The organism is Micromonospora sp. NPDC049836 (genome assembly GCF_044465125.1).
In the GTDB taxonomy this organism is placed as follows: domain Bacteria; phylum Actinomycetota; class Actinomycetes; order Mycobacteriales; family Micromonosporaceae; genus Micromonospora.
Window position 1 is genome coordinate 532,810 of sequence record NZ_JBITLH010000003.1, and the last position, 56,739, is coordinate 589,548.

Annotated in this window: 50 protein-coding genes and 1 riboswitch (2 of these 51 cut by a window edge); of the genes, 29 read left to right on the plus strand and 21 right to left on the minus strand. The window is 75.2% G+C overall.

What is annotated here, in order from left to right; genetic code table 11:
- The 3 genes from ACIBPB_RS10360 to ACIBPB_RS10370 all read right to left on the minus strand — a co-directional run.
- Window positions 1-2,158: the 5' portion of a transketolase C-terminal domain-containing protein gene (locus ACIBPB_RS10360; protein ID WP_396839496.1), read on the minus strand. 74 nt of this gene lie to the left of the window's left edge; only the first 2,158 of its 2,232 coding nucleotides appear in the window; it begins with the start codon at window positions 2,156-2,158; the stop codon falls past the left edge of the window.
- Window positions 2,159-2,842: 684 nt separating this feature from the next.
- The gene (locus tag ACIBPB_RS10365; RefSeq protein WP_396839247.1) at window positions 2,843-3,334 is read right to left on the minus strand and encodes a MarR family winged helix-turn-helix transcriptional regulator; all 492 of its coding nucleotides are present in this window, start codon (window positions 3,332-3,334) and stop codon (window positions 2,843-2,845) included.
- Window positions 3,335-3,365: 31 nt separating this feature from the next.
- Window positions 3,366-4,802 (minus strand): MFS transporter, encoded by a 1,437-nt coding sequence (locus ACIBPB_RS10370; RefSeq protein WP_396839248.1) that lies wholly within the window; start codon window positions 4,800-4,802, stop codon window positions 3,366-3,368.
- 290 nt (window positions 4,803-5,092) lie between these two features.
- Between ACIBPB_RS10370 and ACIBPB_RS10375 the strand changes: the two genes are divergently transcribed.
- Window positions 5,093-5,905 (plus strand): helix-turn-helix domain-containing protein, encoded by an 813-nt coding sequence (locus tag ACIBPB_RS10375; protein WP_396839249.1) that lies wholly within the window; start codon window positions 5,093-5,095, stop codon window positions 5,903-5,905.
- 14 nt (window positions 5,906-5,919) lie between these two features.
- Here ACIBPB_RS10375 and ACIBPB_RS10380 read toward each other — a convergent pair whose 3' ends face one another.
- A complete protein-coding gene (locus ACIBPB_RS10380) occupies window positions 5,920-6,324 on the minus strand; it encodes a secondary thiamine-phosphate synthase enzyme YjbQ (protein WP_396839250.1) in 405 nt (134 codons plus the stop codon).
- Window positions 6,325-6,548: 224 nt separating this feature from the next.
- Here ACIBPB_RS10380 and aceE point away from each other — a divergent pair, with 224 nt between their 5' ends.
- A complete protein-coding gene (aceE, locus tag ACIBPB_RS10385; RefSeq protein WP_396839251.1) occupies window positions 6,549-9,293 on the plus strand; it encodes a pyruvate dehydrogenase (acetyl-transferring), homodimeric type in 2,745 nt (914 codons plus the stop codon).
- A 245-nt stretch (window positions 9,294-9,538) separates the two neighbouring features.
- On the opposite strand, the gene ACIBPB_RS10390 is transcribed toward aceE, so the two are convergent.
- Window positions 9,539-10,498 (minus strand): helix-turn-helix transcriptional regulator, encoded by a 960-nt coding sequence (locus tag ACIBPB_RS10390; protein ID WP_396839252.1) that lies wholly within the window; start codon window positions 10,496-10,498, stop codon window positions 9,539-9,541.
- A 61-nt stretch (window positions 10,499-10,559) separates the two neighbouring features.
- Here ACIBPB_RS10390 and ACIBPB_RS10395 point away from each other — a divergent pair, with 61 nt between their 5' ends.
- Window positions 10,560-11,144, plus strand: a complete 585-nt coding sequence (locus ACIBPB_RS10395; protein WP_396839253.1) for a DinB family protein — start codon at window positions 10,560-10,562, stop codon at window positions 11,142-11,144.
- A 1-nt stretch (window position 11,145) separates the two neighbouring features.
- Window positions 11,146-11,583, plus strand: coding sequence for a VOC family protein (locus ACIBPB_RS10400; protein ID WP_396839254.1), 438 nt, complete (start codon window positions 11,146-11,148; stop codon window positions 11,581-11,583).
- A gap of 109 nt (window positions 11,584-11,692) precedes the next feature.
- On the opposite strand, the gene ACIBPB_RS10405 is transcribed toward ACIBPB_RS10400, so the two are convergent.
- Window positions 11,693-12,139: an SRPBCC family protein gene (locus ACIBPB_RS10405; protein ID WP_046570642.1), complete on the minus strand. Its 447-nt coding sequence runs from the start codon at window positions 12,137-12,139 to the stop codon at window positions 11,693-11,695.
- Window positions 12,140-12,324: 185 nt separating this feature from the next.
- On the opposite strand from ACIBPB_RS10405, the gene ACIBPB_RS10410 reads away from it, so the two are divergent.
- From ACIBPB_RS10410 to gltX, 3 genes are all read left to right on the plus strand, one after another.
- The gene (locus tag ACIBPB_RS10410) at window positions 12,325-13,674 is read left to right on the plus strand and encodes a GH1 family beta-glucosidase (RefSeq protein ID WP_396839255.1); all 1,350 of its coding nucleotides are present in this window, start codon (window positions 12,325-12,327) and stop codon (window positions 13,672-13,674) included.
- Complete coding sequence (locus ACIBPB_RS10415) at window positions 13,671-14,948, plus strand: MFS transporter (RefSeq protein ID WP_396839256.1); 1,278 nt, start codon at window positions 13,671-13,673, stop codon at window positions 14,946-14,948. The genes ACIBPB_RS10410 and ACIBPB_RS10415 overlap by 4 nt, the downstream gene beginning before the upstream one ends.
- A gap of 104 nt (window positions 14,949-15,052) precedes the next feature.
- Entirely contained in the window at window positions 15,053-16,462 is a 1,410-nt protein-coding gene (gene gltX, locus ACIBPB_RS10420) for a glutamate--tRNA ligase (RefSeq protein WP_396839257.1), read from the plus strand.
- Window positions 16,463-16,477: 15 nt separating this feature from the next.
- On the opposite strand, the gene ACIBPB_RS10425 is transcribed toward gltX, so the two are convergent.
- Window positions 16,478-17,080: a copper resistance protein CopC gene (locus ACIBPB_RS10425; protein WP_396839258.1), complete on the minus strand. Its 603-nt coding sequence runs from the start codon at window positions 17,078-17,080 to the stop codon at window positions 16,478-16,480.
- A 224-nt stretch (window positions 17,081-17,304) separates the two neighbouring features.
- On the opposite strand from ACIBPB_RS10425, the gene ACIBPB_RS10430 reads away from it, so the two are divergent.
- Window positions 17,305-17,967 (plus strand): hypothetical protein, encoded by a 663-nt coding sequence (locus ACIBPB_RS10430; protein ID WP_396839497.1) that lies wholly within the window; start codon window positions 17,305-17,307, stop codon window positions 17,965-17,967.
- Window positions 17,968-17,983: 16 nt separating this feature from the next.
- On the opposite strand, the gene ACIBPB_RS10435 is transcribed toward ACIBPB_RS10430, so the two are convergent.
- A complete protein-coding gene (locus tag ACIBPB_RS10435) occupies window positions 17,984-18,910 on the minus strand; it encodes an NADP-dependent oxidoreductase (protein WP_396839259.1) in 927 nt (308 codons plus the stop codon).
- A 36-nt stretch (window positions 18,911-18,946) separates the two neighbouring features.
- Complete coding sequence (locus tag ACIBPB_RS10440) at window positions 18,947-19,276, minus strand: hypothetical protein (protein WP_396839260.1); 330 nt, start codon at window positions 19,274-19,276, stop codon at window positions 18,947-18,949.
- Between the two features lie 211 nt (window positions 19,277-19,487).
- On the opposite strand from ACIBPB_RS10440, the gene ACIBPB_RS10445 reads away from it, so the two are divergent.
- The 5 genes from ACIBPB_RS10445 (at window position 19,488) to fabF (ending at window position 24,303) form a co-directional block, all read left to right on the plus strand.
- A complete protein-coding gene (locus ACIBPB_RS10445) occupies window positions 19,488-20,789 on the plus strand; it encodes a helix-turn-helix domain-containing protein (RefSeq protein ID WP_357328357.1) in 1,302 nt (433 codons plus the stop codon).
- Window positions 20,790-20,867: 78 nt separating this feature from the next.
- Entirely contained in the window at window positions 20,868-21,803 is a 936-nt protein-coding gene (locus ACIBPB_RS10450) for an ACP S-malonyltransferase (RefSeq protein ID WP_396839261.1), read from the plus strand.
- A complete protein-coding gene (locus tag ACIBPB_RS10455; protein ID WP_396839262.1) occupies window positions 21,803-22,747 on the plus strand; it encodes a beta-ketoacyl-ACP synthase III in 945 nt (314 codons plus the stop codon). The genes ACIBPB_RS10450 and ACIBPB_RS10455 overlap by 1 nt, the downstream gene beginning before the upstream one ends.
- Window positions 22,748-22,834: 87 nt before the next feature.
- Entirely contained in the window at window positions 22,835-23,074 is a 240-nt protein-coding gene (locus ACIBPB_RS10460) for an acyl carrier protein (protein WP_007072348.1), read from the plus strand.
- A 2-nt stretch (window positions 23,075-23,076) separates the two neighbouring features.
- Complete coding sequence (gene fabF / locus ACIBPB_RS10465; RefSeq protein ID WP_396839264.1) at window positions 23,077-24,303, plus strand: beta-ketoacyl-ACP synthase II; 1,227 nt, start codon at window positions 23,077-23,079, stop codon at window positions 24,301-24,303.
- Between the two features lie 102 nt (window positions 24,304-24,405).
- Here the strand turns inward: fabF and ACIBPB_RS10470 are convergent, their stop codons facing one another.
- Window positions 24,406-24,627: a hypothetical protein gene (locus tag ACIBPB_RS10470; RefSeq protein WP_357328317.1), complete on the minus strand. Its 222-nt coding sequence runs from the start codon at window positions 24,625-24,627 to the stop codon at window positions 24,406-24,408.
- Window positions 24,628-24,737: 110 nt separating this feature from the next.
- Here ACIBPB_RS10470 and ACIBPB_RS10475 point away from each other — a divergent pair, with 110 nt between their 5' ends.
- On the plus strand, window positions 24,738-25,448 hold the full coding sequence (locus ACIBPB_RS10475; protein WP_396839265.1) for a class I SAM-dependent methyltransferase: 711 nt from the start codon (window positions 24,738-24,740) through the stop codon (window positions 25,446-25,448).
- Between the two features lie 83 nt (window positions 25,449-25,531).
- Window positions 25,532-26,170 (plus strand): lipoprotein, encoded by a 639-nt coding sequence (locus ACIBPB_RS10480; protein ID WP_396839266.1) that lies wholly within the window; start codon window positions 25,532-25,534, stop codon window positions 26,168-26,170.
- A gap of 3 nt (window positions 26,171-26,173) precedes the next feature.
- Here ACIBPB_RS10480 and ACIBPB_RS10485 read toward each other — a convergent pair whose 3' ends face one another.
- From ACIBPB_RS10485 to ACIBPB_RS10500, 4 genes are all read right to left on the minus strand, one after another.
- Window positions 26,174-28,453 carry a hypothetical protein gene (locus ACIBPB_RS10485; RefSeq protein ID WP_396839267.1) on the minus strand — a complete coding sequence of 760 codons (2,280 nt, stop codon included), beginning with the start codon at window positions 28,451-28,453 and terminating at the stop codon, window positions 26,174-26,176.
- Window positions 28,450-29,436, minus strand: coding sequence for a glycosyltransferase family 2 protein (locus ACIBPB_RS10490; protein ID WP_357328308.1), 987 nt, complete (start codon window positions 29,434-29,436; stop codon window positions 28,450-28,452). Before ACIBPB_RS10490 ends, ACIBPB_RS10485 begins: the two co-directional genes overlap by 4 nt.
- 95 nt (window positions 29,437-29,531) lie before the next feature.
- Window positions 29,532-31,256, minus strand: coding sequence for a glycoside hydrolase family 3 protein (locus ACIBPB_RS10495; RefSeq protein WP_396839268.1), 1,725 nt, complete (start codon window positions 31,254-31,256; stop codon window positions 29,532-29,534).
- Window positions 31,257-31,289: 33 nt separating this feature from the next.
- Window positions 31,290-31,781: a DUF3145 domain-containing protein gene (locus ACIBPB_RS10500; protein ID WP_357328301.1), complete on the minus strand. Its 492-nt coding sequence runs from the start codon at window positions 31,779-31,781 to the stop codon at window positions 31,290-31,292.
- A gap of 325 nt (window positions 31,782-32,106) precedes the next feature.
- Between ACIBPB_RS10500 and ACIBPB_RS10505 the strand changes: the two genes are divergently transcribed.
- Window positions 32,107-32,436 carry a hypothetical protein gene (locus tag ACIBPB_RS10505; RefSeq protein ID WP_357328298.1) on the plus strand — a complete coding sequence of 110 codons (330 nt, stop codon included), beginning with the start codon at window positions 32,107-32,109 and terminating at the stop codon, window positions 32,434-32,436.
- A 55-nt stretch (window positions 32,437-32,491) separates the two neighbouring features.
- On the opposite strand, the gene ACIBPB_RS10510 is transcribed toward ACIBPB_RS10505, so the two are convergent.
- Window positions 32,492-33,109, minus strand: a complete 618-nt coding sequence (locus tag ACIBPB_RS10510) for a carbonic anhydrase (RefSeq protein WP_396839269.1) — start codon at window positions 33,107-33,109, stop codon at window positions 32,492-32,494.
- A 152-nt stretch (window positions 33,110-33,261) separates the two neighbouring features.
- Between ACIBPB_RS10510 and ACIBPB_RS10515 the strand changes: the two genes are divergently transcribed.
- From ACIBPB_RS10515 to ACIBPB_RS10535, 5 genes are all read left to right on the plus strand, one after another.
- The gene (locus ACIBPB_RS10515; protein WP_396839270.1) at window positions 33,262-34,194 is read left to right on the plus strand and encodes an alpha/beta fold hydrolase; all 933 of its coding nucleotides are present in this window, start codon (window positions 33,262-33,264) and stop codon (window positions 34,192-34,194) included.
- A 248-nt stretch (window positions 34,195-34,442) separates the two neighbouring features.
- Window positions 34,443-36,560: a HelD family protein gene (locus ACIBPB_RS10520; protein ID WP_396839271.1), complete on the plus strand. Its 2,118-nt coding sequence runs from the start codon at window positions 34,443-34,445 to the stop codon at window positions 36,558-36,560.
- A 106-nt stretch (window positions 36,561-36,666) separates the two neighbouring features.
- On the plus strand, window positions 36,667-37,581 hold the full coding sequence (locus ACIBPB_RS10525; protein ID WP_396839272.1) for a cation diffusion facilitator family transporter: 915 nt from the start codon (window positions 36,667-36,669) through the stop codon (window positions 37,579-37,581).
- 140 nt (window positions 37,582-37,721) lie between these two features.
- Window positions 37,722-37,854: riboswitch (cyclic di-AMP (ydaO/yuaA leader) on the plus strand.
- 12 nt (window positions 37,855-37,866) lie between these two features.
- Window positions 37,867-38,955 (plus strand): coiled-coil domain-containing protein, encoded by a 1,089-nt coding sequence (locus tag ACIBPB_RS10530; RefSeq protein WP_396839273.1) that lies wholly within the window; start codon window positions 37,867-37,869, stop codon window positions 38,953-38,955.
- Between the two features lie 127 nt (window positions 38,956-39,082).
- Window positions 39,083-39,640 carry a hypothetical protein gene (locus ACIBPB_RS10535; protein ID WP_396839275.1) on the plus strand — a complete coding sequence of 186 codons (558 nt, stop codon included), beginning with the start codon at window positions 39,083-39,085 and terminating at the stop codon, window positions 39,638-39,640.
- Window positions 39,641-39,753: 113 nt separating this feature from the next.
- On the opposite strand, the gene ACIBPB_RS10540 is transcribed toward ACIBPB_RS10535, so the two are convergent.
- Window positions 39,754-40,206: an SRPBCC family protein gene (locus ACIBPB_RS10540; RefSeq protein WP_357328278.1), complete on the minus strand. Its 453-nt coding sequence runs from the start codon at window positions 40,204-40,206 to the stop codon at window positions 39,754-39,756.
- A 101-nt stretch (window positions 40,207-40,307) separates the two neighbouring features.
- Entirely contained in the window at window positions 40,308-40,667 is a 360-nt protein-coding gene (locus ACIBPB_RS10545; RefSeq protein ID WP_046563910.1) for an STAS domain-containing protein, read from the minus strand.
- A gap of 434 nt (window positions 40,668-41,101) precedes the next feature.
- Here ACIBPB_RS10545 and ACIBPB_RS10550 point away from each other — a divergent pair, with 434 nt between their 5' ends.
- The gene (locus tag ACIBPB_RS10550; RefSeq protein WP_357328272.1) at window positions 41,102-41,503 is read left to right on the plus strand and encodes a hypothetical protein; all 402 of its coding nucleotides are present in this window, start codon (window positions 41,102-41,104) and stop codon (window positions 41,501-41,503) included.
- Between the two features lie 181 nt (window positions 41,504-41,684).
- Here ACIBPB_RS10550 and ACIBPB_RS10555 read toward each other — a convergent pair whose 3' ends face one another.
- On the minus strand, window positions 41,685-44,432 hold the full coding sequence (locus ACIBPB_RS10555; protein ID WP_396839276.1) for a cellulose binding domain-containing protein: 2,748 nt from the start codon (window positions 44,430-44,432) through the stop codon (window positions 41,685-41,687).
- Window positions 44,433-44,686: 254 nt separating this feature from the next.
- On the opposite strand from ACIBPB_RS10555, the gene ACIBPB_RS10560 reads away from it, so the two are divergent.
- Both ACIBPB_RS10560 and ACIBPB_RS10565 read left to right on the plus strand, forming a co-directional pair.
- Window positions 44,687-45,364 carry a BON domain-containing protein gene (locus tag ACIBPB_RS10560; protein ID WP_396839277.1) on the plus strand — a complete coding sequence of 226 codons (678 nt, stop codon included), beginning with the start codon at window positions 44,687-44,689 and terminating at the stop codon, window positions 45,362-45,364.
- Window positions 45,365-45,506: 142 nt separating this feature from the next.
- A complete protein-coding gene (locus ACIBPB_RS10565) occupies window positions 45,507-46,058 on the plus strand; it encodes a DsbA family protein (RefSeq protein ID WP_396839278.1) in 552 nt (183 codons plus the stop codon).
- 42 nt (window positions 46,059-46,100) lie between these two features.
- Here ACIBPB_RS10565 and ACIBPB_RS10570 read toward each other — a convergent pair whose 3' ends face one another.
- Window positions 46,101-48,935 carry a LuxR C-terminal-related transcriptional regulator gene (locus tag ACIBPB_RS10570; protein ID WP_396839280.1) on the minus strand — a complete coding sequence of 945 codons (2,835 nt, stop codon included), beginning with the start codon at window positions 48,933-48,935 and terminating at the stop codon, window positions 46,101-46,103.
- 189 nt (window positions 48,936-49,124) lie between these two features.
- Here ACIBPB_RS10570 and ACIBPB_RS10575 point away from each other — a divergent pair, with 189 nt between their 5' ends.
- From ACIBPB_RS10575 to serS, 5 genes are all read left to right on the plus strand, one after another.
- Window positions 49,125-49,562, plus strand: coding sequence for a hypothetical protein (locus ACIBPB_RS10575; protein WP_396839281.1), 438 nt, complete (start codon window positions 49,125-49,127; stop codon window positions 49,560-49,562).
- On the plus strand, window positions 49,559-50,701 hold the full coding sequence (locus ACIBPB_RS10580) for an alcohol dehydrogenase catalytic domain-containing protein (RefSeq protein WP_396839282.1): 1,143 nt from the start codon (window positions 49,559-49,561) through the stop codon (window positions 50,699-50,701). Before ACIBPB_RS10575 ends, ACIBPB_RS10580 begins: the two co-directional genes overlap by 4 nt.
- Window positions 50,702-50,734: 33 nt before the next feature.
- Complete coding sequence (locus ACIBPB_RS10585) at window positions 50,735-51,910, plus strand: saccharopine dehydrogenase family protein (protein WP_396839283.1); 1,176 nt, start codon at window positions 50,735-50,737, stop codon at window positions 51,908-51,910.
- A gap of 47 nt (window positions 51,911-51,957) precedes the next feature.
- Entirely contained in the window at window positions 51,958-53,040 is a 1,083-nt protein-coding gene (locus ACIBPB_RS10590) for a MerR family transcriptional regulator (protein WP_396839498.1), read from the plus strand.
- A gap of 321 nt (window positions 53,041-53,361) precedes the next feature.
- Window positions 53,362-54,648, plus strand: coding sequence for a serine--tRNA ligase (gene serS / locus ACIBPB_RS10595; protein ID WP_396839285.1), 1,287 nt, complete (start codon window positions 53,362-53,364; stop codon window positions 54,646-54,648).
- A gap of 134 nt (window positions 54,649-54,782) precedes the next feature.
- Here the strand turns inward: serS and ACIBPB_RS10600 are convergent, their stop codons facing one another.
- A complete protein-coding gene (locus tag ACIBPB_RS10600) occupies window positions 54,783-55,385 on the minus strand; it encodes a TlpA family protein disulfide reductase (protein ID WP_396839286.1) in 603 nt (200 codons plus the stop codon).
- A 21-nt stretch (window positions 55,386-55,406) separates the two neighbouring features.
- Window positions 55,407-56,739, minus strand: the 3' portion of a protein-coding gene (locus ACIBPB_RS10605; RefSeq protein ID WP_396839287.1) for an NADH-ubiquinone oxidoreductase-F iron-sulfur binding region domain-containing protein. 134 nt of this gene lie beyond the right edge of the window; 1,333 of the gene's 1,467 nt are visible here — the last part of the coding sequence; its start codon lies off the right edge, out of view — the gene reads right to left on this strand; it ends in the stop codon at window positions 55,407-55,409.

Sequence of the window (56,739 nt, forward strand, 5' to 3'; positions counted from 1 at the left end):
CTAATGGTACAAACGAGTCAAGTCCGGCCACCCTGCGCGCAGCCCCGACATACCCGGCGTCGACCAGCGCGGCGATCACTCCCTCACCCGCCCCGCCCGACCGGCGGGTCTCGTCGACGACCAGCACCCGGGACGTGGCCGAGGCCTCCCGGATGATGTCGGCGACCGGCAGCGGGGCCAGCCAGCGCAGGTCCACCACCCGGGAGCCGATCCCCTCGTCGGCGAGGGTGGCCGCCGCGCGCAGGGACATCCGTACCCCATTGCCGAAGGTGATGATCGTGACATCCTCGGCGGAGCCCACCCCGTACACCCGGGCCCGCCCGATCGGCACGTGCCCGGTGGCCCAGGCGCCCGGCTCGGCGTACCCGGCCAGCCACTCGCCGTCGCCGTCGACGTACAGGTCGCGGGTGTGGTAGAGCGCGATCGGCTCCAGGAAGACGCTCACCGTGCCGTCCACCGCGGCGGCGGCCAGGCAGGTCCGCAGCATCGGCGCCGCGTCGTCCGGCCGGGCCGGCACCGCGATCACCAGTCCGGGTACGTCCCGGAGCACGGCCACCGAGTTGTCGTTGTGGAAGTGGCCGCCGAACCCCTCCTGGTACGCCAGCCCGGCGACCCGCACCACCATCGGGTTGCGGAACGCCCCCCGGGAGAAGAAGCGCATGGTCGCCGCCTCGCCCCGCAACTGGTCCTCGGCGTTGTGCAGGTACGCCAGGTACTGGATCTCCGGCACCGGCAGCATCCCGGCCAGGCCGGCCCCGAGCCCGAGCCCGAGGATCGAGGTCTCGTCCAGCAGCGTGTCGAAGACGCGGGCCGGACCGAACCGGTCCCGCAGCCCCTTGGTCACCCCGTACACCCCGCCCTTGGCGGCGACGTCCTCCCCGAAGACGGCCATCTCCGGGTGGTCCAGCATCCCGTCGGCGAGCGCGGCGTTGATGCTCTGCGCCAGGGTGAGCGGTCCGGCCAGCTCGGGCAGCTTGCCGCCGAACCGGGCGGCCCGGACGGCCGCGGCCGGTCCCGCCGCCCGGGCCGCCGCGTCGGCCACCGCCCGCGAGACGCGCGCCGGCCGGCGGGGGGCCAGCTCGGCCACCACCTCCGCCGGGGAGGCGAGCTTCGGCTCGTCGAGCACCTCCTCGGCGATCCGGCGGAGCTGCCAGCCGCGCTCGTCGTACCGGGCCAGCAGTTCCTCGCCGCCGGCGAAGCCCGCCTCGACGAGCAGCCGCGCGGTGGCCAGCAGCGGGTCCCGCGCGGCGTCCGCGGCCAGCTCGGCCGGGCTGCGGTACGCGGTCTCCGCGTCCGCCCCGGCGTGCCCCATCAGCCGGACGGTGCGCAGGTGCAGCACGGCGGGGCGCCGGTGCCGGCGGACCCAGGCGGCGGCCTCGGCGGCCACCCGGTACGCCTCGACCGGGTCGCTGCCGTCCGCGGCGAAGTAGCGGATCCCCGGCTTGGCGCGCAGCGTCGCCTCGACCCAGCCGTCCGGGGACCGGACGCTGATCCCCAGCCCGTTGTCCTCGCACACGAAGAGCACCGGGATGCGCAGGCCGGTGTGGTCGTACCAGCCGGCGGTGTTGAACGCGGCCGTGGCGGTGGCGTGGTTGACCGAGGCGTCGCCGAAGGAGCAGACCACGATGGCGTCGGGCGGCCACGGCGAGGCGGTGCCGGCGTCCCCGCCGGCCCGGCGGCCGGTGCCGGGGTCCTCCCCCGCCCGGCGGGCGGTGCCCGGGTCCTCCGCGGCCCGGCGGGTGGTGCCGGGGTCCTCCCCGGCCCGGCGGCCGGCGCCGCTCCGGCGCAGCCGTTCCAGGGCCAGTCCGGCGCCCACCGCGCGGGGCAGGTGCGAGGCGATCGTGGAGGTGGTCGGCACCACGGCCAGGTCGGCCCGGCCGAACACCTTGTGCCGGCCGCCCGCGATCGGCTCGCAGGCCGAGGCGACCATGCCCCGCAGCACGTCCCGCGCCGCCTCCGCGTACGCGTCACCGGGGTCCGGCGGGGGCAGCGGCGGCGCGTCGACCTCGGCCCGGCCGGCGCTGTCGACCGCCACGGTGACGCCGGCCGGGAGCGGGGCCGCCTCCGCGCCGGGCCCGGTGGGCGCGACCTCGCCCGCCGGCTCGCCCGGGTCCGTCCCGCCCGGGTTCGTCCCGCCCGGGGCGGGCGGCCCGACCACGACGGTCCGCTCCGCGACCGGCGGCACGCCGGCCGACTGCTCCGGCACCCCGGGCTCGCCGGCGACCGGCGACGCGCCAGCCGGCGGCTCTCCCGATGCCGGCGGGTCCGCGCCGGGCGCGCTGTCGGCCGCGGGGCCGTCCAGGGCCGGGGCGTCGGGTGCCGGTTCGGTCCGCGCCGGGACGTCCCCGTCGACCGGGGTCCGGGCCCCGGGGATCCCGGCCGCCGGGCCGGCGGCGCCGTCGTCGGTGGTGCCACCGGTCGGCTCGGCCGGCGCCGGGAAGCCGCCCGCGGCCTGCGCGGCGCGCAGGCAGTAGAAGGCCCCGGAACGGTAGTGCAGCAGAGCGGGGTCGGTCGGACGCAGGGCCGCGGCGACCGCAGCGTTGCCCTCGTGGCCCGCCGAGCCGATCGTGTAGTAGCCCTCCCCGAAGCCGCGCAGCCACCGGCCGGCGAGGTCCAGCAGCCGGCTGGTCAGCTGGGCGTCGAAGAGCGCCAGCGCCTGCGCGCCGGTCAGCGGGGCGCCGTCGGCGAGCGGCTCGGCCAGGTCGCGGCGTCGGGCGGGGGCGCCGAGTTCACCCAGGGCCGCCCGGAACCGGTCGTCGAGATCTTGCGGGGAGGTCACGTCGGACAGCATTACCGACGCGGGCCCGGGTCGCCCAGTCGGACACGTACCACGCGGTGCGGCTCAGTCCTCCGCGCACCGCTCCGGGCAGCCGCCGTCGGAGACCTTCCAGACCAGCTCACGCAGGGTGGCCAGCTCCCCGGTGGTGAGCCCGCCGAGGAGTCGGGAGTCGGACATCACCCGGTGGACGTGGTCGCGTACCCGCCGGCCGGCCTCGGTCACCACGAGCGTCTTCTGCCGCCGGTCGGCCGGGTCGACCCGCCGTTCCACCAGCCCGGCGTGCTCCAGCTTGTCGACCAGGGCGGTGACGTTGGACCGGTCGCAGCCCAGTTGCTCGGCCAGCTCGCGGGCCGGCAGCGGACGGTCCGGGTCCAGCTCGTGCAGGGCGCGGGCGGCGGCCGGGGTGAGCCCGAGGCCGGTGAGCTCCACGTCCTGGTGGTGGCGCATGGCGGCGGCGATGTGCAGGATCCGGCGCACGGCGTCTCCGGCCAGGCCCGCGCGGTCGCTCGCGTCGGGGCCGATTGAGGAGAGGACTGGGTACGCCACGAGAACCATTCTACTTGCCCGGCAGCAGTTGACTCGCCAACTATTGACCAGTCTCGGATCGGCTGACCAGGTGATCCGCGCCAACCTCCGGCCGGACGGGCATGGGCGCGGCGGTTCCGAGAGTGCGGCGGGCGGCCAGGGCGCCGGCCAGGAGCAGGGCGGCGGTCAGCCCGGCCGGAGCCGCCGGGGTGTCCGGTCGGGCCAGGTGCAGGCCGCCGATCAGCGTCACGCCCAGCACCGCGGCCAGCAGGGTGCCGGTGGAGACCAGCGCGGAGAGCGCGGCGGCCGCACCGGCCGGCACGCTCGCGGTGAGCCGGGTCACCAGCGGGCTGAACGACGCGGCGTGCGCGGCGCCACCGGCGAGCAGCAGGACGCTGCCGGCCGGCCACGGCCAGCCGGTCCGGGCCAGCCCGGCCAGCGCCAGCACCACCGCCGCCAGCACCAGCGGCCCGGCGACCGGCAGCCGCCGGCCGATCCGCTCCGGCAGGCGCGGCACCGCCAGCCCACAGAGCGCGAAACCCGCGGCGTACGGGACGAAGGCGAGCCCCGCGGCCAGCGCGGTGAAGCCCAGCCCGTCCTGCAGGCGCAGGGTGAGCACGAAGAGGAATCCGGCGTAGCAGCCCATCACCACGCAGCAGGCCAGCAGCCCGGTCGCCACCCCGGGCCGGCGCAGCACCGTCACGTCCAGCAGCGGGTCGGCGTCGCGCCGGGCGCGTCCGGCCTCGTAGCGGAGGAAGAACCACAGCACGGCGGCGCCGATGGCGACCGCCACCGGCGTCGTCCAGCCGGGCCAGCCCAGATCCCGGCCGACCACCAGCGGTCCGACCAGGGTCAGCATGGCCGCCGAGAGGAGCAGCACACCGGGTACGTCCAGACCCTCCCGGCGCGACGGCGGGGCGGTCGGGCCGGCCAGCACCCGACGACCGGCCACCAGCAGCACCGCCCCGACCGGCACGTTGACCAGGAACGCCGTCCGCCAGCTCGACCCGGCCAGGTCCAGGGTGACCAGCAGCCCGCCGGCGACCTGGCCGGCGGCAACACCGAGCGCCAGCACCATGGCGTACGCCCCGATCGCCCGGGCGCGGGCCGCGCCGCCGATCCGGGTCTGGATCAGCGACAGCACCTGCGGCACCAGCAGCGCGCCGGCCGCCCCCTGCGCCGCGCGGGCCAGCACCAGGGCCACCGGACCGGGTGCCAGGCCGCAGGCCAGCGAGGCGAGGGTGAACCCGGCCAGGCCGAGCCGGAAGACCCGGGCGTACCCGTGCCGGACGCCCAGCCGCGCGCCGGTGACCACCAGCACCGCGAAGGTCAGGGTGTAGCCGGCCAGCACGAGTTGCTGCACGGCCGGCGGGCCGGCCAGGTCCGCCCGGATCGCCGGGGCGGCGACCGCCGCGATCGAGGTGTCCATCGAGGCCATGCCCTGCCCGGTCAGCAGGACGGTCAGCAGCGCGGTCGTGCCGCGGTTCGGTCCGGTCACGCCGCCAGCCTGCCGAGCACGCCGGCCCGGGTCTTGTCGATCCTTGCGGCACCGGCCACCCACCCTGAGCGGCGGATCGGGCCGCCTTTCCTCGGCGGCGACCGACAGCCCTCCCCACGACGACGACCGGCAGCCCTTACCCGGGCGGCGGGTCGGGCCGTGCTCGGGTGCGCGGCCGGCGGCCCTTCCCGCAACGGCGACGGGCAGCCCTTGCCCGGGCGGCGGGTCGGGCCGTGCTCGGGTCCGCGCGGCCGGCGGCGTTGTCGGCCGGGCGGCCTATCCTGGCCGGCGTGCGCACCGCCACGCCGCTGCTGCGGCACCCGGACTTCCGGGTGGCCGCGGTGCGCTGCCGCGACGAGCACACCCCCTGGTCCGGGCCGGAGCCGGCCACCGCGTACGGACTGGTGCTGACCCGGCGGGGCGGCTTCCGGCGGGCCGGGCGCGGCGGCCCGGAGTTCGTCGACCCGACGACGGCCTACCTGACCGTGCCCGGCGAGGAGGAGCGCTTCGCCCACCCGGCGGCGGGCGGGGACGACTGCACCTCCGTACACCTGTCGGAGCGGTTGTGGCGGGACCTGTTCGCCGACCGGCCGGTGCCGGCCGTGGTCCACGTCGACGCCCGGGTCGACCTCGCCCACCGGCTGCTGCTGCGGGCCGCCGGTCGGGGCGACCCGGACTTCGCGGCGGCCGAGCGGTTGGTCCGGCTGGTCGGTACGGCCACCGGGCCCGCGACCGGCGGCACCGGCCGGAGCCGGCGGCTGGTGGAGCGGGCCCGCGCCGCGCTGCACGACGGCCTTCCCGACGCCAGCGGCCTCGTCCCGCTGGCCCGCTGGCTCGGCGTGTCGCCCTACCGGCTGAGCCGGGAGTTCCAGGCGCTGGTCGGGGTGCCGCTCACCCGCTACCGCAACCGGTTGCGGGTCGGGCGGGCGCTGGACCGGCTGGAGGAGGGCGTCGACAGCCTCGCCGGGCTCGCGGCCGAGTTGGGCTTCGCCGACCAGGCGCACCTGACCCGCACGGTCCGCGCCCAGCTCGGGCACACCCCACGCGAGCTACGCCGCCTGCTCGGTCCGGCCGGCGGCGGACCGACCCGGCGGCGGCCCTGAGCTTGGGTTCGTGGTCAGCCCGGGAGGAAGGAGAAGCGGACCTTCCGGGTCGGGTTGTCGCCGTTGGTGTCGACCAGGCAGACGGACTGCCAGGTGCCGAGCTGGAGCCGGCCGTCGAGCACCGGCAGCGTCGCGTACGGCGGGACGAAGGCGGGCAGCACGTGGTCCCGGCCGTGCCCGGGCGAGCCGTGCCGGTGCCGCCACCGGTCGTCGGTGGGGAGCAGGTCGTCCAGCGCGCGCAGCAGGTCGTCGTCCGAGCCGGAGCCGGTCTCGATGATCGCCAGCCCGGCGGTGGCGTGCGGCACGAAGACGTGCAGCAGGCCGTCGCCCTGGCCGGAGACGAACCGCTCGGCCTCGGCGGTGATGTCCCGGACGGTCGGCCGGGACCCGGTCTGGACACTGATCACCTCGCTACGCATACGGCGCATTCTGCCCCACCCGGCCGGGCGGCGCGGCCGGCCGGCGGAGGGACCCCGACGGGGCGACCGTTCGCCGCTCGGACCCGGGGCCGCCGGTAGCGCAAAGTTACTGGTGAGTACCTGTGTTGAGCGTCGCGTCTGAGGGAGGGAGACGTGACGACGAGCGGTATCAGGGGGCAGGATGGCGCTAGAGACCTAACCCACACAGAACCGAGGGAACGCCTGTGGCTACGGAACGCAAGCGCCCGGTGATCACCGCTGGTCTGCCGAGCCAGCTTCCGGACATCGACCCTGAAGAGACCAGTGAATGGGTCGAGTCGCTTGATGGTGTCATCGATGAGCGCGGAACCAAACGCGCCCGCTATGTGATGCTGCGCTTGTTGGAGCGGGCTCGTGAGCGGCAGGTCGGGGTGCCGTCGTTGACGACGACCGACTACATCAACACGATTCCGCCGGAGCGCGAGCCGTGGTTCCCGGGGGACGAGCACATCGAGCGGCGGCTGCGGGCCTACATCCGGTGGAACGCCGCGATGCTGGTGCACCGGGCGCAGCGCCCGGAGATCGGCGTGGGTGGCCACATTTCCACCTTCGCCAGTTCGGCGTCGTTGTATGAGGTGGGCTTCAACCACTTCTTCCGGGGCAAGGACCATCCGGGCGGTGGGGATCACATCTTCTACCAGGGTCACGCGTCTCCGGGCATGTACGCGCGGGCTTTCCTGGAGGGGCGGCTCAGCGCTGATCAGCTCGACGGTTTCCGGCAGGAGTTGTCGCACCCGGGTGGTGGTCTGCCGTCGTATCCGCACCCGCGGTTGATGCCGGACTTCTGGGAGTTCCCGACCGTGTCGATGGGTCTGGGGCCGATGAACGCGATCTACCAGGCGCGGTTCAACCGTTACCTGCAGCACCGGGGTATCAAGGACACCTCCCAGCAGCATGTGTGGGCGTTCCTGGGTGACGGTGAGATGGACGAGGTGGAGTCGCTGGGCGCGATCGGTGTGGCCGCGCGGGAGGAGTTGGACAACCTCACCTTCGTGATCAACTGCAACCTGCAGCGGCTGGACGGTCCGGTGCGGGGCAACGGCAAGGTCATGCAGGAGTTGGAGGCGTTCTTCCGGGGCGCCGGCTGGAACGTGATCAAGGTGGTGTGGGGTCGGGAGTGGGATCCGCTGCTGGCCGCGGACACCGACGGCGCGTTGGTCAACCTGATGAACACCACGCCCGACGGTGACTACCAGACCTACAAGGCCGAGTCCGGGGCGTACGTGCGGGAACACTTCTTCGGCCGTGACCCGCGCACCCGCAAGATGGTCGAGCACCTGTCCGACGACGAGATCTGGAACCTCAAGCGGGGTGGCCACGACTACCGCAAGCTCTACGCCGCCTACAAGGCGGCGATGGAGCACACCGGCCAGCCGACGGTGATCCTGGCCAAGACCATCAAGGGCTGGACACTCGGCTCGCACTTCGAGGCCCGCAACGCCACCCACCAGATGAAGAAGCTGACCCTGGAAGACCTCAAACTCTTCCGCGACCGGCTCTACCTCGACATCCCCGACAAGCAACTCGAGGACAACCCGTACCTGCCGCCGTACTACCGGCCGGGCGAGAAGTCCGACGAGATGGAGTACCTGCACGAGCGGCGCAAGCAACTCGGCGGCTACCTGCCGACCCGTCGGACCACCGGCAAGACGCTGCAGATCCCGGGCCCGGAGCGGTTCGCCGACGTCAAGCGCGGCTCGGGCAAGCAGAAGGTGGCCACCACGATGGCCTTCGTCCGCCTGCTCAAGGACCTGATGAAGGACAAGGAGTTCGGCAAGCGCTGGGTGCCGATCATCCCGGACGAGGCCCGCACCTTCGGCATGGACTCGCTCTTCCCGACGGCGAAGATCTACTCGCCGCACGGCCAGCGGTACACCTCGGTGGACCGGGAGCTGTTCCTGTCCTACAAGGAGGCCACCACCGGCCAGATCCTGCACGAGGGGATCAACGAGGCCGGCTCGGTCGCCTCGTTCACCGCGGCCGGCACGTCGTACGCCACGCATGACGAGCCGATGATCCCGCTCTACATCTTCTACTCGATGTTCGGGTTCCAGCGCACCGGCGACGGGCTCTGGGCCGCCGCCGACCAGATGGCGCGGGGCTTCCTGCTCGGCGCGACCGCCGGCCGGACCACGCTCAACGGTGAGGGTCTGCAGCACGAGGACGGCCACTCGCTGCTGCTCGCCGCCACCAACCCGGCGGTGGCCGCCTACGACCCGGCGTTCGCGTTCGAGATCTCGCACATCATGGAGAACGGCCTGCACCGGATGTACGGGGAGGCGCAGGAGAACATCTTCTACTACCTCACCGTCTACAACGAGCCGATCTTCCAGCCGGCCGAGCCGGAGGGTGTGGACGTCGAGGGCATCGTCAAGGGCATCCACCGCTACTCGCCGGCCCCCCGGGTCGACGGGGACGCGCCGAAGGCCAACATCCTGGCCTCCGGCACCGGCATGCAGTGGGCCCTCAAGGCCCAGCAGCTGCTCGCCGAGGACTGGGGGGTGGCCGCCGACGTCTGGTCGGTGACCTCCTGGAGCGAGCTGCGCCGGGACGCGGTGGAGTGCGAGGAGTACAACCTGCTCAACCCGGGCGCCGAGCAGCGGGTGCCGTACATCCAGCGGAAGCTGGCCGACGCCGACGGGCCGAAGGTCGCGGTCAGCGACTGGATGCGCGCGGTGCCGGACCTGATCGCCCGCTGGGTACCGGGGGACTACACCTCGCTCGGCACCGACGGCTTCGGCATGTCGGACACCCGGCACGCGCTGCGCCGGCACTTCCACGTCGACGCCGAGTCGGTGGCGGTCGCGACGCTGCGCCAGCTCGCCCTGCGCGGCGCGGTGCCGGCCCACGTGCCGGCCGAGGCGGCCAAGAAGTACGCGCTGGAGGACGTCAACGCGGCCCCGGTCGGCGAGACCGGCGGCGACAGCTAGCTCGTACCCGCGAAGGGGCCCGGCGTTTCGGCGCCGGGCCCCTTCGTCGTCCGCCGCTCCCGCCCGGCATCCCGTGGCCCCCACCACCCCTGAGCCGTGGGCCCGACTTGCGGCATCCCGTGGCCACCTCCCGGCCCGTAGGCCCGACTTGCGGCATCCCGTGGCCACCACCCGACCCGCAGGGCCGACTTGTGGGATCCCGTGGCCATCGGCCGGTCCGTCGGCCCCGATCGGCCGGCGGCCGGTCAGCCGTTGCCGGCCATCGCCGTGAGGCGGTGGGCGAGCCGGGCGACGGCCTCTCGCAGCTCCGGCGGCTCCAGCACCCGCGCCTCGACGTCGAGCCGGGCGACCTGCGCGGCGAGCCACTCCCAGTCGTCCCCGCCGACGACGAGCACGCACCACCCGTCGCGATCGTCCTCGACGCGCCCCACCTGCGGCGGCACCAGTTGCCGCAGCCGGTCGGGCTCGGTGTGCACCCGCACCCGGGCGAGACACCGGTACGGCGCCTCGGTCACCGACCGCTGCACGTAGGCGACCGGGTCCGGGTGCTCGCGCGCCCGGAAGCGCCAGGTCGTCGCCACCACCTCGCGCATCCGGTCCAGCCGGAAGGTGCGCCAGTCGTCGCGGTCGACGTCCCAGGCCATCAGGTACCAGCGGCGGCCGGTGGTGACCATCCGCACCGGCTCGACGGAGCGCTCCCGCTCGGCGCCGTCGCGGTCGGCGTAGCGGAACCGTACGCGTACCGCGTCGCGGCAGGCCCGGGCGAGCGTCACCAGCAGTTCGCCGTCGATCTCGACCCCGGGGCCGACCAGGGTCTCGGTGGCGTCGTGCACCGCCCGCACCTCGGCGCGCAGCCGGGCGGGCATCACCTGGTCGAGCTTGGCGAGCGCCCGCAGCGCCGCCTCGCCCGCTCCGGCGACCGTGCCGCCCGAGGCAAGCCGCAGCGAGACGGCCGTGGCGATCGCCTCCTCGTCGTCGAGGAGCAGCGGTGGCAGCCGGGTGCCGGCGCCCAGCTGGTAGCCGCCGCCGACGCCCGGCACCGCGTGCACCGGATAGCCGAGCGCCCGCAGCCGCTCCACGTCCCGGCGTACCGAGCGGTCGGTGACCCGCAGCTCGGCGGCGAGCGCGGCGGCGGTCCAGGACGGCCGCCGTTGCAGCAGCGCCAGCAGCCGCAGCACCCGCTCGGTTGTCCCCTCGACGGTCACCCGGTCATGGTCGCACGAATCGCGGAACGTTCCTGTCCGCTATTGCCGGCAGGGTGGGGGCATGACCGACCAGAACTGGAACTTTCTGCTGCGGGACCAGCTCGCCGGGCACTGGACCCGGCAACTCCGCGACCGCCTGGACGGGCTCACGGACGACGAATACTTCTGGGAACCAGCCCCCGACTGCTGGAACGTGCGGCCGCGGGGCACCGGCACCGCGCCGGTGCAGGGCGGGCAGGGCGCCATGACGATCGACTTCGCGATGCCGCAGCCCGAGCCGCCACCGTTCACGACGATCGCGTGGCGGCTCGGGCACGTGATCGTCGGCGTGCTCGCGGTCCGCAACGCCGCGCACTTCGGCCGCGCGCCGACCGACTACCAGTCGTTCGAGTACGCCCCGACCGCGGCGGCGGCCCTGGCCCAGCTCGACGCCGAGTACGCCACCTGGCAGTCCGGCGTGGCGTCGCTCGGCGAGGCCGGCCTCGCCCGGCCGTGCGGGGAGGCGGAGGGGCCGTACGCGGAGTTCCCCATGGCGGCGCTGGCCTTGCACATCAACCGGGAGCTGATCCACCATCTGGCCGAGGTGTGCCTGCTCCGCGACCTCCACCTGCACACCCACCAGCAGACCGGACGGGAGGCGAGCTGAGATGGCCCGCGACGTGCAGATCACCTTCGACTGTGCCGACCCGGCCGCGCTGGCGGCCTTCTGGGCCGACGCGCTCGGCTACCGGTTGCAGGATCCGCCGGGCGACTTCGCGACCTGGGAGCAGGCGCTGGACGCGCTGGGCGTGCCGCCCGAGCGGCGCAACGACGCCTCCGCGGTGGTCGACCCGGAGGGCGCCGGGCCACGGCTGTTCTTCCAGCGGGTGCCGGAGGGCAAGCAGGCCAAGAACCGCGTACACCTGGATGTGCGGGCCGCGCCCGGCCTGGCGGGTGACGCGCGGATGGCGGCCCTGGAGGCGGAGGCGGCGCGGCTGGTCGCCCTCGGCGCCACCCGGCTGAGCCGGCACGAGCCGGCGCCGCCGCTCGGCGCCGGGCACCTCGTGCTGACCGACCCGGAGGGCAACGAGTTCTGCCTCGACTGACCGGCCGCGCGGCGCGGTCGCGTCGCCGGGATCAGGTGACGATGGTCCGGCGTTCCTGGCGGGAACGCCGGACCATCTCCATCGCGGGCGACGCCGGGACCGGCTCCGGTCAGCCGACGGCGGCCAGGTCGGTCAGCCGGGCCAGCGAGTCCTCCAGGTCGGCGCCGACCCGGCGCAGGCCGAGCCGGAGCAGGGCGGCCTTGACCGGCCCGGCGGGCCACCGCACGACGATGAGCCGCACGACGGTCCCGCCCTCCTCCTCGTCCGGGGTCAGCTGCACGTAGATCTCGGTGCGCGCCTCGGCCCGGGCGCCGGCGCCCTTGGCCCGCTCGCGCCACCCGATCAGGGTCGGCTCCTGGTAGGCGATCACCTCGGCCTCGTGCGCCGCGCCGCGCCCGGCCTGGACCAGTTGTCGCCGCCCGAAGCCCTCTCCAGAGAGGACCTCGGCCGCGCGGACCCCCGCCAGCCAGGCCGGCAACTGCTCGGCCCGCTGCACGACGTCCCAGACCGCTTCCACCGGCGCCATCACGTGCGCACTGCGTTCCACGAGGATCATCTTGTCTTTCCCCCACTTAAACCACATCCGCGATATTCGGCACTCTATGTGTAAATCGGACTTACCCGGACGGGTTCGGAAAAAGACACGCCGAAAGCCCTTGCCCTGCCTGGCTTTCGGGCCTATGGACCGGCGGCGCTCCGCGCCCTAGAGTCGCGAACACGCTTCGCATTTCTGGAGGGCGAATGACGAGCGCGCCGATGCCCGACTTCCCCGCCGGCTTCCGGTGGGGGGTGTCCACGTCCGCCTACCAGATCGAGGGGGCGGCCACCGCCGACGGCCGGGGTCCGTCCATCTGGGACACCTTCGCCCACTCCCCCGGCCGGATCGCCGACGGCAGCACCGGCGACGAGGCCTGCGACCACTACCACCGGTACGCCGAGGACGTCGCGCTGCTGGCCGGGCTGGGCGTCTCCGGCTACCGGTTCTCCATCGCCTGGCCCCGGGTCCAGCCCACCGGCGTCGGGCCCGCCAACCCCGCCGGGCTGGACTTCTACGACCGGCTGGTGGACACCCTGCTGGCGCACGGCGTCGACCCGGTCGCCACGCTCTTCCACTGGGACCTGCCGCAGGCCCTCGAGGACGCCGGCGGCTGGCTCAACCGGGACACCGCCGGCCGCTTCGCCGAGTACGCCGACCTGGTCGCCGCCCGCCTCGGCGACCGGGTACGGCTCTGGATCACCCTCAACGAGCCGTTCATCCACATGAGCCTCGGGCACGGCATGGGCGTGCACGCCCCCGGCCGGGCGCTGCTCTTCGACGCCTTCCCGGTGGCCCACCACCAGCTCCTCGGGCACGGCCTCGCGGTCGCCGCGCTGCGCGCCCGCAGCACCAGCCCGGTCGCCATCGCGAACAACTACTCGCCGGTGCGGCTGGCCGGCGACACCGACGCCGACCGGGCGGCCGCGGCGGCGTACGACGCGCTGCACAACCGGCTCTTCACCGACCCGCTGCTCGGGCGCGGCTACCCGGACGGCTTCGACCTGTCCGTGGTCCGCCCCGGCGACCTCGACGTGATCGCCGCCCCGATCGACGTGCTCGGGGTGAACTACTACAACCCGACCGCCGTCCGGGCCGCCGAGCCGGACTCGCCGCTGCCGTTCGAGCTGGTGCCGCTGGACGGCTACCCGCGTACCGCCTTCGACTGGCCGGTGGTGCCCGACGGGCTGCGCGAGCTGCTCGTCGACCTCAAGCAGCGGTACGGCGACGCGCTGCCGCCGATCCAGGTCACCGAGAGCGGCTGCGCGTACGACGACGTGCCGGGCACCGACGGCCGGGTGCCCGACCCGGAGCGGATCGCGTACCTGGACGGGCACGTCCGGGCGGTCCACGCGGCGATCGCCGCCGGGGTCGAGGTGACCGGGTACTTCGTCTGGTCGCTGCTGGACAACTGGGAGTGGGCCGAGGGCTTCACCAAGCGGTTCGGCCTGGTGCACGTCGACTACGCCACCCAACGGCGCACCCCCAAGGCGTCGTACGCCTGGTTCCGGGACGCGGTGATCCGGGCCGGTGCCGATCCGGGGCCGGCGCGGTGACCACCGTGAACCCGACGCCGGCCTCGCTGCCGGCGGCGCTGGCCGAACCCACCGTGCCGGTGCGGCGGAGCTGGATCGCGCTGATCTTCGCGGCCAACCTGGGCGTCTGGATGGCCTTCTTCACCCCCATCCAGGTGCTGCTCCCCCAGCAGATCGAACGGATCGCGCCCGGCGACAAGGAGGCGATGTTCGCGGTCGTCACCGGCCTCGGTGCGCTCGCCGCGGTGCTGGCGAACCCGCTCGCCGGGGCGCTCTCCGACCGCACCGTGCTGCGCCTGGCCAACCGGCACTTCGGCCGGCGGCACGTCTGGACCGCCGCCGGCGCGGTGCTCGGCGCGCTGGCGCTGGTGCTGCTGGCCCGGCAGAACACCATCGCCGGCGTGGCGGTCGGCTGGGTCGCCGCGCAGGTCTGCTTCAACGCCATGCTGGCCAGCCTCACCGCCGCCATCCCGGACCGGGTGCCGGTGGCCCAGCGCGGCGGGGTCTCCGGCTGGGTGGGCATCCCGCAGGCGCTCGGCCTGGTGCTCGGCGCGGTCCTGGTCACCGCCGTGGTCACCGGCAACGCCGCCGGCTACGCGGTCGTCGCGCTCGCGGTGCTGCTGCTGTCCCTGCCGTTCGCGCTGCTCACCGAGGACGACCCGCTGCCCCGCGAGCACCGGCCGGTGCTCCGGCTGCGCGCGCTGCTCGCCTCCATGTGGATCAGCCCGCGCCGGCACCCCGACTTCGCCTGGGCCTGGTTCACCCGGTTCCTGGTGCAGCTCGGGAACGCGCTCGGCACGCTCTACCTGCTCTACTTCCTCACCGACGGGGTGCGGATGGCCGACCCCGAGGGCGCCCTGCTGGTGCTGATCCTGCTCTACACGCTCGGCATGATGCTCACCGCCGTGGTGTCCGGGCGGATCTCCGACCGGTCCGGCCGGCGCAAGGTGTTCGTGATCGTCTCCGGGCTGGTCATGGCGGTGGCCGCGACGCTGCTCGCGGCCGCCCCGACCTGGCCGATGGCGATCGTCGCGGCGCTGCTGCTCGGCGCCGGCTACGGCGTCTACCTGGCGGTGGACGCGGCGCTGATCACCCAGGTGCTGCCGGCCGCCACCGACCGGGCCAAGGACCTCGGGGTGATCAACATCGCGAACTCCGCCCCGCAGGTGCTCGGCCCGGCGCTCTCCGCCCCGATCGTGGTCCACCTGGGCGGCTACCCCACCCTGTACGCGGCCACCGCGGTGATCACCCTGCTCGGCAGCGCCCTGGTCCTCAAGATCCGCTCGGTGCCGTGACCGCCCACCGCCCGCCCCGGCTGTTGGCCGGGGACCGCCACCTCCGAATGCGTTAAGAAGGGGCCCCTCCTTATCCGCTCGCGTGCCGCCGTAGGCTGGAGCACGTGACGGTACGTGTACGCTTCGCCCCCTCCCCGACCGGTATGTTCCACGTCGGCGGCGCGCGCTCCGCGCTGCAGAACTGGATCTACGCCAAGCAGCAGGGCGGGGTGTTCGTGCTCCGCATCGAGGACACCGACGCCGCGCGCAACAAGCCCGAATGGACCGAGGGCATCCTCTCCGCGCTCGACTGGATCGGCATCGCCCGGGGCAGCTACGAGGGCCCCCACTTCCAGTCCTCGTACGCCGGTGAGCACCGGGCCGCCGCGCAGCGGCTCTACGAGGGCGGCCGGGCGTACTACTGCGACTGCACCCGGGAGGACGTGCAGGCGCGGACCGGCTCGCAGTACCAGGGCTACGACGGCTTCTGCCGGGACCGGGGCCTGACCCCCGGCGAGGGCCGGGCGCTGCGCTTCCGCACCCCGGACGAGGGCGAGACCGTGGTGGTCGACCTGATCCGGGGCGAGCCGACCTTCGAGAACAGGCTGATCGAGGACTTCGTCATCGCCCGCGGCGACGGCTCCCCGGTCTTCCTGCTCGCCAACGTGGTCGACGACATGACCATGGGGATCACCCACGTCATCCGGGCCGAGGAGCACCTGCCCAACACCCCGAAGCAGCAGCTGCTCTGGGACGCGCTCGGGGTCAAGCCGCCGATCTGGGCGCACGTGCCCGTGGTGGTCAACGAGAAGCGGCAGAAGCTGTCCAAGCGGCGGGACAAGGTCGCCCTGGAGGCGTACCGGGACGAGGGCTACCTCGCCGCCGCGATGCGCAACTACCTGATGCTGCTCGGCTGGGCCCCCTCCGGCGACCGCGAGATCGTGCCCTGGTCGGTCATCGAGGACGAGTTCCGGCTGGAGGAGGTGAACCCCTCCCCGGCGTTCTTCGACGAGAAGAAGCTGCGCGCGTTCAACGGCGAGTACATCCGGGCGCTGCCGATCGAGGACTTCGTCACGGAGTGCCAGCCGTGGCTGACCGGCACGGAGACCATCGCCCCGCCGCCGTGGCAGCCGGCCGAGTTCGACGCCGACGCCTTCGCCGCGGTCGCCCCGCTGGCGCAGACCCGGATCGCGGTGCTCAGCGAGATCGTGCCGAACGTCGACTTCCTCTTCCTGGCCGACCCGCTGATCGACGAGGCGGCCTGGGCCAAGGCGATGAAGGAGGGCGCGGCGGACCTGCTGGACGCCGCGATCGCCGCCTTCGACGCGCTGGCGTCCTGGGACGCCGAGTCGCTGAAGTCCACGCTGGAGGCGGTCGGCGCGGAGCGCGGGCTGAAGCTCGGCAAGGCGCAGGCGCCGGTCCGGGTCGCCGTCACCGGTCGTACGGTCGGCCTGCCGCTCTTCGAGTCGCTCGAGGTGCTCGGCCGGGACCGCACCCTGACCCGGCTGCGCGCCGCCCGGGTGCGCCTGGTCTGACCGCCGGTGCGGGGCTCAGCGGCGGGCGGCGCGGCGGCGCAGCAGCAGCCCGCCGCCCAGCACGACGAGCAGCGCCGCGACGCCGAGCGCCCAGAACCAGCCGGTCCCGCCGCCCTCCTCGGCGCGGGACGCGGCGGGCCCCGGAGCCGGCGCGCTGCCGGACCGGGCCGGCGGGGTGCTCGGCGCCGCGCTGGTCGACGCCGGGACGGTCGACGGCGTCCCGGCCGGCACGCCGGTGGTCAGGGTGAAGCGGATCTGCCCGCGCACCGGATGACCGTCGGCCGAGCCGACCTGGTAGGCGACCAGGTACTCGCCGGCCCGGCCCGGCGTGAAGGGCACGCTGACCCGCTTGCCGGCGAAGGTGGCCGCGCCGGTCGCGGCGGGCACGTCGCCCGGGCCGGTGACGGTGACCTTCGTGGTGGCCGGCGACGGGGTGGCCAGGAAGCGCAGCTCGATCCGCTCCGGCGCGGTCGCCAGCCGGGCGCCGTTCGCCGGGTCACTGCCGGCCAGCGAGTTGTGCGCGGCGGCCGGCGCGGCCGGCAGCAGCACCGGCACCCCGACCGCCAGGCAGAGCACCATCAGCCCGCCACACGCCACGCGGGCGACCCTGCCCCCCATGAGCCCCTCCATCCGGGTACGATCCGGCCGCTGATCAACGACCGCTCATTGGTCGGTCGTAGATCGCAGATAGTTCCAAATACTGTTCCACTAGCTGCAACCGAGCGACGTTCTGCGGAGTCTTTGAAGGTGGGCACCCGAAGTTCGGGCCGGGCCACCGCCGTCGGCCGATCAAGCGTGACCTGCAGCGGATGCCACCCATCGAACGGGGCGAGGAGGCGGCGATGGTCCGTAAGGTGAGGCGGCTGCTGGCAGCCGTGACGGCCGGTGCGCTCGCCGCCCTGTGCACGTTGACCCTGGCCGGTGCCCCGGCCGCCCAGGCGGCCCCCAAGCCGAAACTGCCACCGGCCGGAGTGGACATCACCGGCGACCGCCTCGACCAGCCGCTGCAACTGCGCGCCGACAGCCGCCCCGCCGAGGTCAACGCCGTCATCGACCAGGTGAAGTGGCTCGGGCAGACCGGCCAGCAGCGCGGCCCGGGCGCCAAGGACCTCGGTCCGAAGTACACGGTGGTGGTGCTCACCGGGGGCAACCCGGCGAAGACGTACGACCTCTACCCGCTCGCCAAGGGCGGGCCCCGGGTCTACCGGCCGGCCAAGCAGCCCGACCTGAGCAAGCCCCGGGCCGGCTGGTTCTTCGGCCGGCTCAACATGTCCGAGACGCTGCGCGGCGTCGGGGTGCCGCTGGAGAAGCAGTTCGACACGCTCAGCGGCGGCATCGGCGGTGGCGAACGGGTCATCCCCGAGGAGGCGCTGGACCCGGTGCAGGACATCGACGCCGCGATGGGCGAGTTGCAGCGGCTGCTGCTGCTCAACGTCGGGGTGGTCGTGATCATCACCGCCGGCCTCGCCGGCATCGCGCTGCTGGTCCGCCGCCGCACCCGCTGACCGGGCGCCACCCCGGTCAGACCTCCAGCACCACCTTGCCCCGGACGTGCCCCGCCGCCACCAGGCGCTGCGCCTCGGCGGCCTCCGCCAGCGGGAACGTCCGGGCCACGTGCACGGTCAGCCGGCCGGCGTCCACGAGCCCGGCCAGCACCGCCAGGTCGGCCGTGGACGGCTTCACGAACAGGTAGCTGCCGCCGAGTTGGGTGACGTGCTCCGGGTCGGCCGTGGAGACCAGCCGGGCCGGCCGGGCCAGCAGCTCGGCGGAGACGTCCAGGGCGTCGCCGCCGAACAGGTCCAGCGCCACGTCCACCCCGTCGGGCGCGAGCGTGCGGAGCCGGTCCAGCAGGCCGGGGCCGTAGCTGACCGGCTCGGCGCCCAGGGACCGGACGAAGTCGTGATTGGCCTCGCTCGCGGTGCCGATCACCCGACCCGCGCCGAGAGCCCGGGCCAGCTGCACCGCGAGGTGGCCCACCCCGCCGGCGGCCCCGTGCACCAGCACCGTGTCGCCCGCGCCGGTGCGGGCCAGTTGCAGTGCCTGGTACGCGGTCAGCCCGCTCAGCGGCAGCCCACCCGCCTCGGCCCAGGACGCCTGCACCGGCTTGTCGGCCAGGCAGCGTTCGGGGGCCGGCACCAGCTCCGCGTACGTGCCGTGCTGCAGGTCGTCGCGGCGGACGTACCCGATCACCTCGTCGCCCACCGCGAAGCCGGCCACCGCCGGGCCGACCGCCTCGACCACCCCCGCCGCGTCCCACCCGGGGACCAGCGGGAAATGGGTCGGGATGGCGCCGGCCAACTGGCCGTCGCGGACCTTGCCGTCGACCGGGTTCACCCCGGCGGCCCGCACCCGCACCAGGACCGTGTCCGGTCCGACCGGCGGGGTGGGCAACTCCCGCAGGGTGAGCCGGTCGGCCGAGCCGTACGCGTCGATCGCGATCGCCTTCACCCTGCTCAGGCTAGCCGCCGGCGGGCCGCCGCGGGGTCAGCACCAGCGCCGCGGCGGCCGCTCCCGGCGGACCCCGCGGTTGCGCGGCCGGACCGGGCCGTGCCGGTGCCCGCCCGCCCAGCCGGGCAGGTCGCTGCGGCAGCCCTCGTCCGCCGGCTCGGGCCCGGCCGGCGGCACCGGCTCGGCGGGCCGGGGCCGGGGCAGCGGCGCGGCGTCGTCGCGGTCCGGGCCGCGGCCGGCGGCCGGCTCGGCCGAGTGGGTCAGCCCCGTCCAACGGGGCTGCTTGGCGGGCGCCGGCTGCTCGTGGTGGCCCGGCCGGCAGGGCTCGCCCTGGGCGCAGCCGTGCTCGGCCTCCCCGTGCGCCATCCCGGTCTCCTCACCTTCGCCATCGCCCGCCGGGCGGTCGCCCCGACGTGCCCTGACACCGTACTGGCCGGGGCCGACGGCGCGGACGGCGCGTACCCGTGGAGATCGTCCGCGACCGGCGCCGGCGCGGGGCGGGCCGCGGTCGGGCCGGTCACCGGCGGACATTCTGCCCCAGCCCGCCCGGCCGGCCCCCCGCCGGACCGACCTCGAGGTGCCGTTGCTGGTCAGGGCGTGTCAGGCTGGGGCGGTGAGCGAGCCGGGCGGGACCGAACTGTCGGCGACGCTGCGCCGGATCGAACGGGCGGCGGGCGCGCTGGCCACCGCCAGCGTGTCCCGGATGGACGAGACCCTGCCCTGGTTCCGGGAGCTGCCGGCGGACCAGCGGTCCTGGGTGATGCTGGTCGCCCAGGCCGGCGTCCGGTCCCTGGTGCAGTGGCTGCGGCAGGGCGGCGGCGCCACCGACAGCACCCAGGAGGTCTCCGACGAGGTCTTCGCCACCGCGCCGCAGGCCCTGGCCCGCTCGATCAGCCTCCAGCAGACCGTCGCGCTGATCAAGGTGACCATCGAGGTGGTCGAGGAGCAGGTGGCGCACCTGGCGGTGGAGGGTGAGGAGCAGTCGCTGCGCGAGGCGGTGCTGCGCTTCTCCCGGGAGATCGCGTTCGCCGCCGCCCGGGTGTACGCCCGCGCCGCCGAGTCCCGCGGCTCCTGGGACGCCCGGTTGCAGGCGCTGCTGGTGGACGCGCTGCTGCGCGGCGACTCGCCGGACGTGCTGGCCAGCCGCGCGGCGGCGCTGGGCTGGTCGGACGCGCCCCCGGTCGCGGTGGCGGTGGGCCGCTCGCCGGGCGGTGAGGTGGCCGCCGTGCTGCACACCGTCTACCGGCAGGCCCGCCGGATCGGCGTCGAGGTGATCGGCGGCGTGCACGGCGACCGGCTGGTGATCGTGCTGGGCGGGGCGGCCGACCCGCTGGCCGCCACGGAGAAGCTGCGGTCCGCGTTCGGCGAGGGCCCGGTGGTGGTCGGCCCGGCCGTGCCCAGCCTGGACGAGGCGACGGACTCGGCGCGGGCGGCGCTGGCCGGGTTCCGCGCGGCGCCGGCCTGGCCGACCGCGCCGTGCCCGGTGCCCGCCGCGGAGCTGCTGCCCGAGCGGGCGCTGGCCGGTGACGCCGAGGCCCGGCGCCGGCTGCGGCACGACGTGTACGCGGCGCTGGTGCGCGCCGGCGGTGAGCTGCTGGAGACGCTGGACGCCTTCTTCGCCGCCGGCGGCACGCTGGAGAGCGCGGCGCGTGCCCTCTTCGTGCACCCGAACACGGTGCGCTACCGGCTCAAGCGGGTCGCCGAGGTGACCGGCTTCTCGCCGCTCGCCCCACGGGACGCGTTCGCCCTGCAGGTGGCGCTGACGGTGGGTCGGCTGGACCCGGTGGTCCCGGGGGTCACACCGGTACCGAGCCAGACATTGGGCCCGACCGGCCGGAAATCGCCACAGACAGGTGACGATCACCGCCGATCTTTGTAGGAAACATCCAAAGCTTCTAGTACGGTTTGGTGCCGTGCGTTACAGCGTGACCCGCGAGTATCCGTCAGAGTCGTAAGCGTGCTCGCCGTACTCTCGCCCGGCCAGGGTTCCCAGAAACCCGGCTTCCTGATCCCCTGGCTCGACCTGCCCGACGCCGAGGCACGGCTGCGCTCGTGGTCCGCGCTGGCCGGCGTCGACCTGGTCCACCTCGGCACCGAGGCGGACGCGGACGAGATCAGGGACACCGCGCGCACGCAGCCGCTGCTGGTCGCGGCCGCGCTGCTCGCGGCCGAGCACCTGCCGCTGCCGGACGGCGCGCTGGTCGCCGGGCACAGCGTCGGTGAGCTGGGCGCCGCCGCCCTCGCCGGGGTGCTCACCGCCGAGGCGGCCGTGACGCTCGCCGGGGTCCGCGGCCGGGAGATGGCCGCCGCCTGCGCCCTCGAACCGACCGGGATGGCCGCCGTGCTCGGCGGCGACCCGGACGAGGTGCTCGCCGCGATCGAGGCCAACGGGCTGCACCCGGCGAACCGCAACGGCGCCGGCCAGATCGTCGCCGCCGGCTCCCTCGACGGGCTGGACAAGCTCGCCGCCGAGCCGCCGACCCGGGCCCGGATCACCCGGCTGAAGGTGGCCGGGGCGTTCCACACCCCGTACATGGCCCCGGCCGAGGCCGCGCTGGCCGAGGTCGCGGCCGGCATCACCCCGGCCGATCCGGCCCGGACTCTCCTGTCCAACCTGGACGGCACCGCCGTCGGCGACGGGCGGGAGCTGGTCCAGCGGCTGGTCCGCCAGGTCACCGCCCCGGTCCGCTGGGACCTCTGCATGCGTACGCTGGCCGACCTCGGCGTCACCGGCGTCATCGAGCTGCCGCCGGCCGGCACCCTGGCCGGCCTGGTCAAGCGTGAACTCAAGGGCGAGGGCGCGCCGGAGATCGTCACTCTCAACACCCCGGACGACCTGCCCGCCGCGCGGGACCTGATCGCCCGGCAGGCGCGAACGGAAGGCAACCACTGATGACCGGCAGCAGGATCGTCGCGATGGGGCACTACCAGCCCTCGCGGGTAGTGACCAACGACGAGCTGGCCCAGATGGTCGACACCAACGACGAGTGGATCCGGGACCGGGTCGGCATCGTCACCCGGCGGATCGCCGGGGACGAGACGGTGGCCGACATGGCCACCGCGGCGGCCGGCAAGGCGCTGGCCAACTCGGGCCTGACCGCCGCCGACATCGACCTCGTCGTGGTGGCCACCTGCACCTCGGTCGACCGCAGCCCGAACGTGGCCTGCCGGGTCGCCGCCAAGCTGGGCATCGCCGCACCCGGCGCGTACGACATCAACACCGCCTGCTCGGGCTTCGCGTACGCGCTGGGCACGGTCGACCACGCCATCCGGGCCGGTGCGGCGCGCAACGCGATCGTCATCGGCGCGGAGAAGCTCTCCGACTTCACCGACTGGACCGACCGCTCGACCTGCATCATCTTCGGCGACGGCGCCGGCGCCGCGGTGGTCACCGCCACCGGCGACGACGAGCCGGCCGGGGTCGGTCCGGTGGTCTGGGGCTCGGTGCCGGAGAAGAGCGACGCGGTCCGCATCGAGGGCTGGCGGCCGTACATCGCGCAGGAGGGGCAGGCGGTGTTCCGCTGGGCCACCACGGCGCTGGCGCCGCTGGCGCTGCAGGCCTGCGAGCGGGCCGGGGTGGCGCCGTCGGAGCTGGCCGCGTTCGTGCCGCACCAGGCCAACGCCCGGATCATCGACGGCATCGTCAAGCGGCTCAACATCCCCGATGCAATCATCGCGAAGGACATCGTCGAGTCCGGCAACACCTCGGCGGCGAGCGTCCCCCTGGCCCTGTCCAAGCTGATCGAGCGGCGCGAGGTGCCGACCGGCGCGCCGGTGCTGCTGTTCGGCTTCGGCGGCGGCCTGACCTACGCCGGCCAGGTCGTCCGCTGCCCGTGAAGACCCCCTCGGGCGCGAGCGCGCCGAGGAGTGACGACCGGCGTCGCCGGCCGTCGAGTGAACCCCCGATGAGAGGAACCAACCGCAATGACCCGTGACGAGATCACCGCCGGCCTCGCCGAGATCCTCGAAGAGGTTGCCGGGGTGAACCCGGACGACGTGGCCGAGGGGAAGTCCTTCACCGACGACCTCGATGTCGACTCGCTCTCCATGGTGGAGGTCGTGGTGGCGGCCGAGGAGAAGTTCGGCGTCAAGATCCCGGACAACGAGGTGCAGAACCTCAAGACGGTCGGGGACGCCGTCAGCTACATCGAGGCGCAGTCCTGATCATGAGTCGTCCCGACGTCGTCGTCACCGGGCTCGGCGCGACGACCCCGCTCGGCGGGGACGTCGCGTCGACCTGGGACGCCATGCTCGCCGGCCGCTCCGGGGTGAGTGCGCTCACCCAGGAGTGGGCCGAGCAACTGCCGGTTCGGATCGCCGCGCAACTCGCCGTCGACCCGTCGACGGTGCTCGACCGGGTCAAGCTGCGGCGGCTGGACCGTTCCGAGGCGATCGCCCTCATCGCGGCCCAGCAGGCCTGGGCCGACGCCGGGCTGGCCGACTCCGGGCTGGACCCGGAGCGGTTCGCGGTCAGCGTCGGCTCCGGTATCGGCGGCGCCACCACCCTGCTCGCCCAGGACGACATCCTGGAGGCGTCCGGCCCGCGGCGGGTCTCCCCGCACACCGTGCCGATGCTGATGCCGAACGGCCCGGCCGCCTGGGTCGGGCTGGAACTCGGTGCCAAGGCCGGGGTGCACTCGGTGGCCAGCGCCTGCGCGACCGGCGCGGAGGCGATCGCGCTCGGGCTGGACATCATCCGCGCCGGCCGGGCCGACGTGGTGGTGGCCGGCGGCACCGAGGCGGTCATCCACCCGCTGCCGATCGCCGGTTTCGCCTCGATGCGGGCCATGTCGACCCGCAACGACGAGCCGGAGAAGGCCTCCCGCCCGTGGGACAAGGGCCGCGACGGCTTCGTCCTCGGCGAGGGCGCGGGCATCGTCGTCCTGGAGCGCGCCGACCACGCCGCCGCCCGCGGCGCACGGGTGTACGCCCGCCTGGCCGGTGCCGGCATCACCTCGGACGCGTACGACATCGTGCAGCCGCACGCCGAGGGCGAGGGCGCGATCCGCGCCATCGCCCGGGCGGTCGCCGACGCGGACGTCGCCCGGACCGACATCGTGCACGTCAACGCGCACGCCACGTCGACCCCGGTGGGCGACATGCTGGAGATCGGCGCGCTGCGCAAGGCGGTGGGCGACCACCCGGTGCTGACCGCCACCAAGTCGATGACCGGGCACCTGCTCGGCGCGGCCGGTGCGCTGGAGTCGATCGCCACCATCCTGGCCATCCGCGACGGGGCCATCCCGCCGACGATCAACCTGGACGACCCGGACGAGGGGCTCACCCTCGAGGTGGCCGCCCACAAGGCGCGCCACCTGGAGATCCCCGCGGCGCTGAACAACGCGTTCGGCTTCGGTGGGCACAACGTGGCCCTCGTCTTCACCCGCGGCTGAGCGCCGGGCCGGCCGCCGGGTGACCAGCGGTCCTGCCAACAGGGTCCGCGCCCGTCCCGGGCACGGACCCTGTTCGCGTCCCCGGCCGGAGCAGGGTCCCGGTCAGCTCCGGTTGCGGGGGTGCTGGCGCGCGGTGCGCTCGTTGCCGCGCCGGTAGTTGCCGGTCCAGCGCGCCATCGCCAGCTGTGGGTCCTGGCCGACCTCGGCGAGGAACTCCGCGGCCCGACCGCCGCGCAGGGTGGCCGCCGTCCGGCCGCGGTGGGTGATCACCACGGTCCCGTCGGCCCGTTCGACGTAGTCGAAGCCCTGCGCCTGCTGTCCCATGGGCGCCCACCCTGCCAGCGTCCGCCGCGCCGCGCACCGGATTTTCGCGCTGCCCGGACCGGTCCCGATCCGTCCCTTAGGGTGGATCTGTCCGGACCGAGGAGCACTGGGTGGAAGCCACCGAGATCCACAAGCTCGCCGCGCTCGAGGACACCCACTGGTGGTACCGGGAGCGGCGGGCCCTGCTGGCCGGGGCGCTGCGCCGGCTGGCGGCGACCGGGGTACGCCCGGAGCGGGCGCTGGACGTCGGCGCGGCCGGCGGCGGCAACACCCGCGTGCTGCGGGCCCACGGCTGGCGGCCGGTCGCGCTGGAGTACAGCGCCGAGGGCGCCGGGCTGGCCCGGGACCGTGGCCTGCACGTGATCCGGGCCGACGCCCGGCAGTTGCCGCTCCGCTCGGCCGGCCTCGGCCTGGTGGTCGCCTTCGACATCCTGGAACACCTCGACGAGGACCACCTCGCCGCCGCCGAGATCCGTCGCGTCCTGCGTCCGGGCGGCACCGCGCTGATCGCGGTGCCGGCCGACCTGCGGCTCTGGTCCGCCCACGACGTGGCGGTGGGGCACGTCCGCCGCTACGACCGCGCCGGGTTGCGCGCCCTGATGGAGCAGGCCGGCCTGGTCGTCGACGAGCTGTGGAGCTGGAACGTGCTGCTCCGCCCGGTGGCCGCCTGGCGGCGCCGCCGGTCCACCGGTAGCGACCTGGAGCACCTGCGTCCCGTGGTCAACCTCGGGCTGCGCACCGTCATCACCGCCGAGCGGTACCTGCCGGTGAAGGCGTTGCCCGGTGTCTCGCTGGTGCTGCGCGCGCACCGCCCGGCCTGACCGGGACACCAGAAACCACCAAGATCTACTAACATCCCTGGTCCGCCGTCGAACGCGACGGCACGGAACGCAGGAGGACGGGGATGCTGCGACGTACCGCGACGGCCGCACTGGCCGCGCTGACCCTGGCCGGCGTCGCCGGCTGCGGCGACGAGCAGCCACGGGCCGCCGGGAGCGCGTCGGCGGCGCCGAGCCCGACCGCCTCGCCGGTGGTGGCCGGACCGCCCTGGTACGACGACGTCGCCCCGGCCGAGGCGGCCCTGGAGCTCGGCGACCGGGCCAGCGCCTGCCCGATGGAACTCCTCATCTCGGTGCCGGCGAAGTGGCGGGCGAAGGCGGTGAAGAACGGCCGGGACGCCGCGATCGGCGGTGCCGTGCCGGTCTGCGAGGTCGACGCCAAGCCCGCCGGTCACCTCGGCTTCCTTCGGGTCTGGAAGGCGGACGCGCCGGGCAACCAGCAGGAGGTCCTGGACCAGTTCCTCGACGGGTACGGCGAGGTCACCGACCGGCAGTACCGGCGGACCAAGGCCGGGCCCCTCGACGCCGTCGAGGCGACCTACGTCGCGCAGAGCGGCACCCACGAGCGGGCGGTCCTGGTGTCGACCATCTGGGGGCGATTCCTGCTCACCCTGGGCGGCGCGGACGACGCGGAGCACCAGGCCATGCTGCCGGCGTACCAACTGGCCAAGCAGAGCGCGAAGAACAACCGGAACTGGGAGTAGCGCTCAGCGCAGCCGGTAGACGGCCAGCCGGGCGGTGTCGTAGCGCAGGTCGGCCACGGTGCGCAGGGTCGACGACTCGCGGCCGACCTGGCGGTCGACGACCAGCCAGCGCACCCCGTACCGGTCGCGCAGGGCGGCCAGGCCGGCCGCGGTGGGCGCGGTGAAGGCGGCGTCGTTGGCGCGCAGCCGGGCGGCGTCCCAGAACGGCGCGTACGGGCCGGCGGGCCGGCCGACCATCCGGGGGGCGAACGCCCACCCCTCGACCAGCACCGACCGCTCGGCGTAGCCGCTGAGCCAGAACGAGCGGGCGTCGCACGAACCGGCCACCACCTCCCGGCAGTGCACGTTGGTGGCGAGCACGTCGTCCGGGTCGCTGTGCGCGTGCACCCAGCGCGCCGCGGCCACCCGGGAGGCCGGCATCGGCACCACCGGGTACGCCCCGCCGTTCGGGTGGGCGCGGGCCGCCGCCGCGTCCAGCACCAGCCCCGGCGCCCCGGCCACCAGCACGGCGCTGAGCAGCACCAGCCCGCCCCGGCCGGCCAGCCCCGGCCAGCGGCCCGCCAGCACCGGCCAGTACCCGGCCAGCGCCAGCGCGAGCAGGGCCAGCACGCCGGCCCAGCGGAGCAGCGGCAGCACCGGGGCGTACGCGGGCGTGGCGGGCGTGCTGGTCGCGGCGCCGAGCTGGATCGCGGTGAGCAGCACGGCGAAGCCGGCGGCGGCCGCGCCGAGCAGCCGCCGGCCGCGCGCGGACAGGGGACGCCGCTCGGCCAGTTCGACCCAGCCCCAGCCGGACAGCAGCACCCCGAAGGCGAACCCGGTACGGGTGAAGTACTGGTTGCTGCTGCCCGGGTGACCGAGCAGCAGGTAGCCGGCCGGCCCGGCGAGGGCGCCGCCGAGCAGGAACACCTGCACCGGCGCCAGCCGGCCGCGGCGCACCCGCAGCAGGGCCACCACCCCGGCCAGCCGGAGCTGGAGGCTGAGCAGGAACGCCAGGAACACGCCCGCCCCGACCAGCGCGGTGAACCCGGCCGAGCGCCCGGCCGGCAGGTACGGGCGCAGCCCGGAGAACGGGTCGACGGTCACCCCGTGGCTGGTGAAGGCGAAGAGCACGGCGGTGGCGAAGAGCTGGGCGGCCAGCGCCAGCCCGGCGGCGACCAGCACGGCCCGGGGCAGCCGGCGGCGCACCACGAGGGTGACCGCCGCGGTGAGCCCCAGCGCGGCCAGCACCACCGGCAGCGAGCTGGCCTTCGCGCCGGTCGACGCGGCCAGGAAGAGCACCACCAGCACCCACGCTCCTCGGCCGAGCGCGGGCACGGCCACCCCGCGGGCCTGGCCGACCAGCTCGCCGAGCGCGGCGATCAGCGGCACCAGCAGCACCCAGCTGTACGTCATCGACGGGCTGCCCCAGACGATGAAGGTGGCCTGGGTGCCGAAGAGCTGCCGCCACCCGTTCTCGAAGCCGAACTCCCCGATCGTGAACATCAGCGCGCTGGCCACCACCCCGGCGTACGGGCGGCCACTGATCCGCCAGCCGACCACGGCGACCAGCACGGCGGCGAGGGCGCACAGCGCGGGCACCCCGAGCCGGAAGAAGACCGTGGGCAGGTCGACGCCGCTGATCAGGCTGGTCGCGGCCAGGTGGGCGAAGCCGAACCAGTGGTAGTGCAGCGGCTCCCCGGCGGCCTGCGGCACGTCCGGCGGCACCTGGTGGGTGGCCGCCCCGGCCAGGGAGAGCTGGAAGGCCAGGTCGATGTACTGCGCCTGCCCCTCGTCGGCGGGGAGCACCGGGGTCACGGCGAGGAACGACCCGTACAGGTAGCCGGTGCACCCGGCGATCACCCCGGCCAGCGACCAGGCCCAGCCGGCGGGCACGGTGGTGGCGTACCGGACCCGCCAGTGCCGGCGCAGCCGGCGTACGGCCACGAACGGCACCACCACGGCCAGCGGCCACAGCCGCAGCCAGCCCGGCACGCCCAGGCCGGTGCAGACGGCCCACGCGGCCAGCTCCAGCACCAGGCCGACGGCCGCGCCCAGGGCCAGGTCCTCGACCAGGGTGTACGCCCGGCGGCGCAGCGCCCGGAAGACCAGCGTCCCGGGCAGCAGCACGGCCAGCAGCGCGTACGCCGTCCAGCGGGCCAGCGCGCCGACCGGGGTGCCGGCGACCAGCAGGATGGCCGCGACGGCGAGGTAACCGGCGGCGGCCGGGGCGTACCGGCGCAGCCGGGAGCGGCGGCCCGGGGCGACCGCGGCCGGGGCGGGACCCCCGGTGGCGAGCGCGGTCACCGGAGGCTGTCGGCCAGCTCGGCGGCGTCCGGGCGGGCCGGCACGCCGACCGCGCTGTCGCTGGCCACCGCGTACGCCGGGCGGCGCTGCACGGCGGTGTAGATCCGGGCCACGTACTCGCCGAGCAGGCCGAGGCAGAGCAGCTGCACCGCGCCCAGGAAGAGCACCGCCACGTAGAGCGACGGCCAGCCGGTCACCGTGGCGCCGGTGGACCAGGCCAGCAGCGCGACCACCACCAGCACCCCGCAGACCGCGACCCCGAGCAGCCCCAGCCAGGTGGCGACCCGCAGCGGGGCGGCCGAGAAGCTGGTGACGCTCTCCACGGCCAGCCCGGCCATCCGGGACAGTGGATACTTGGTGCGGCCGGCGGCCCGCTCCTGCCGCTCGTACGCGACCTCACCGCTGGGAAACCCCAGCCAGGGCACCACCAGCCGGAGCACCGGGTTGCGTTCGGGCAGGTCCCGCAGCGCCTCGACGGCCGCGGAGCTGAGCAGCCGGAAGTCACCGGCTTGGGCGGGCACCTGCTCGCCGACCAGCCGGCGGACGGCCCGGTAGTAGCCGGCCGCGGTCCACCGCTTGAACCAGGTGTCCCGGCTGCGGTCGGCCCGGACGCCGTAGACCACGTCCAGGCCGTCGGCGCGCGCCCGGCGGAGCATCTCGACGATCACCTCGGGCGGGTCCTGGAGGTCGGCGTCGATGCTGACCACGTACCCGCCGCGGGCCCGGAGCAGCCCGGCGTGCAGGGCGGCCTGGTGGCCGCTGTTGCGGCGCAGCCGCAGCACCCGCAGCTCGGGCCAGCCGGCCCGCAGCGCGGCCAGCCCGGCGGCGGTCCCGTCGGTGCTGCCGTCGTCGACGGCCACCACCTCGTACGCCTCGCCGAGCCCGTCGAGCACGCCCCGCAGACGCTGGGCCAGCAGCGGCAGGACGGCCGCCTCGTTGAACATCGGCACCACCACGGAGAGTGCCGGCTGCGCTGCGGTCACGGCGCTTCGACCCCCCGGTTCGCTGCGGCGCGGACGGGGCCGACGCTACCCGTCAGGACGGTCGCCGCAGCCCGTCCTCGGGCTCCGTCCCCCGGTCAGGTGCCGCAGACGGTGGCCGGCAGGCCGGTCACCGCGACCGGGGAGCGCCCGGCCGGGCGGGACTTGCCGGCGAGCACCGCGGCCAGCGCGGTCATCGACGCCTGGCCGGACGAGTAGGTGGCCAGCAGCGTCGGCGAGTCCGCGCCGGCCAGCACGTACGGGGTGTCCATGGCGACCGTCACGGCCGCGCCGGCGCGCAGGTCCTTGGCGTTGTCGCCGTACCCGACGAGGTGCACCACCCGCCCGCCGGAGGGCACCACCCGCACCCCGGCGGCGGTGAGCGCCTGGGTCAGCGCGGCGCGGGCGCGGTCCCGGCCGGCGGAGGAGGTGACGGTGACCGGGCCGGCGATCGCGGCGCCGCACCGGCCGCGCAGCTGGGTGACGGCCGCGGCGGCCAGGTCGGCGGCGGCCGTACGGTGTTCGGCGCTGCCCAGCGTGGACAGCTCGGGGGCGGGCCGGTCGGCCAGCTTGAACTTCATCGTCAGCACCCGGGTGGCCGCGTCGACCAGCCGGGCCCGGGGCAGCGACCCGTCCCGCAGCGCGGCCAGCAGCCCTTCGTACGCCTGGCCCACGTTCGGGGTCATCAGGATGAGGTCGTTGCCGGCGTTCAGCGCCCGCACCGCGGCCTCTCCCGGCGACCAGCGCTTGGCCGGGGCCATGTTCATCCCGTCGGTGATGATCACGCCCTGGAAGCCGAGCTGGCCGCGGAGCACGTCGGTGAGCAGCTTGTGGGAGAAGGTGGCGGGGGTGCCCGGGTCGACCGCCCGCACGTCCAGGTGGGCGGACATCACCGCCATGGCGCCGGCGTCGATCCCGGCGCGGAACGGCGGGAACGCGGTGCGGTCCAGCACGGCACGGGACTGGGCGACGACGGGCAGCTCGGTGTGCGAGTCGGCGGCGGTGAGCCCGTGGCCGGGGAAGTGCTTGACGCTGGCCGCCACCCCGGCCGCCTGCAGGCCGCGGACCGCGCCACCCACCTGGGCGGAGGCGTTGCCGGGGTCGGCGCCGAAGGAGCGGGAGCCGATCACGGTGCTCCGGGTGGCGAGCACGTCGGCGACCGGGGCGAAGTCCAGGTTGATCCCCATGGCGGCCAGTTCCGCGCCGGCCGCCCGCCAGGCGGCCTCGGTCAGCGCCGGTTGCCGCGCCGCGCCGGCCGCGAGCGGGCTCGGCAGCAGGGTCACCCCGTCGGTGATCCGGGTGACCACCCCGTACTCCTGGTCGGTGCCGATCAGGAAGGGCGCCGCGCCGGCGGGCAGCCGGCCGGCGACCGCGCGCAGCCCGGTGGTCAGCTCGTGGACCTGCTTCGGGTTCTCCACGTTGGTGGTGGCCTGGTTGCCGGAGGTCGGGTCGTCGGCGCTGAAGCCGACCAGGATCAGCCCGCCCAGGCGGTATTTCGCCACCATCTCGGCGGGGGTGGCGACGCCGGCCAGGGCCCGGTTGCCGGCCGCCGACCCGGGCGAGACCTTGGTCGCCGAGCTGCCGTAGGCGTAGGGCATCAGCACCTGGCCGACCAGGTCTTCGTCGGCGAGCGTGCCGACCAGGGCGGCCGCGCGGGCGGCCGGATCCGCCGCCGGATCCGCCCTGGTGGGCGTCGGCGCGGCCGAGGAAGGGCTCGACGAGGGCGCCGGGCGCGGCCGGTCCGGCCCGGTGCCGCACCCGGTGATGAGCACGGCGGTCAGGGCGGCGCAGGCGACGGCGGCACGTCGAGGGGAAGTCGACATCACCCCACGGTATCGGCGGAACTGAGTCCCCCGTCAGCCCACCCGGGTGAGCAGGGTCACCGGGGCGCCGTCGCCGGCGTACCGGTAGGGCTCCAGTTCGGCGTCCCAGGCGGTGCCGAGCGCCTTGTCCAGGGCGTGCGCGAGGGCCTCGGGGGCCCGGGCGGACGCCATGATGGCGCGCAGCCGGTCCTCGCCGAGCTGGATGTCGCCGGCCGCGCCGACGGTGGCCCGGAACAGCCCCCGCCCGGGCACGTACATGAACCGCTCGCCGTCGACGCCCGGGCTCGGCTCCTCGGTCACCTCGAAACGGATCATGGGCCACTGCCGGAGGGCAGCAGCCAGCTCGGCGCCCGTCCCCGGGCTGCCGGTCCACCCGCACTCGGCACGCCGGGCCCCCGGATCGACCGGCTGGGCCGTCCAGTGCAGGTTGACCGGCGCGGCGAGGACGCGCGCGATCGCCCACTCGACGTGCGAGCACACGGCGAGCGGGGTCGAGTGGACGTATACGACGCCACGCGTTGGCACGGTGACCTCCCGGTGAGCCGAGGTGCGTCTTCCCCTACGACCTCGTCCACCCGAGTGGCCTCTGGTAACTCATGATGACGCTGTGACGGGTGGTGCGCCAGCGAATCGGAAAATTCGCCGCCTCCGCCGCCGGGAAATACCCGGGTGGCTGACCTGGTTGTGCTCCCTGACGGCGCGACGACCAGCCAGGCGTCGAGGTCGTGTACAGTTCTCTGGGCGGTTCTGTGCCGCCGTACATCTTCGCGGGTTGACGCTCACCCGGGCGCCATCCGCACCAGCCCCCGGACGTTTTCCGTCCTCCCGTACGTCTGCAAGGAGTACCTCCGTGGCGAGCAACACCTCTAAGACCGCGCGCGCGTCAGTCCGGGCCGGCCAGGCTGGCCAGGGTGGCGCCCTCAGCGTGCTGGGCGAGTTCAAGTACCTGATCCCGCTCAACGGCGGCAAGCACGCCTACGTGCGCAACCTGACCAACGGCAAGACCGCGCACCTGCGTACCGACTCCGAGGCCTTCGTCGAGGAGATCCGCACGCTGGCCGCCGCCGGCCACGCCGCCAAGGTCCGCGCCGAGATCAACAGCCTCGCGGCCGCCCACCCGGAGCACGGTTGGGACGCCACCGAGAAGCGCCTCGTCGAGGCCGGCGTCTTCGAGGGCTGAGGCCCAGCGACACCCACGAACCGCCCGCCGGGTCATCCGGCGGGCGGTTCGTCGTCTATCCGTCCTCGGTCAGCGGGGTGACCTCGCCGGTGGCCAGGTCGTAGAGGGCGCCGACCACGGCCACCGTGCCGGCCGCGACCGGCCCGGCGAGCCGGTGGTCGGCGCGCAGGGCGGCCACCGTGCGGCGCACGTGCCGGCGGATCGCCAGCGACTGCGCCGCCGGGCCGTCGGCGCCGACCTCGACGACCGCCGGGGCGATCCGGTCGACCAGGTACGCCAGCGCGCCACCCGGTCGCCGCCCGGTCCGCAGCGCCCGCACCGCCGAGCCGACCGCACCGCACCGCTCGTGCCCGAGCACCATCACCAGCGTCACCCCGAGCTGCTCGACGGCGAACTCCACCGAGCCGTGCACCGCGCGGTCGAGCACGTGCGCGCCGGTGCGGATGACGCAGATCGAGCCGAAGGTCTGGTCGAAGATCGCCTCCAGCGGCACCCGGGAGTCGATGCAGCCGAGCACCACGGCGTACGGCTGCTGGTCACCGGAGGCGACCGCGGCCGCCGCGGTGACGTCGTGGCCGTGCACCGGCTGCCCGCTGGCGAAGCGGCGGTTGCCGGCCAGCAGCTCGGCGAGGGCGGCCCGGGGGCTCCGGGCAGCCGGGGTGGGGCGCGGCATGCCTTACAGCGTGGCCGCCGATCCGGCCGGACGGGGCCGGGTCGGGAATCTTCTCCACGGCACGGTTGGCGTGATGTCATGGGGGGTAGCCGGTCGTTACCGCCGGGTTACCCCGGTGCACAGGGCACCGGCCGCCCGGGGGAGGTTCAGCGATGGGGCAGCAACTGGAGGTACGGCTTCCCGACGGCGTACGCCTGCACGTGGAGGCGACCGGGCCGGTCGACGCCGAGGTCACCGCGATCCTGCTGCACGGCTGGACGCTGGACGGGCGCAGCTGGCACCGGCAGCTCGCCGAGCTGCGGGCCCGGTTCGCCGGCCGGGTCCGGGTGGTGACCTACGACGCCCGGGGCCACGGCCGCTCCAGCTGCATGGCGCTGCGTACGGCGACGCTGGCCCAGCTCGGCGACGACCTGGCCGCGCTGGTCGACGAGGTGGCCCCCACCGGGCGGATCGTGCTGGTGGGGCACTCGATGGGCGGGATGACCGTGATGGAGTACGCCCACCGCCACCCGGAGCACTTCGCCGCCCGCACGGCCGGGCTGGTCTTCGTCTCCACCACCGCCGAGGGGCACACCCACACCGCGTACGGGCTCTCCCCGCGCATCGCCCGGCTGATCCGGCTGGCCGAGACCACCGGCGCCGGGGTGCTGGCCCGGTGCGGCGCCTGGCGTCCGCCGCGCGCCCTGCTCCGCGCGCTGCGCCCGAGCATCCGCTGGATGCTCTTCGGGGACCGCTGCGACCCGGCCGACATCCGGCTGGTCACCTCGGCGGTGGCACACGCCTCGGTCCGCTCGATCGGCGGGTTCCGCGCCTCGATCGGCGCCCAGCACCGGCTGGCGACCCTGGCCGCGCTGGGCCGGCTGCCGGCCGCCGCCCTGGTCGGCGACCGGGACCGGCTCACCCCGCCGCCGTGCGCCGAGTCGATCGCCGCGGCGCTGCCCACCACCGAGCTGACCGTCTGCCCGGGCGCCGGGCACATGCTCATGATGGAGCGCCCCGACGCGGTCAACGCCGCGCTCGCCGCCGTCCTCGGCCGGGTCCTGGACGCGGCACCCGGGCCGGCGCAGCGACCGCTGGCCGCCTGAGCGGCGCAGCGACCGTCGGCCTGACCGGGGGCGAGCGTTGGGCCAGTGACCGGGGGCGACCGTTGGTCGGGGTGATCGGCGCAGTGGCGGTCGATGGGCTCGCGAACAGGTGGGAACCGCTGGATAACGGGCATCCGGCACGGGTCGAACGCCACGCGACGGCATGGCCCCGGCAGGGCGCTCAACCGCCGCCCCGTACCCTCATTCAGCCCGCCGTGCCCGCCCCGTGACCATCAGGAGCCCCCGCGTTGAGCGACCAGACCACCCTGGAACAGGAGATCGCCGTCGAACAGCGGCATCTCGACCGGGTGTACGCCCGGCTCGCGGAGCTGCGGCGCGCGGCCGCCGAGGCCGAGCGGGAGGGCTACCGGCTGGCCCGGGTCGGCAATTTCGGCGCCCTGGTGGAGCGGGACGCCATGGTCTTCCACGCGGCGCAGCGCCGGTACGTGCTCGACGCCGAGCACGAGGGGCTGGTCTTCGGCCGGCTGGACCTGCGGACCGGGCAGGTGCTGCACGTGGGGCGGCTCGGGGTGCGCGACGAGAACGCCGAGACGCTGGTGGTGGACTGGCGGGCCCCGGCGGCGGCGGCCTTCTACCAGGCCACCCCGGCCGAGCCGATGGGCGTGGTGCGCCGGCGCACCATCCAGTCGTCGGCGGAGAAGGTCACCCGGATCGAGGACGACCTGCTGGACCCGGAGTCGGCGCCGCCGGAGCTGGCGGTGGTGGGCGACGGCGCGCTGCTGGCCACCCTGTCCCGGGCCACCGGCCGGGGCATGCGGGACATCGTGGCCACCATCCAACGGGAGCAGGACGAGGCGATCCGCTCCCCCGGCAACGGCGTGACGATCGTCTCCGGCGGCCCGGGCACCGGCAAGACCGCGGTGGCCCTGCACCGGGCCGCGTACCTGCTCTACTCCGACCGCTCCCGGTACGCCGGCGGCGGCATCCTGGTGGTCGGCCCGTCGAGCGTGTTCGTCGAGTACATCGCCTCGGTGCTGCCCTCGCTCGGCGAGGAGACCGCCACCCTGCACTCGCTCGGCTCGCTCTTCCCGGGCGTGTCGGCGACCCGTACCGACCCGCCGGAGGTGGCGGCGGTGAAGGGCTCGCTGCGGATGCGCCGGGTGTTGGAGCGGGCCGTGCGGGACGCGGCGCCGGGCGCACCCACCGAGTTGCGCCTGCTCTACCGGGGCGAACTGCTGCGGCTGGAGCGGGCCGAGCTGGACGGCATCCGGGACCGGGCGCTGCCGCGCGGGGCACGCCGCAACGAGGTGCGCCGGGCCGGGTTCGACGCCGTGCTGGCCGCCCTCTATGCGCAGGCCCGCACGCTGCGCATCGGCCGACTGCCGGAGCAGCCCGCGTTCGAGGACGAGATCATCGACCGGCCGGAGTTCCGGGAGTTCCTCAAGGCGTGGTGGCCCCGGCTGCATCCCCGGCACGTGCTCGGCTGGCTGGCCCGCCCGGAGCGGCTGCGCCGGTACGCCGGCGGGGTGCTGTCGAGGGCGGAGATCGGGCTGCTCGTCGAGGCGTACCGGAGCCTGGACGGGGAGGGGCCGACGATCGCCGACGTCGCGCTCCTGGACGAGTTGGACGCGTTGCTCGGCAAGCCGGTGCAGCGGCGGCGGCCCCAGCGCGACCCGTTCCAGCTCGCCGGGGGTGTCCGTGAGCTGAGCACGCACGCCGACCGGCAGCGGGCGGCCCGGGCCGCCGCCCGGGAGCGCCCGGAGGACTACCGTGACTACGCGCACGTGGTGGTCGACGAGTCGCAGGACGTCTCACCGATGCAGTGGCGGATGATCGGCCGGCGCGGCCGGCTGGCCTCCTGGACCGTGGTGGGCGATCCGGCGCAGACCGCCTGGACCGGCGATCCGCAGGAGCTGACCCGCGCCCGCGACCAGGCGCTGGGCCGGCGCCGCCGGTACCGGTACGAGCTGACCACGAACTACCGGAACTCGGCGGAGATCTTCGCGGTGGCCGCGGCGGAGATCCGCCGGCTCTACCCGGACCTGGCCCTGCCCAGCGCGGTGCGCTCCACCGGGGTGGCGCCGGTCGAGCGGGTGGTGCCGGCGGCCGGGCTGCCGGCGGCCACCGTGGCCGCGGCGCGGGATCTGCTGGCCGAGGTGGAGGGCACGGTCGGGGTGATCACGCCGGTGCCGCGCCGGGACGAGGTGGCCGGCTGGCTGGACGAGCTCGGTGCCAGCCGGTTGCAGGTGGTGACCAGCCTCCAGGCCAAGGGCATGGAGTACGACGGGGTGGTGCTGGTCGCGCCGGGCGAGATCCGCGCCGATCCGGGGTCGGGGGTGCGGACCCTCTACGTGGCGCTCTCCCGGGCCACCCAGCGCCTCACCACGCTGGAGCCGGCCGCCTGACGTCGGCGGGTCCACCGTCCGGGGCCGGCCCGGCCATTCACTTGCACACATAGCGATGTGAGCATAGATTGAGTCCGGCCGGGCCGAGGGACGAGAGGGTAAGGGCGTGGGCGCAGGTCATGACCACAGCGGCGCGGTGGCCAACGCCGCGCAGCGCCATCGGGGCCGGCTGTGGGCCGCGTTCGGCCTGCTCACCGCCCTGATGCTGGTCGAGGCCGTGGCCGCCTTCGGCACCGGCTCGCTGGCCCTGCTCTCCGACGCCGGGCACATGTTCACCGACGTGCTCGGCATCGGGATGGCGCTGGCCGCGATCACCGCCACCCGCCGGGCCGGGACCGATCCGCAGCGCACCTTCGGGCTCTACCGGCTGGAGGTGCTGGCCGCCCTGGCCAACGCGGTGCTGCTCGGCGCGGTCGCCGTCTACGTGCTGGTCGAGGCGGTACGCCGGTTCGGCGAGCCGCCGGAGGTGTTGGCCGGGCCGATGCTCGCCGTGGCGGTGCTCGGCCTGCTGGCCAACATCGCGGCGTTCGCCCTGCTGCGCGCCGGCGCGCAGGAGAGCATCAACCTGCGCGGGGCCTACCTGGAGGTGCTCGGCGACCTGCTCGGCTCGCTCGGCGTGATCGGCGCCGCGCTGGTCATCGCGGTCACCGACTGGTGGTGGGCCGACCCGCTGGTCGCCGTGGCGATCGGGTTGTTCATCCTGCCGCGCACCTGGCGGCTCGGACGGGCCGCGCTGCGCATCCTGGTGCAGGCCGCACCGGAGCACCTCCAGGTGACCGCCGTGCACGACCGGCTGGCCGCGGTGCCCGGCGTGGCCGAGGTGCACGACCTGCACGTCTGGACGCTCACCTCGGGGATGGAGGTGGCCTCCGCGCACCTGACCATGACTCCCGGCGCCGAGGTGGGCGAGGTGCTGGCCGCGGCCCGGACCGCGCTGCACGAGGACTTCTCGATCGATCACGCCACGTTGCAGATCGAACCCGGAGCGTCGGCGGGCGCGTGCGGATCGGTCGAGTGGTAATGAGGACAACCTTAAATCCGAGTGGCTATTGTGCATCTATGCCGGTTTTGTGCCTGAATGCTCGGCCCGCCTGCCGGGCCGGGACCGGGTACCGCCGGTAGGCTCGGTCCCGGCCGCCGGGCGGCGCCCTCCGGCGCCCGCGGTGGCCGTCGCCTAATCGCCGGAACGCGGCGAGCCGGGGAACCACGCACCTGGGGTGCATCCGCGTCAGCGGTAGGGATCTTCCGTCCCGAACCCGTCAGCTAACCCGGTCGGCGGTTGACGGAAGGAACCTGAATGCCATCCATGGCACCTGTACGACGGACGGCCGCCCGGTTGGCGGCCCTGCTCGTCGCGACGCTCGCCCTCGGCGTCGTGACCGTGCCGACCTCCCCCGCGTCGGCGACCTCCCCCGCCGGCCGGCTCGCCGGCCCTTCCCCGACCGGCCTGCTCGCCGCCGCCCCGGGCGGGGACGACGAGGGCGGCACCCCCGCGCTGCGCGCCCAGCTCGACGCGGCCAGCAAGGGCTGGCTGGAGGCGCGGACCGCGCTGAACCGCTCGACGAGCCGGCAGAAACAGCTCACCGCCGACCTCGCCGGGATCGGCGCGGAGCTGGACGTGCGGGGCGCCAAGGTCGGCGAGATCGCCGGGGTGGCGTACCGGACCGGCCGGCTCGGCACCGCGGCCGCGCTGCTCGGCAGCAGCAGCCCGGAAGGCTTCATGGACCGGGCCGCCGCGCTCCAGCAGGTCGCCGCGCACGAGGACCGGGCGCTGCGCGACCTGCTCGACGCCCGGGACCGGGCCACCCGCACCCAGACCGCACTGGCCGCCGAGATCCAGGAGCAGCGCAAGCAGGTCGCGGTGATGGCCAAGCGCAAGCAGCAGGCCGAGCACGCCCTGGAGGTCGCCAACCGGTCGGCGTCCCGGCCCGACGGCGGCAGCGTGCAGGGCACCTCCCGGACGAACGCGAAACCGGCGCCCCGCAACGCCGACGGCTCCTGGCCGTCCGAGTCGTGCAGCGTGAACGACCCCACGCCGGCCGACGGCTGCATCACCCCGCGCACCCTGCACGCCCTCCAGCAGGCCAAGGCGGCCGGGTTCACCCGCTACGTCTCCTGTCACCGCAGCGGCGGCTCGGGCGAACACCCGAAGGGCCGGGCCTGCGACTTCGCCGCGCAGAAGGACGGCTTCGGCGGGGTGGCCAGCGGCGGCGACAAGACGTACGGCAACAACCTGGCCGCGTACTTCATCCGCAACGCCGACGCGCTCGCCGTGCTCTACGTGATCTGGTTCCGGCAGATCTGGCTGCCCAGCAGCGGGTGGAAGGCGTACAGCGGGGGCAACGGCGACCCGTCCAGCGACCACACCAACCACGTGCACCTGTCGGTCTACTGAGCCGCCGCGGGTGGTCCGCCGCCCCGGCGGGCCACCCCGGCGCGACCCCCGCTACGCCCCGGGACGTACGCGGGGTGTCGTCCGGCGGACCACGACGGCGGGCCGGCGGCGGAGCAGCATCGGCGGCATGACCCGACTCTCCCCGACCGGACGCAAGGCCCTGCTCACCCTGCACCTGGTCACCGCGCTGGGCTGGCTCGGCACCGACCTGGTGCTGCTCACCCTGGGCGTGGCCGGGCTGCGCGGGGCCGACCCGGACGTGGTCTACCCGACCGCCGGGCTGCTGGTCACCTACCTGTTCGCCCCGCTGAGCGTGGCGGTCTGGCTGATCGGGGTGGCCAGCGCGCTGCTCACCCCGTGGGGCCTGCTGCGCTGGCGCTGGGTGCTGGTGAAGCTGGTGCTCACCACGGTCATGCTCGGGCTGGTCCTGCTGCTGCTGACGCCACGGATCCGGCACCTCGGCGCGCTCGGCGGCGCGGCGTCCCCGCAGCTGCGGGTGGACCTGGTCGTCCCGCCGGCCGTCTCCAGCACGCTGCTCCTCGTCGCCACCGTGCTCTCCACCTACAAGCCCTGGGGGCGGCTGCGGCCGGCCGCAGCCACCAGCCGACGGGCGGCGCCGCAGCGCCCGGGCCACCCCGGCGGGCAACGCCCGGCGGTCGAGGATCCGGCCGGCCGGCGGGCCTGAGCCAGCGGCCCGACGGTGTGGCCGGCCGGCGGCCGGGTCCGACGGCCGGCGGTGTGGTCGGCCGGCGGGCCGGGGTCAGGCGGCCGAATCTGTGGCCGGCCGGTGGGCCGGGGTCAGGCGGCCCGGCCCTCCAGGGTCGCGCCGAGGCGGCTGGCGAGGCCGAGGTGCGCGGCCCGGGCCTGCCGGAAGGCGTACCCGAACAGCGGGGCCGGTGCGGAGAGGGTGATCTCCACGTCGATGCGCACCACCCCGTCGGGCTCGTCCCGCAGCCGAGTGTGGTTGCGCACCGTGGTGGCCGGCTGCTGCCGGGCCACCGTCACCACCTCGTCCTCGTTGGCGACCAGCACGTCCGCCTGGTAGGTCACCGGGAAGTGCAGCGGGCCCAGTTCCAGCCGGTCGGTGATCGCGTAGCTGGCCAGGGCGCCGGGGCGGGGCGGCAGCTCGCGGACCCGGATGATCAGCGGATGCAGCTCGCCCTGCCGGCTCAGGTCACCGAGCAGGGCGAGAGCCTCCGCGCGGGTGCAGCGGGCCTGCACGGTGTAGCTGAAGCTGTCGCTGCTGAGCAAGCCGGACCCCCTCGCCGTCGACGGTCGGCACGATCGTGCCGTACCGGGGCCGGGCTGGCAACGGTGGGGCGGTCCCGACGGTCGGCGCGCGACGCGACGGGTCAGGCGCCGGGGAGCACCTCGGAGCCGCTGTCGGCGAAGTAGGGCTCCGGAGCGCCGAAGAGACCGAGCAGACCGGTCACCCAGAGCTGCCGGTGCACGAAGCGGCTCGGCTCGGTGACCACCAGCTTGACGCCGCTGACCTCGGCGGTCTGGAAGCCGGCCACCATCGCGCTGATGCCGACCGAGTCGATGAAGGTGACCAGCCGCATGTTCAGCTCGATCCGGCTGGGGCGGCCCTTCGCGAGCACCTCGGCGATCGCTTCACGCACCTCGTACGCGGTGTCGACGTCGATCTCGCCCCGCGGGGCGATCTGGATGACACCACCCGACAGAACCGACTTCACGATCGACAGGCTCACGCGAGCACCTCCACTCGCCCGTACGGGCGCCTCATCAGTACGCGGGCCGCGACCGAGAGTATTCCTCCGATGGCCTCGGTCGCCACCCCTCGGGATGAGCAATTCGCGGACTGGGCACACCTGGGCATCCCAATCCGGACTCTATGGGTCTTCATTTCCCTACGACAACTGTTCTGAATCCTCAACGACCGGCCGGGCCGGCCGATCCGCCGACCCAGGGTAGCGGGCGTCCGCCCGTGAGGCCCGTACGTATTCCCGGCGCGTTTCGGGTGGTTCCTCCCGCCCCGGGCCGGAAGCGGGCCGGCCGGCCCCGGCACGGCTGGTTTGCCGCGGCTGCCGCGTGGGCACAGCCCGGGTGGAGCGAACCGTCACCCGCCCGATGCCCGCCGGAGTCCCGCCGACCCCCGGGACTTCGGCAGCCGAGGAGGTACACCATGTTCGGAAGCAGTCTGCTGGACCGCCGGAGCAAGCCCGAGCGGATCGCGGACCAGGCGTGGGAGCAGCTGCTCTCCACCGTCGGGTCCGCCGGTGACAGCGTCCGGGACGCCGCGCGCGCCGCCCGCCGCAACGGCACGGGCCTGGCCGACGACGCCAGCGACCTGGTCGGGTCCGCCGCCGAGGAGGCCCGCCGCCGGGCCACGCTCGCCTTCGACGCGCTCGCCGGCCGGCGGCCGGCGCTGCCGTGGACGCTGCTGATCGCCGCCGCGCTGGCCGGCGCGGCCATCGGCTGGGCGGCCGGCACCGCGGCCCGCGCCGCCGGTGGCCGGTCCCGCGAGCTGGAGGAGATCGAGTTCGTCGACGTGGACCGGCCCGACTCCCCCGTCCTGGACAACTGACCCGCACCCCACCCACCGACGCGGCGGCGTCCCCCGGCGGGGACGCCGCCGCTCGGCGACCAGGGCCGGCCCGAGCCGATCAGGGCCGGTCCGGGCCGGGGACGCCGCCGCTCGCCGGCCCGGACCGGCGCTCATCCGGAGGCGAATGCCTCCGGACCGGCGTCGCCCGGGCCGGGGCGGCTCAGCGGGCGGTGCAGGAGACCGCCGGTATCCGGTTGCTCCCGGTCGCGGTGCCGGTGAAGCCGGCGGTGGTGCTGCCACCGACGCCGAGCCGGCCGTTCCAGCCGGCTTCGGTGACCGTCACCGCCGCGCCGGACTGGGTGTACGACCCGCTCCACAGCTGGGTGATCTTCTGCCCGTCGGCGAAGGTCCAGCTCAGGGTCCAGCCGGCGATCGGCGCGGCCCCGGAGTTGCGGACCGTCAACTCGGCCTGGAAGCCGCCGGGCCAGGAGTTCGTCACCGCGTACGTGGCCGCGCAGCCGCTGCCGCTCGGCGTGGGGCTCGGCGACGTCGGGGTGGGCGTCGGGCTCGGCGAACTGGGCGTCGGGCTCGGCGACGTCGGCGTCGGGGACGGGCTGGCCGAGGTCGGGGACGGGCTGGCCGAGGTCGGCGTCGGGCTGGGGGTGCCGCCGAGCCGGTCGGCGACCAGGATGCCCCGGCCGTTGGTGCCCAGGTAGACCCGGCCGTAGACGCGCGGGTCACCGGTCAGCGCCTCGCCGGCGTTGCCGTACTGGTGCTGGTCGTCGTTGATCCGCACCCAGCTCGCGCCGGTGTCGTCGGAACGGTAGACGCCGTGCTTGCCGTCCACCGTGCCGATCACGAACAGCGCCGGGTACGTCCGCCCGGGCGCGGCCTTGCCGAAGCCCACGTTGATCGAGGTGGAGACGCCGGCCAGCTTGGTGAAGCTCGCGCCCGAGTTGGTGGAGCGCCAGAGCCCGCCCTCGCCGGCCAGCCAGATGTCGCCCTCGGCGCCGGGCAGCGCCTTGAACTTCACCCCGGTGCTCGGCAGGCCGGTCGCGGCGGTGGCCGTGAAGGCCGCCCCACCGTTGGTGCTCACGTAGAACTTCCCGTTGCTGAAGCCGTAGAACTTGTTCGGGTTGACCCGGTCGGACTCGATCGTGGCGTTGGCCGGGATGCCGGTGGCCGCCGTCCACGAGTTGCCGAAGCCCACCGAGCGGACCACCTGCTGGCCGGCGTCGCCCGGCGCCCAGACGAACTGGCTGCCGTCGGCCGACGCGGCCACCGTGCCGCCGTTGTTGATCCCGCCGGGTTCGGTGCCCTGGAACCAGTTCGCGCCGCCGTCGGTGGAGAACGCGACGTGGCTGTCGTTGGGCCGGTCGGCGTCGGTGAAGTTGCCGGCCCGTACCAGCACCGCCGGCTTGGTCTCGGCGTAGTCGAGGCTCGTGGTGCTGGTGAAGACCGGCTGGGTGAACATCATCGCCGGCACCGCGGCCAGGTCGGTGTGCCGGAACCCGCCGACGTCGCCGAGCCCGCTGATCAGCGGCGCGCCCGACGGCGGGCTGACCAGGTCGAGCACCGCGGTCTCCTCCAGCCCCTTCACCATCGGGGTGATGGTGAACGTGCCGCCGGTGTCCCACTTCGTCAGGCCGGTGGTGCCGTAGATCGTCGCGCCGGTGCCGTACATCATCCGGTCGCTGTTGAACGGGTCGATCTCCAGCGACTCGTTCATCCAGCCCAGCTTCGGGGTCTCCTCCGGCGGCGCGGGGTTCGCGCCGAACGTCAGCCACGGCACCGAGCTGATGTCCATGGTGTACTTCTTGCTCCGGTTCGGATAGCTGGTGAACTCCCAGATCCGGGTCCAGGTGGCGCCCCCGTCGGTACTGCGCCAGAAGATCGCGTCCGGCCACCAGGAGATCTGGGTGGCGACCATCAGGGTGTTCGGGTGCTGGCGGTCGATGGTCAGGCCGGAGTAGCCGAAGTAGTCGTCGCCGCTGGACGACGGGATCGGGCTGATCTGGGTCCAGGCGCCGGTGGCCCGGTTGAACTTCCACACGTCACCCTTGCCCCCGTCGTACGGGCCGCCGGTGTCGCTGGTGGCGATGTAGAGGTAGCCGCCGACCGGGTCGACCACCCCCTTGTGGGCCAGGTAGCCGGTGGGCTGGCCGGCGATCCGCTCCCAGGTGGCGCCGCCGTTGGTGCTCCGGTAGACCGGGTTCTGCTTGTCGGCCACCCCGACGTAGATGGTCTGCGTGGCGTTGCCGGCCGTACCCGTGCTCTTGTCGAAGGCGACCCAGGTGAGGCCCTGGTTCTGGCTCTGGTAGCCGGTGCTGTCGTTCGGGTCGGCCCGGTAGTTGCCGACGTTCGGGAACGCGGTCACCTTGGCCCAGGTCACCCCGTAGTCGGTGCTGCGCCACAGGCCGTTGCCGCCCTCGGCGCCGTAGTACAGGATGCTGTTTTTGTTCGGGTCGATCGCGAGCCGCTCCCCCATGCCGCGGCCCGGCATGTTGCCGCCGTTCTTGAACGGCAACTCGGTGGCCTGCCAGGTGGCGCCCTTGTCGGTGGAGCGCAGGATCGCCCCGTTGTTCGGGTCCCAGTCGTTGGTGTACATGCCGACGGCGGCGTACACCCGGTTGGTCTGCACCGGGTCGGTGGCGATGCTCAGCACGCCGTTCCAGCCCCACCTGTCGGCGCCGACGTGGTCCAGCAGCGGCGTCCAGGACTGGCTGGCCTGCTCCCAGCGGTACGCCCCGCCGATGTCGGTGCGCGCGTAGATCAGGTTCTTCTCGGTCTGGTTGAAGACGATGCCGGGCACGAAGCCGCCGCCGTCGATCCGGACGTTCTTCCAGGAGTACGGCTCGGCCGCGGCGGCGGCCGCCGGGACGGTGGGGGTGGCGGCGAGCTGCACGACGACGGCGGCCGCCGTGGCGGCCAGCGCGGCGGCGGCCACGCTGGCGAGACTTCTGCGCATGGGGGAATTCCTCTCGGGGTGCGCGGGGACGGTGGGGAGCTGCCCGGGCTCCCCGTCGGCGAACGCGGCTCCCGCAGCCGAGGGACATTCACCCTAACCGCCCGGCCGTCGAATTTGGAAGCGTTCCCAACTAACTCGTCCCACCCGGATGGGATGAGGGCAGGTCACCCGGGGTGTGGACAGGATCGGTGGTGCGGGTGTGCGTGCCGCAGCCGCCGTCCGCGCCAGGAAACCGATCCGGAGGGAGCCATCGCATGGCCACCGCGACGATCGCCCGTACCGACCAGGACATCCAGTCCGACGTGCTCGACGAGCTGACCTGGGAGCCCCGGGTACGCCCCAACGAGATCGGGGTGACCGTCACCGAAGGGGTCGTCACGCTGACCGGCTGGGTGGACAGCTACGCCAAGAAATGGGCCGCCGAACGCGCCGCCCACCGGGTCACCCGGGTCCGCGCGGTCGCCAACGACCTCGCCGTCCGGATCGCCACCTCCGCCGAGAAGAGCGACCCGGAGATCGCCACCGCCGCCGGCCGGGCCCTCGAGTGGGACGCCTTCGTGCCGCTCGAGGCGCTGGACGTGACCGTCGCCGACGGCTGGGTCACCCTGCACGGCGAGGTCGAGTGGGAGTACCAGCGCCGGGCCGCCGAGCGGGCGGTCGGCCGGCTCACCGGCGTACGCGGGGTGAGCAACGGGATCACCGTCCGGCCCGCCACCCGCTCCGACGGGCGCGAGCTGGCCGAGCGGATCGTGGACGCGCTGGCCCGCAACCGCGCCACCGAGGCCGAGGGGATCAGTGTGCGGGTGCACGGCGACACCGCCGTGCTCGCCGGACTGGTGCACTCCATCCCCGAGCGCGAGGAGATCGAACGGATCGTCTGGTCCGCGCCCGGCATCCGGGAGGTGCACAACCACGTGACGGTCGGCGCCTGAGCCGGACCACCCTCGGCGGGTGATCCCCGCTCACCCGCTCGCGGGCCACGGTGGGTCACATGACTGAACCGAACGGCCCGCGCCGACCCGGGCGTCCCGCGCCCGGGCCCACCCTGCCGTCGACCCGGGACGGGATGACCCGATGACCACGCCACTGCAGGTGACCAGCGCCCGGCTGCACGTCCCGGTGAGCGAGGCGGACCACGCGCGCGGGCCGGCGGACGCACCGGTCACCATCGTCGAGTACGGCGACTTCCAGTGCCGGTACTGCGGGGCCGCGTACCCGAACCTGGCCGAGGTGCTGCGCCAGCGCGCCGACAGCGTCCGGCTGGTCTACCGGCACTTCCCGATCGCCAACGTGCACCCGTACGCGGAGAGCGCGGCGGAGGCGGCCGAGGCCGCCGCCGTACGGGGCCGGTTCTGGGAGCTGCACGACTGGCTCTACGAGCACCAGGACCAGCTCGACCCGGTGCACCTGTCGCTCGGCGTCGAGCAGCTCGGGCTGCCCCCGGACGAGGTCGCCGGGGAGGTCGGCCGGCAGGCGCACGCCGACCGGGTCCGGCGGGACTTCGTGGGCGGCATCCGCAGCGGGGTGACCGCCGCCCCGACGCTCTTCGTCAACGACGTCCGCCACGACGGCGGGTACGACCTGGCCGAGCTGCTGGCCGCCGTCGACGCCGCCGAGCATCCCTGACGCGCCGCCCACCGCCCGCCGGCCCGGCGGGCGGTGGACCGGTCAGATCAACCGCAGCTCGCGGGCCCGCCGGACCGCCTCGCGCCGGCGGGTCGCGTCGAGCTTGCGGTAGATGTTGCGGACGTGGGTCTTCACCGTGTTGACCGACAGCGACAGCTCGCTGGCGATCTCCACGTTGGACAGGATGCTCTGCAGGTAGCGCAGGATGGTCAGCTCCCGCTCGGTGAGCGGTTCGTCCAGCGCCCGCGCCGGCGCCGGCGCCCGCTCCGCCGGCCCGTCGGCGTCCCGCTCGTCGGCGCCGCGGACCAGCTCGCTCACCGTCGCCCAGTGCGCCGTGCCCGAGTCGAGGTGGGCGGCGAGCAGGTCGCGTACCCCCGGCTCGGGGCGGGTGAAGTCGCGCCGGTACCCCTCCGGCGCGGCCAGGTCGAGCACCTGCTCCAGGATCCGCCCGGCCCGCCGCTCGTCGCCCGCGTCGCGGGCCAGCACGGCGTCGAGCAGCCCGGCGCGGACCCGTACCGGCCGCGGCCACGACCGGGCGTCCGGCCCGGCCCAGTCCGGCAGCGCCCGCTCGGCGGCCCGCCGGTCCCCGGCCCGCAGCTCGACCCGGGCCAGTGCCACCCCCAGCGCCGCCGCCACCGCCCCGGCCACCGCCGCGTCCGGCCCGCCTTCCCCCTCGTCCAGCGCGTCGGTGAGCAGGGCGCGGGCCGTGTCCACGTCGCCGACCGCGGCGCGCACCTGCGCCTCGGCGGCGGTCAGGCCGGCGGCCGGCTCCACCCCGGGCGCGGTCTCCCGGGCCGCCCCAAGGGTGCGCAGGGCGGCGGCCGGGTCGCCCGCCGCGACCAGCAGCTCGGCCCGGCAGAGCGCGGCCAACGCCGCCACGCTCGGCGCCGCGCTGGCCGGGCCGGCCAGGGCCAGGTTCGCCGCGGCCTCCGTCGGGTCGTCCCGCTCCCCGGCGACCAGGGCCAGCGCCAGGTACGCGTACCCGCGGTCCACCTGGCCGGACCAGCCCTGCCCGGGCGGCATCGCCAACGCCTCCCGCGCGGTCCGCTCGGCCGCCCGCAGCTCGCCCCGGGCCGCGTCGAGCAACGCCGACCGGCTGGCGCAGACCAGTTCGGTGCGCGGCCGGCCCGCCTCCCGGGCGGCGGCCAGCGCCTCGGCGAACCGCTCCCCGGCGGCGGTCAACGCCCCCTCGGCGAGCGCCACCAGGCCCAGCGCGGTCCCGGCGACCGCCCGGATGTCGGCCTCCTCCCCGGCGCCCGCGCGTGGATCGCCCGACCCGGCCGGGACGGGACCGGTGGCGCGCAGCCGGGCCGCGACCCGGCGTACCTCCGCATGGTCGCCGGCGAGCCGGGCCAGGGTGAGTTCCAGCGCGGCGGCCAGCCGGCGGACCCGGTCCCGGCGCGGGACGGGCAGCTCGGCGGCGTGGCCGGCGCCCTCCCGCAGGTGCCCGGCGGCGGCGTCGAGGTCCCCGGCGTACGCCCGCTCGGCGGCGCAGGCCAGCGCCAGCTCCGGATCCCGGCGGACCGCCGCCGCGGGCGGCGCGGCGGGCGGCGCCCCGGCCCGGTCGTCCCCGTCGTACGGCAACAGCTCCGGCCAGCGGGTGATCAGCAGCTCGGTGGCCCGGTCCCAGTCGCCTCCGGCCAGCGCATGCCGCAGCGCCTCGGCCGGCCGGCCGTTGCCCGCGTACCAGCCGGCCGCCCGCAGGTGCAGCTCGCGCAGCTCGTCATGGGGCAGCCGGGACAACTCGTCGCGGAGCACCTCGGCTAGCAGTTGATGGCACCGGTACCAGGGCGGCGCGCCCCCGTCGTGGTGCACGAAGCCGCCCGACCGGGCCAGGTCGGCCAGCACCTGCCCGGCATCGGCCCGCCCGGTCACCGCCTCCGCGAGGTCGGCGCAGACGGCCGCCGCGACGGCACTGCGCCGCAGCACGTCCCGGGCGTCCGGGTCCAGCGGGGCCAGCACCTCGTCGCGCAGGTACGCGGCCACGTCCGGCTGGTCGCCGCCGAACCGCTCGACCGCCCACCCCGGGTCCGCCCCGCCACGCAGCGCCAGCGCGGCGAAGCGCAGCCCGGCCGGCCAGCCGCCGGTGCGGTCGCGCAGCCGGGGCACCACCGCGGCGGGCAGCGGCACCCCGTGCGCCACCAGCAGGTCGGCCACCTCGTCGTCGGTGAACGCCAGCTCCGCCGGGCCGAGTTCGGTCAGCTCGCCGGCCAGCCGCCAGCGGTGCAGCGCCAGCGGCGGCTCGGTCCGCGCCCCGACCACCAGCCGCAGCCGCCCCTCGGTGTGCCGGAGCAGGAACTCCAGGCCGGCCAGGGCGCCGGGGTCGGTGATCCGGTGCAGGTCGTCGAGGACCAGCAGCACCGGACGGTCCCGGGCGGCGAGCGCGGCGGCGAGCAGTTCGAGCTGGTCGGGGCGGGGCGGGGCGTCCGGCACCGGCGACCCACCCGGCTCGGGTGCTCCCGTGACGGCGCCGCGCAGGGCGGCCGCCAGGTAGGACCAGAGCCGTTCCCCGGTGTCCCCGCCCTCCACCGACACCCAGGCGGGCGGTGGCTCGGCCCGGGTGGCGCGCGCCCAGGCGGCGAGCAGGGTGGTCTTGCCCCAGCCCGCCGGCGCGGCGACCAGGGTCACCGGGCCGGCCGTTCCGGCTTCCAGCAGGTCCACCAGTCGCGGCCGCAGCAGCAGCGGCCCGGGCGGCGCGGGCGCGGCCAACCGGGACGCCAGCAGCGGCGGCCCACCCGGCGCGGCGTCCACCGGCACGACGCCACCACCCGGCGCGGCAGTCACCGGCACCGGGTCGTCGCCCGGCGCGGCGTCCGGCGGCACGGTGACGTCGCCGGGCGTTCCGGCCACCTCGACGCGGTCAGCCTCCTGCGCCATGCGCCCTCCCCCGTCGCGTCCACTCCCCCGCGGCCGTGCGCTGCGCGGTTACCCGGCCCGGACCGGTTCACCCCTTCGGGGCGAGCCGGCTTCACCCGGCCGGGCCCGACGCTGGCGGTACGCGGGCGGCCGGCCGCGCGTGACCGGCCGCCCGACGCCCCGCGACGACGGGAGGAACAGGTGGCACGGATGGGACGGCTGACCGGTGGCGTGATCACCCTGGTGGTCGCGGCCGGGGTGACCGCCGCGCGCGCCCTCGTACGCCGGGAAGGGGTCCGGTCGGGCCCGGCCGGAACCGATCCGCGGCCCGGACGCTGGCAGGTGGTCACGGTGGCCGGCCGGCCCGAGGAGCTGCTCCCCGGCGGGCGGTGGCCGGAACCGCTGCGCCGGCTCGACGGGGCGGTGGAGCTGTCCGCCCGACCGGCGCCCGGCGGGCGCGGCACCGAGTTGGCGGCCCGGCCGCTCGGCGGGGAGCCGGAGCTGCCCGGACTCGCCGCCCACCTGGTCGGGGACGAGCCCGGCCGGTTCGTGCGGCAGGTGCTGCGGGAGGTCAAGCAGCTCGCCGAGACCGGCGAGGTGCTGCGCGCCGACCGCTCCCGGCTGGACCGCCCGGGGACGACCGGGTGAGAGCACTCTGCTGGGCAGGCGCCGACGGGCTGGTGGTGCGCCAGGTCCCCGACCCGGAGCTGCGCAACGCCCAGGACATGATCGTCCGGATGCGACGCAGCGCCACCTGCGGGGCGGACCTGCCGCTGCTGGCCGGCCGGCTCCCCCACCTGGCCGTCGGCGACGTGCTCGGGCACGAGTTCGTCGGCGAGGTGGTCGAGGTCGGGCCGGAGGTGCGCCGGCACCGGGTCGACGACCGGGTGGTGGTCTGCGCCTCCATCGCCTGCGGCGCCTGCTGGTTCTGCCGGCAGGGCAACTACGGCTGCTGCGACAACGGCGCCCCGGCGGCCACCGAGCCGGCCTGGGGCGAGAGCGCCGCCGGCTGCTACGGCCACCCCGCCCGGTCCGGCGGCTTCGCCGGCAGCCACGCCGAGTACGTCCGGGTGCCCTACGCCGACGTCGGCGCGTTCACCGTGCCCGAGGGGGTCAGCGACGACCGGGCGGTCTTCGCCGCCGAGGCGGCGCCGACCGGCTGGATGGGCGCCGAGCTGGGCGAGGTGTCGCCCGGCGACGTGGTGGCGGTCTGGGGCGCGGGCGCGGTGGGGCAGCTCACCGCCGGGGCGGCGGTGCTGCGCGGCGCGGCCCGGGTGGTGATCGTCGACGACGACGACCAGCGGCTACGGATGGCCGCCCGGCACGCCGGCGCGGAGCCGCTCAACTACCGCTACGTGGACGTCCTCGCGGAGCTGCGGGAACGCAGCGGCGGCCGGGGCCCGGACGTGTGCGTGGAGGCGGTCGGCATGGGGGCCGACCGGCGGGGACGGTTCGGCCGGCTCGGCGACGGCGGGGAGCGGCCGACGGCGCTGCGCGAGGCGGTGCACGCCTGCCGCAAGGGCGGCACCGTGGTGGTGCTCGGCACCTGGACCGGCGTCGTCGACGCGTTCCCGCTCGGCGCGGTGCTGACCAAGGGGCTGACCGTGCGCAGTGGCCGGCAGCACGGGCAGCGCTGGATCCCGACCCTGCTGGACCGGATGGCCCGCGACGAGCTGCGGACCGAGCACCTGGCCACCCACCGGCTGCCGCTGGAGCGGGCCGCACACGGCTACGCGCTGTTCCGGGACCGGGCGGACGGCTGCGTACGGGCGGTCTTCTCCCCGTGAGCCGCCGGCCCCCGTTGGTGGCACACTCGGCGGATGCGCGACGACCGCCCGTACGACCTCGTCCTCTTCGGCGCCACCGGGTTCACCGGCGGCCTGACCGCCGAGTACCTGGCCCGGCACGCCCCGGACGGGCTGCGCTGGGCCCTCGCCGGCCGCAACCCGGGCAAGCTGGCGGCGGTGCGGGACCGCCTCGTCGCCATCGACGCCGGCCTGGCGGAGCTGCCGCTGCTGACCGCCGACGTCACCGATCCGGGGTCGCTGCGCGCCGTCGCGGAGGCCGCCCGGGTGGTCGCCACCACCGTCGGCCCGTACGTGCACCACGGCGAGCCGCTGGTCGCGGCGTGCGCGGCCGCCGGCACCGACTATCTCGACATCACCGGCGAGCCGGAGTTCGTCGACCTCATGTACGTCCGGCATCACGCCGAGGCGGTCCGTACCGGCGCGCGGCTGGTGCACGCCTGCGGCTTCGACTCGATCCCGCACGACCTGGGCGCCTGGTTCACCGTCCGGCAACTGCCGACGGACGGGCCGGTGACCGTGGACGGCTACGTGCGGGCCGGCGGCCGGTTCTCCGCCGGGACGTACCACTCGGCGCTGACCGCGTTCTCCCGCACGGCGCAGATGAGCCGCGCGGCGAAGGCCCGCCGGGCCGTCGAGCCGCGGCCGGCGGGCCGCCGGGTCCGGGCGGTGCCCGGGAAGGTCGGCCGGGCCACCGAGATCGGCATGTGGGCGGTGCCGCTGCCGACCATCGACCCGCAGGTGGTCCGCCGGTCGGCGGCGGCCCGCCCGGAGTACGGCCCGGACTTCCGCTACCGGCACTTCGCCGCGGTGAAGCGGCTGCCCACGGTGCTGGCCGCGGGGGTGGGCCTGGCCGGCCTGGTCGGGCTGGTGAAACTGCCGCCGACCCGGCGCTGGCTGCTCGGGCGGCTCTCCTCCGGGCAGGGGCCGAGCGCGCAGCAGCGGGCGAAGTCCTGGTTCCAGGTGCGGTTCGTCGGCACCGGCGGCGGACGGACGGTGCTCACCGAGGTGGCCGGCGGGGATCCCGGGTACGACGAGACCGCGAAGATGCTCGCCGAGTCGGCGCTCTGCCTGGCCTTCGACGACCTCCCGCCGACCGCCGGTCAGGTGACCACGGTGACCGCGATGGGCGACGCCATGCTGGACCGCCTGGTCCGGGCGGGGATGACCTTCCGGGTGGTCGGCGCTTGACCCTCGACCGGGTTGAGGGCCCAGGATCCGGCGTTGTGGAGAGCGACCTGCGCAGCATCGGCGAGCTGGCCCGGGCCAGCGGCCTGACGGTCAGCGCGCTGCGGTTCTACGACCGGTCCGGGGTGCTGGTGCCGGCCTTCGTCGACCCGGTCACCGGCTACCGCTGGTACACCGACGAGCAGGTGGCCCCGGCCCGGCTGGTCGCCGGGCTGCGCCGGGTCGGAATGCCGCTGGCGGGGATCGCCGAGGCGCTGCGGGACCGGCACCGGCCGGCCGCGGTGCACCGGCTGCTGGACGCGCACCTGCGCCGGCTGGAGGACGGCCTCGCCGACGCCCGCCGTGAGCTCTCCCGGATCCGTACGCTGATCGAACCGGAGGAGTTCCCCGTGACCACCCGCCTCGTGCTGTCCCGCGTCGACCTGGCCGCCGCCGTCGACGCCGTCCGTTTCGCCGTCGGCACCGACCCGGAACTGCCGGTGCTGGCCGGCGTGCTGCTGGACGTCGAACCGGACGGCGTCCGGCTGGTCGCCACCGACCGGCACCGGCTGGCGGTGGCCCGGGTGGTCGCGACGGTCGACGGGCCGGCGCTGCGCGTGCTGCTCCCGGTCGACGCGGTCGACGCGCTGCGCGCCCTGCTGGACACCGGCGTCGAGATCACCCCGGCGGCCCACCTCACCGTGTTGCCGGAGCGGGTGGAGGTCGCGGTCGCCGGCCGGATGGTGTCCGCCGTCCCGCTGCCCTACGACTATCCCGACTACCGGCGGTTGCTGCACGGCTCGACCGGCTCGACCGGCTCGCCCACCTACCGGGTGCCGGTCGACGTGGCCGCGCTGCGCGGCGCGCTCACCGCGGCCGGTGCGCCGGTGCTGATCCGGGAGTACGCGGGGACGCCGCACGAGGTGACCGTGCTCGGCCTGGACGAGCGGGGCGCCCTGCACGTGGTCGGGCCGGACGAGGCGGTCGCGCACGCGGTGCGGATCGGGGTCAACCGGGAGTACCTGTTGGACGCCCTGGACGCCGGGGGCCGGGGCCAGCTGGTGTTGGAGCTGGACGGCCCGATCGCCCCGCTGGCGCTGCGCCGCCCGGACGGCGCGGACGCGTTCTCGATCCTCATGCCGGTGCGCCTCTGACGGCTTGCGGCGGCCCGGCCGCCGGGCTGGCCGTCCGGTGCCCGACCCCGACCCCGGCTCGGTGCCCCCGACCCAACGCCGCCGTCCCCGCCGCCAGCAGCACGCGGGCCCGCCAGGGTGGGTCCGGTCCGGCGACCGCCGTTCATCACCCAGCGTGATCGCGCCGGCGGGCACCGGCATCATCACGTACGGTCACCCGAGTCGTGCGGCGACGACCGCCGCCCGCGGCCTTCCCGCCCGGGGCGGACCGGGCCGGCCGGGCCGCGACGGTAGCATCTGGGGGTCCCACCTGACTGCCTGGACGGAGGCGTACGGAGCAGCATGCTCGACATGGAGTTGATCCGGAAGGATCGCGAGGCGGTGGCAACCGCGCTCGCGAAGCGTCTGGATCCCGCCGAGGTCAATCGGGCGCTGGACGAGATCCAGCGGCTCGACCAGGAACGCCGCGCCCTCATCACGGAGATCGACGCCGAGCGGCAGCGCCGCAAGGCCGAGGCGCGGGCGTACGCGCAGGCGAAGCGCTCCGGCAGTACGCCGGAGCCGGCCGCGCCCGAGGCGGAGCGCAAGCAGCTCGCCGAGCTGGAGTCCCAGCTGGACGAGGTGCAGTCCCGGCTGCGCGGCACCATGAGCGAGCTGCCCAACCTGCCCGCCGACGACGTGGTCGCCGGCGGCAAGGAGGCCAACCGGGTGGTGCGGACCTTCGGCGAGCCGCCGGCCATCGAACAGGTCCGCGACCACGTGGAGCTGAGCCGGGCGCTCGGGCTGGTCGACCACGAGCGCGGCGTCAAGCTCGGCGGCTCCGGCTTCTGGATGTACACCGGGATGGGCGCCCGCCTGGAGTGGGCGCTGGTCAACTGGCTGATCGAGCAGAACATCGAGGCCGGGTACGAGTTCCTGCTCCCGCCGCACCTGCTGCTGGACTCGGCCGGCTTCGCCGCCGGCCAGTTCCCCAAGTTCTACGACGACGTCTACCACCTGGACAAGCAGTCCGCGCCGCGCGGGCAGTTCCTGCTGCCCACCGCCGAGACGGCGATCCTCGGCGCGTTCCAGGACGAGATCCTGGAGACCGCGAAGCTGCCGCTGAAGGCGTTCGCCTACACCCCGTGCTACCGGCGGGAGGCGGCCGGCTCGCACTCCGACGAGCGCGGCACGGTGCGGGGTCACCAGTTCAACAAGGTGGAGATCTTCCAGTTCACCCTGCCGGAGCAGGCCGACACCGCGCTGGCGGCGATGGTCGCCCACGTGGAGGGCCTGGTCGGCAAGCTCGGGCTGCACCACCAGACCAGCCTGCTCGCGGCCGGCGACGCCAGCGCGGCGATGAAGAAGACCCTCGACGTCGAGGTCTGGATGCCGAGCACCGGCAAGTACAAGGAGGTGTCGTCGGTCTCCTGGGGCGGCGACTACCAGGCCCGCCGGGCGGCCATCCGCTACCGCGAGCCGGGCGGCAAGCAGACCCGCTTCGTGCACACGTTGAACGGGTCGGCGCTGGCCACCAGCCGGCTCTTCCCGGCCATCCTGGAGCAGTTCCAGCAGCCCGACGGCTCGGTGCTGGTGCCGGAGGTGCTCCACGACAATCTCGGCACCGACCGGCTCACCCCGGTCCGCTGAGCAGAGCGGTCCCGCGGTGACGGCGGGGCCTGGGCGTCGCCCGGGTCCCGCCGTTCGCCGTCACCAGGCCCGGTCCACCCCGACGGCCGCCGCGCCGAGCATGCCCGCGCTGAGCGCGAGCAGCGGGCCACCGGTCATCCCCGGGCCAGCGCCGCAACCTGACGGGTCAGGGCCTCGCCGTCGAGGAAGCCCTGGTGCACGACCCGGCCGTCCCGGTCGATGATCACGAAGGTGCTCTGCTCGACCACCTCGAAGCGCCGCCACAGCGCCCCGCCCCGGTCGTCGAGCTGCGTGGTACCGGCCAGGTCGAACTCGGCGACGAACTCCTTCATCGCCCGCTGCTCACCCAGCCCGGCGACCCCGACGATGGGCACGGTGTCCCGGTACGCGGGGGCGATCTCGGCGACCGTCCACGCCTGACTGGCGCAGGTGGCGCACCAGGGCGCCCAGAACCACAGCACCACCGGCCGCCCGGCCAGGGCGGCGGCGGAGAACGCCGTACCGTCGAGGGTCTTCGCGGTGAATGCCAGCGTCTCGGGCACCCGGGCCGGGACCGACGGGGCGGCCGGCCGCGCCGAGCCGGTCGGGGCCGGCGACGCGGGGGCCACGGCGCCGACCGGCGCGGCCCGCTCCGGGGCGACCGCGCAGGAGACGGGGGCGGCCAGCGCCACGGCGAGCGCGACGGCGGAGACGAGGCGGCGGGCCGGCCGGTCCGGCGCCGGTGAACTGCGGGACATCCGCGCCTCCTCTGGCGTCGGCTACTCGGCCCGGACCAGCCGGAGCGCGAGTTCGGGGCAGACCTTCACGGCCTTGAGCGCGCCCTCCCGCAGCCAGGTGGGCACCGGCGTGGTGGGGAAGGCGGGGTAACCGTTGCCGTCGAGCCGGATGAAGTCCGGCACCACGTGGGCGCAGAGTCCGTGCCCGTCACAGCGGGACCAGTCCAGGGTGAGCTTCTGCGGGTTGCCGTCGGGCGCCCCGGGCAGGCCCATCACGCCCTTGACCCGCTTGCCGCACCCCTCGCCGGTGGCGTGCAGCCGCAGGTCCTCGGCGAACACCTCCATGGCGGAGAGGGCGAAACGCGCGGTGCCGTCGGGGTGACTGCACGCGCCCCGACCCTTCACGTCGCCGGCCGCGGCGCGGACCACCTCGACCGGCGCGCTGCCGGAGACCGCGAGGTCGACCGCGCGGGCCAGGTCGGGCAGGCCCATCTTGCAGGGGCCGCACTGCCCGGCGGACTCACCGGCCAGGTAGCGGACCACCTGGGCGGCCTCACCGAGCGGGCAGGTGTCCCGGCCGAGCGGGACGATGATGCCGGCGCCGAGGGTGCCGCCGACGGCGGCGAGACCCTTGCGGGAGACCTCCGCCCGGTCCGCCGCCTCCGGCGTGATCCATTTGCCGTGGTAGCCGCCCATCAGGATGCCGGGCCCGTCGGGCACCTCGCACAGGTCGAGGATGTCCCGCAGCGGGGTGCCGGCGGCACACTCCACCACGGCCGGCCGCTTCGCCGCCCCGGTGACGGTGAGCAGCACGGTCCCCGGCTCGTCGTCGGTGCCCAGCGCCGCGTACTCGTACGGGCCGATCCGGGCCGCCACCGCGACCTGGGCGTACGTCTCGGCATTGGAGAGCAGGGTGGGCAGCCCGCTCACCCCCGAGTCGCTGGACCGCCTCTTGGTGCCCGGCGGGATGTGCGGCAGCCCGTTGATGCCGTTGACCAGCGCGCCGCCCTCCCCCGAGATGAACCGGTGCGGCACGGTGACCACGGTGGTCGGCACCGGCATCCGCCGCTCCTGCAACGCCTCGGTCAGCGACGGGCGGCCGATGTCGTCGTCGGCCACGCCGATGACGATCTCCTCGGCGTCCAGCGCGTACGCGGCCAGCGCCGCGCCGTCCAGGATCAGGTGCGGGGCCCGGGTGAGCAGGACCTTGTCCTTCCAGCTCGCCGGCTCGCCCTCGGTGGCGTTGACCACCACGACGGCGGAGAGGTCCTGCCGCTCGCAGGACTCCAGCACGGCGCGCAGCTTCCGGGCGAACGGGAAGCCGGCGCCGCCCTTGCCCTTGAGGTCGATGGCCTCGGCGAGCCGCAGCAGGGCG

Excerpts from the sequence above, each read along its gene's own strand:
- ACIBPB_RS10365 (WP_396839247.1), bottom strand. The coding sequence starts at position 3,334 with ATGGTTCTCGTGGCGTACCCAGTCCTCTCCTCAATCGGCCCCGACGCG.
- ACIBPB_RS10380 (WP_396839250.1), bottom strand. The coding sequence starts at position 6,324 with ATGCGTAGCGAGGTGATCAGTGTCCAGACCGGGTCCCGGCCGACCGTC.
- ACIBPB_RS10395 (WP_396839253.1), top strand. The coding sequence starts at position 10,560 with ATGACCGACCAGAACTGGAACTTTCTGCTGCGGGACCAGCTCGCCGGG.
- ACIBPB_RS10400 (WP_396839254.1), top strand. The coding sequence starts at position 11,146 with ATGGCCCGCGACGTGCAGATCACCTTCGACTGTGCCGACCCGGCCGCG.
- ACIBPB_RS10405 (WP_046570642.1), bottom strand. The coding sequence starts at position 12,139 with ATGATCCTCGTGGAACGCAGTGCGCACGTGATGGCGCCGGTGGAAGCG.
- ACIBPB_RS10410 (WP_396839255.1), top strand. The coding sequence starts at position 12,325 with ATGACGAGCGCGCCGATGCCCGACTTCCCCGCCGGCTTCCGGTGGGGG.
- ACIBPB_RS10425 (WP_396839258.1), bottom strand. The coding sequence starts at position 17,080 with ATGGGGGGCAGGGTCGCCCGCGTGGCGTGTGGCGGGCTGATGGTGCTC.
- ACIBPB_RS10430 (WP_396839497.1), top strand. The coding sequence starts at position 17,305 with ATGGTCCGTAAGGTGAGGCGGCTGCTGGCAGCCGTGACGGCCGGTGCG.
- ACIBPB_RS10440 (WP_396839260.1), bottom strand. The coding sequence starts at position 19,276 with ATGGCGCACGGGGAGGCCGAGCACGGCTGCGCCCAGGGCGAGCCCTGC.
- ACIBPB_RS10455 (WP_396839262.1), top strand. The coding sequence starts at position 21,803 with ATGACCGGCAGCAGGATCGTCGCGATGGGGCACTACCAGCCCTCGCGG.
- ACIBPB_RS10460 (WP_007072348.1), top strand. The coding sequence starts at position 22,835 with ATGACCCGTGACGAGATCACCGCCGGCCTCGCCGAGATCCTCGAAGAG.
- fabF (WP_396839264.1), top strand. The coding sequence starts at position 23,077 with ATGAGTCGTCCCGACGTCGTCGTCACCGGGCTCGGCGCGACGACCCCG.
- ACIBPB_RS10470 (WP_357328317.1), bottom strand. The coding sequence starts at position 24,627 with ATGGGACAGCAGGCGCAGGGCTTCGACTACGTCGAACGGGCCGACGGG.
- ACIBPB_RS10480 (WP_396839266.1), top strand. The coding sequence starts at position 25,532 with ATGCTGCGACGTACCGCGACGGCCGCACTGGCCGCGCTGACCCTGGCC.
- ACIBPB_RS10495 (WP_396839268.1), bottom strand. The coding sequence starts at position 31,256 with ATGTCGACTTCCCCTCGACGTGCCGCCGTCGCCTGCGCCGCCCTGACC.
- ACIBPB_RS10510 (WP_396839269.1), bottom strand. The coding sequence starts at position 33,109 with ATGCCGCGCCCCACCCCGGCTGCCCGGAGCCCCCGGGCCGCCCTCGCC.
- ACIBPB_RS10515 (WP_396839270.1), top strand. The coding sequence starts at position 33,262 with ATGGGGCAGCAACTGGAGGTACGGCTTCCCGACGGCGTACGCCTGCAC.
- ACIBPB_RS10530 (WP_396839273.1), top strand. The coding sequence starts at position 37,867 with ATGGCACCTGTACGACGGACGGCCGCCCGGTTGGCGGCCCTGCTCGTC.
- ACIBPB_RS10535 (WP_396839275.1), top strand. The coding sequence starts at position 39,083 with ATGACCCGACTCTCCCCGACCGGACGCAAGGCCCTGCTCACCCTGCAC.
- ACIBPB_RS10550 (WP_357328272.1), top strand. The coding sequence starts at position 41,102 with ATGTTCGGAAGCAGTCTGCTGGACCGCCGGAGCAAGCCCGAGCGGATC.
- ACIBPB_RS10555 (WP_396839276.1), bottom strand. The coding sequence starts at position 44,432 with ATGCGCAGAAGTCTCGCCAGCGTGGCCGCCGCCGCGCTGGCCGCCACG.
- ACIBPB_RS10560 (WP_396839277.1), top strand. The coding sequence starts at position 44,687 with ATGGCCACCGCGACGATCGCCCGTACCGACCAGGACATCCAGTCCGAC.
- ACIBPB_RS10565 (WP_396839278.1), top strand. The coding sequence starts at position 45,507 with ATGACCACGCCACTGCAGGTGACCAGCGCCCGGCTGCACGTCCCGGTG.
- ACIBPB_RS10570 (WP_396839280.1), bottom strand. The coding sequence starts at position 48,935 with ATGGCGCAGGAGGCTGACCGCGTCGAGGTGGCCGGAACGCCCGGCGAC.
- ACIBPB_RS10575 (WP_396839281.1), top strand. The coding sequence starts at position 49,125 with ATGGGACGGCTGACCGGTGGCGTGATCACCCTGGTGGTCGCGGCCGGG.
- ACIBPB_RS10585 (WP_396839283.1), top strand. The coding sequence starts at position 50,735 with ATGCGCGACGACCGCCCGTACGACCTCGTCCTCTTCGGCGCCACCGGG.
- serS (WP_396839285.1), top strand. The coding sequence starts at position 53,362 with ATGCTCGACATGGAGTTGATCCGGAAGGATCGCGAGGCGGTGGCAACC.
- ACIBPB_RS10600 (WP_396839286.1), bottom strand. The coding sequence starts at position 55,385 with ATGTCCCGCAGTTCACCGGCGCCGGACCGGCCGGCCCGCCGCCTCGTC.